The sequence below is a fragment of the uncultured Campylobacter sp. genome (genome assembly GCF_938017775.1).
Classification (GTDB): domain Bacteria; phylum Campylobacterota; class Campylobacteria; order Campylobacterales; family Campylobacteraceae; genus Campylobacter_B.
Genome location: NZ_CALIIU010000067.1, coordinates 1 through 57,671, shown reverse-complemented (window position 1 = coordinate 57,671; position 57,671 = coordinate 1). Strand labels below are relative to the sequence as shown.

Annotated in this window: 42 protein-coding genes (1 of these 42 running past the window's edge); 23 read left to right on the top strand and 19 right to left on the bottom strand. The window is 48.7% G+C overall.

What is annotated here, in order from left to right:
* From Q0537_RS08850 to Q0537_RS08840, 3 genes are all read right to left on the bottom strand, one after another.
* A protein-coding gene (locus Q0537_RS08850) for a flavocytochrome c (protein ID WP_299227268.1) crosses the window boundary here: on the bottom strand, positions 1-1,481 show its 5' portion. 70 nt of this gene lie to the left of the window's left edge; the window shows 1,481 of its 1,551 coding nt (coding positions 1-1,481); it begins with the start codon at positions 1,479-1,481; the stop codon falls past the left edge of the window.
* Between the two features lie 272 nt (positions 1,482-1,753).
* Positions 1,754-6,919 (bottom strand): alpha-2-macroglobulin family protein, encoded by a 5,166-nt coding sequence (locus tag Q0537_RS08845; protein ID WP_299227265.1) that lies wholly within the window; start codon positions 6,917-6,919, stop codon positions 1,754-1,756.
* Positions 6,920-6,966: 47 nt separating this feature from the next.
* Positions 6,967-10,620 (bottom strand): transglycosylase domain-containing protein, encoded by a 3,654-nt coding sequence (locus Q0537_RS08840; RefSeq protein WP_299227263.1) that lies wholly within the window; start codon positions 10,618-10,620, stop codon positions 6,967-6,969.
* A 41-nt stretch (positions 10,621-10,661) separates the two neighbouring features.
* Between Q0537_RS08840 and Q0537_RS08835 the strand changes: the two genes are divergently transcribed.
* Positions 10,662-12,716, top strand: coding sequence for an ATP-dependent helicase (locus tag Q0537_RS08835; RefSeq protein ID WP_299227260.1), 2,055 nt, complete (start codon positions 10,662-10,664; stop codon positions 12,714-12,716).
* Between the two features lie 842 nt (positions 12,717-13,558).
* Here the strand turns inward: Q0537_RS08835 and upp are convergent.
* From upp to Q0537_RS08765, 14 genes are all read right to left on the bottom strand, one after another.
* Positions 13,559-14,185: a uracil phosphoribosyltransferase gene (gene upp, locus Q0537_RS08830; protein WP_299227305.1), complete on the bottom strand. Its 627-nt coding sequence runs from the start codon at positions 14,183-14,185 to the stop codon at positions 13,559-13,561.
* A 585-nt stretch (positions 14,186-14,770) separates the two neighbouring features.
* On the bottom strand, positions 14,771-15,364 hold the full coding sequence (locus Q0537_RS08825; RefSeq protein WP_299227257.1) for a BON domain-containing protein: 594 nt from the start codon (positions 15,362-15,364) through the stop codon (positions 14,771-14,773).
* Between the two features lie 391 nt (positions 15,365-15,755).
* Complete coding sequence (locus Q0537_RS08820) at positions 15,756-16,529, bottom strand: SDR family oxidoreductase (protein ID WP_299227254.1); 774 nt, start codon at positions 16,527-16,529, stop codon at positions 15,756-15,758.
* Between the two features lie 275 nt (positions 16,530-16,804).
* Positions 16,805-17,173: a pyridoxamine 5'-phosphate oxidase family protein gene (locus tag Q0537_RS08815; protein WP_177389050.1), complete on the bottom strand. Its 369-nt coding sequence runs from the start codon at positions 17,171-17,173 to the stop codon at positions 16,805-16,807.
* A gap of 98 nt (positions 17,174-17,271) precedes the next feature.
* Complete coding sequence (locus Q0537_RS08810; RefSeq protein ID WP_299227250.1) at positions 17,272-17,952, bottom strand: DNA alkylation repair protein; 681 nt, start codon at positions 17,950-17,952, stop codon at positions 17,272-17,274.
* A 243-nt stretch (positions 17,953-18,195) separates the two neighbouring features.
* Complete coding sequence (gene murF / locus Q0537_RS08805; protein ID WP_299227247.1) at positions 18,196-19,845, bottom strand: UDP-N-acetylmuramoyl-tripeptide--D-alanyl-D-alanine ligase; 1,650 nt, start codon at positions 19,843-19,845, stop codon at positions 18,196-18,198.
* Positions 19,846-20,675: 830 nt separating this feature from the next.
* Positions 20,676-21,425, bottom strand: a complete 750-nt coding sequence (locus Q0537_RS08800) for an alpha/beta fold hydrolase (protein ID WP_299227244.1) — start codon at positions 21,423-21,425, stop codon at positions 20,676-20,678.
* The gene (locus tag Q0537_RS08795) at positions 21,397-21,615 is read right to left on the bottom strand and encodes a prevent-host-death protein (protein ID WP_299227242.1); all 219 of its coding nucleotides are present in this window, start codon (positions 21,613-21,615) and stop codon (positions 21,397-21,399) included. The genes Q0537_RS08800 and Q0537_RS08795 overlap by 29 nt, the downstream gene beginning before the upstream one ends.
* 60 nt (positions 21,616-21,675) lie before the next feature.
* Positions 21,676-22,707: a D-alanine--D-alanine ligase gene (locus Q0537_RS08790; RefSeq protein WP_299227240.1), complete on the bottom strand. Its 1,032-nt coding sequence runs from the start codon at positions 22,705-22,707 to the stop codon at positions 21,676-21,678.
* Positions 22,708-22,730: 23 nt separating this feature from the next.
* The gene (ruvA, locus tag Q0537_RS08785) at positions 22,731-23,285 is read right to left on the bottom strand and encodes a Holliday junction branch migration protein RuvA (RefSeq protein WP_005870379.1); all 555 of its coding nucleotides are present in this window, start codon (positions 23,283-23,285) and stop codon (positions 22,731-22,733) included.
* Positions 23,282-23,845, bottom strand: coding sequence for a hypothetical protein (locus Q0537_RS08780; protein ID WP_299227237.1), 564 nt, complete (start codon positions 23,843-23,845; stop codon positions 23,282-23,284). The genes ruvA and Q0537_RS08780 overlap by 4 nt, the downstream gene beginning before the upstream one ends.
* A gap of 2 nt (positions 23,846-23,847) precedes the next feature.
* Positions 23,848-24,777, bottom strand: coding sequence for an MlaD family protein (locus tag Q0537_RS08775; RefSeq protein WP_291937273.1), 930 nt, complete (start codon positions 24,775-24,777; stop codon positions 23,848-23,850).
* A gap of 476 nt (positions 24,778-25,253) precedes the next feature.
* Positions 25,254-26,024, bottom strand: coding sequence for an ATP-binding cassette domain-containing protein (locus Q0537_RS08770; RefSeq protein WP_299227235.1), 771 nt, complete (start codon positions 26,022-26,024; stop codon positions 25,254-25,256).
* The gene (locus Q0537_RS08765; protein WP_299227233.1) at positions 26,021-27,124 is read right to left on the bottom strand and encodes an ABC transporter permease; all 1,104 of its coding nucleotides are present in this window, start codon (positions 27,122-27,124) and stop codon (positions 26,021-26,023) included. Before Q0537_RS08765 ends, Q0537_RS08770 begins: the two co-directional genes overlap by 4 nt.
* Positions 27,125-27,204: 80 nt before the next feature.
* On the opposite strand from Q0537_RS08765, the gene murJ reads away from it, so the two are divergent.
* The 4 genes from murJ to Q0537_RS08745 all read left to right on the top strand — a co-directional run bounded on the left by murJ (position 27,205) and on the right by Q0537_RS08745 (position 34,538).
* Positions 27,205-28,602, top strand: coding sequence for a murein biosynthesis integral membrane protein MurJ (murJ, locus tag Q0537_RS08760; RefSeq protein ID WP_299227232.1), 1,398 nt, complete (start codon positions 27,205-27,207; stop codon positions 28,600-28,602).
* Positions 28,589-30,019 carry a cysteine--tRNA ligase gene (gene cysS, locus Q0537_RS08755; RefSeq protein WP_299227230.1) on the top strand — a complete coding sequence of 477 codons (1,431 nt, stop codon included), beginning with the start codon at positions 28,589-28,591 and terminating at the stop codon, positions 30,017-30,019. Before murJ ends, cysS begins: the two co-directional genes overlap by 14 nt.
* A gap of 1,144 nt (positions 30,020-31,163) precedes the next feature.
* On the top strand, positions 31,164-32,885 hold the full coding sequence (locus tag Q0537_RS08750) for an ABC transporter ATP-binding protein (RefSeq protein WP_299227227.1): 1,722 nt from the start codon (positions 31,164-31,166) through the stop codon (positions 32,883-32,885).
* A gap of 501 nt (positions 32,886-33,386) precedes the next feature.
* Positions 33,387-34,538, top strand: coding sequence for an MFS transporter (locus Q0537_RS08745; RefSeq protein ID WP_299227224.1), 1,152 nt, complete (start codon positions 33,387-33,389; stop codon positions 34,536-34,538).
* A 10-nt stretch (positions 34,539-34,548) separates the two neighbouring features.
* On the opposite strand, the gene Q0537_RS08740 is transcribed toward Q0537_RS08745, so the two are convergent.
* Positions 34,549-35,739: an MFS transporter gene (locus Q0537_RS08740; RefSeq protein WP_299227221.1), complete on the bottom strand. Its 1,191-nt coding sequence runs from the start codon at positions 35,737-35,739 to the stop codon at positions 34,549-34,551.
* Between the two features lie 116 nt (positions 35,740-35,855).
* Here Q0537_RS08740 and Q0537_RS08735 point away from each other — a divergent pair, with 116 nt between their 5' ends.
* From Q0537_RS08735 to Q0537_RS08665, 15 genes are all read left to right on the top strand, one after another.
* Positions 35,856-36,776, top strand: coding sequence for a stomatin-like protein (locus Q0537_RS08735; RefSeq protein WP_299227218.1), 921 nt, complete (start codon positions 35,856-35,858; stop codon positions 36,774-36,776).
* On the top strand, positions 36,773-37,345 hold the full coding sequence (locus Q0537_RS08730; protein WP_299227215.1) for an NfeD family protein: 573 nt from the start codon (positions 36,773-36,775) through the stop codon (positions 37,343-37,345). Before Q0537_RS08735 ends, Q0537_RS08730 begins: the two co-directional genes overlap by 4 nt.
* 1 nt (position 37,346) lies before the next feature.
* Positions 37,347-37,697, top strand: coding sequence for a nucleotidyltransferase domain-containing protein (locus Q0537_RS08725; protein ID WP_299227212.1), 351 nt, complete (start codon positions 37,347-37,349; stop codon positions 37,695-37,697).
* Positions 37,690-38,064, top strand: a complete 375-nt coding sequence (locus Q0537_RS08720) for a HepT-like ribonuclease domain-containing protein (RefSeq protein WP_299227209.1) — start codon at positions 37,690-37,692, stop codon at positions 38,062-38,064. Before Q0537_RS08725 ends, Q0537_RS08720 begins: the two co-directional genes overlap by 8 nt.
* A gap of 2 nt (positions 38,065-38,066) precedes the next feature.
* Complete coding sequence (locus tag Q0537_RS08715; RefSeq protein WP_299227207.1) at positions 38,067-39,116, top strand: dehypoxanthine futalosine cyclase; 1,050 nt, start codon at positions 38,067-38,069, stop codon at positions 39,114-39,116.
* A 626-nt stretch (positions 39,117-39,742) separates the two neighbouring features.
* A complete protein-coding gene (locus Q0537_RS08710; protein WP_299227204.1) occupies positions 39,743-41,002 on the top strand; it encodes a pitrilysin family protein in 1,260 nt (419 codons plus the stop codon).
* Between the two features lie 732 nt (positions 41,003-41,734).
* The gene (gene recG, locus Q0537_RS10445; RefSeq protein WP_366811424.1) at positions 41,735-44,530 is read left to right on the top strand and encodes an ATP-dependent DNA helicase RecG; all 2,796 of its coding nucleotides are present in this window, start codon (positions 41,735-41,737) and stop codon (positions 44,528-44,530) included.
* Between the two features lie 213 nt (positions 44,531-44,743).
* Entirely contained in the window at positions 44,744-45,226 is a 483-nt protein-coding gene (locus tag Q0537_RS08700; RefSeq protein WP_299227201.1) for a hypothetical protein, read from the top strand.
* A 520-nt stretch (positions 45,227-45,746) separates the two neighbouring features.
* Positions 45,747-46,988: a histidine--tRNA ligase gene (gene hisS / locus Q0537_RS08695; protein WP_299227198.1), complete on the top strand. Its 1,242-nt coding sequence runs from the start codon at positions 45,747-45,749 to the stop codon at positions 46,986-46,988.
* Positions 46,985-48,823, top strand: coding sequence for a biosynthetic arginine decarboxylase (gene speA / locus Q0537_RS08690; protein WP_299227195.1), 1,839 nt, complete (start codon positions 46,985-46,987; stop codon positions 48,821-48,823). Before hisS ends, speA begins: the two co-directional genes overlap by 4 nt.
* Positions 48,820-49,515: a serine O-acetyltransferase gene (gene cysE, locus Q0537_RS08685; protein WP_299227192.1), complete on the top strand. Its 696-nt coding sequence runs from the start codon at positions 48,820-48,822 to the stop codon at positions 49,513-49,515. The genes speA and cysE overlap by 4 nt, the downstream gene beginning before the upstream one ends.
* A gap of 10 nt (positions 49,516-49,525) precedes the next feature.
* Positions 49,526-50,005: a hypothetical protein gene (locus Q0537_RS08680; RefSeq protein WP_299227189.1), complete on the top strand. Its 480-nt coding sequence runs from the start codon at positions 49,526-49,528 to the stop codon at positions 50,003-50,005.
* Entirely contained in the window at positions 50,002-51,180 is a 1,179-nt protein-coding gene (locus tag Q0537_RS08675) for a pyridoxal phosphate-dependent aminotransferase (RefSeq protein ID WP_299227186.1), read from the top strand. Before Q0537_RS08680 ends, Q0537_RS08675 begins: the two co-directional genes overlap by 4 nt.
* 466 nt (positions 51,181-51,646) lie before the next feature.
* Positions 51,647-51,979, top strand: coding sequence for a hypothetical protein (locus Q0537_RS08670; protein ID WP_299227183.1), 333 nt, complete (start codon positions 51,647-51,649; stop codon positions 51,977-51,979).
* 700 nt (positions 51,980-52,679) lie between these two features.
* The gene (locus Q0537_RS08665) at positions 52,680-53,669 is read left to right on the top strand and encodes a c-type cytochrome (RefSeq protein WP_299227180.1); all 990 of its coding nucleotides are present in this window, start codon (positions 52,680-52,682) and stop codon (positions 53,667-53,669) included.
* Positions 53,670-53,909: 240 nt separating this feature from the next.
* Here the strand turns inward: Q0537_RS08665 and Q0537_RS08660 are convergent, their stop codons facing one another.
* The gene (locus tag Q0537_RS08660; RefSeq protein ID WP_298959418.1) at positions 53,910-54,821 is read right to left on the bottom strand and encodes a LysR family transcriptional regulator; all 912 of its coding nucleotides are present in this window, start codon (positions 54,819-54,821) and stop codon (positions 53,910-53,912) included.
* A 141-nt stretch (positions 54,822-54,962) separates the two neighbouring features.
* Here Q0537_RS08660 and Q0537_RS08655 point away from each other — a divergent pair, with 141 nt between their 5' ends.
* The 3 genes from Q0537_RS08655 to Q0537_RS08645 form a co-directional block, all read left to right on the top strand.
* On the top strand, positions 54,963-56,504 hold the full coding sequence (locus Q0537_RS08655; protein WP_299227177.1) for a flavocytochrome c: 1,542 nt from the start codon (positions 54,963-54,965) through the stop codon (positions 56,502-56,504).
* Between the two features lie 80 nt (positions 56,505-56,584).
* Positions 56,585-57,016, top strand: a complete 432-nt coding sequence (locus Q0537_RS08650; protein WP_299227175.1) for a cytochrome c3 family protein — start codon at positions 56,585-56,587, stop codon at positions 57,014-57,016.
* Positions 57,013-57,671, top strand: a 659-nt coding sequence (locus Q0537_RS08645; protein ID WP_299227298.1) for a NapC/NirT family cytochrome c, incomplete at its 3' end; no start/stop codon positions are given. The genes Q0537_RS08650 and Q0537_RS08645, both read left to right, overlap by 4 nt.

The following is a 57,671-nucleotide window of genomic DNA, read 5'->3' as shown; positions in this document are numbered from 1 at the left end:
CTGCTCGCGCCGTGCACGCCGCCAGTCACCTCGCCCGCAGCCCAAAGACCCGGGATCGGCTCGTGAGTAAGGCTCGAGATGACCTGAGCTTTGGTGTTGATCTCAAGTCCGCCCATCGTGTGGTGCACCTTCGGCATCGTGCGGCTTGCGTAAAACGGCGGTTTGGAAACGTCGATGCCGTCTAGCTTATCGACCACTTTGCCGAATTCGGGGTCTTTGCCCGCTTTGACGTAAGAGTTATAATCCGCGACAGTCTTTAAAAACGGCTCCAGCGGCAGATTGTAAGCCTTTGCAAGCTCCTCTAGCGTGTCAAATTTCTTCACGACTCCCGCTTCCAGCGGCCTTGATGTATAGACCGGGTTACGCGCGGCGACGGCTTGAGAGTCGCAGATATTTACCGGATAGTTGTCGTTTTTCTCGCTCTCGCCGATAACCTTAAAGCAGGCGTCCGCCTTGATCTTGCGCCCTGCGTGCTCGTCCATAAAGCGCTTGCCCGTCTTTGGATCGACGGTAAGGCCATAGGTATTGCAGCAGTGGTTGGTAAAATTTACCGCAGCGCCGAAGCCTTTTTCATCGGGCGAGCAATATGGAAGGAACTGAATCCACGATGTAAGAAGCGTAAATGCGCCGATTCTATTTGCCGCTAGCATCGCTCCCGCCGAGCTTCCTGGATGATTGGTGCTATCTATGCTAGGCACTACGCGCGGATCTTGGATCTGGCGATACCATAGATCGCGTCCGTATCCGCCCGAGGCTAGCAAAACGCCGTCTTTGGCTTTATAGCTCTTTTTCTCACCGCTTTTATTTTCCAAATCGTCGCTAAAGAGCTTCGGATCAAATTTATACTCCTCACGAGCTTCTACGCCCACGACACGACCGCTGTCGTCCACGATGAAATCGTCAAATTTCGTGCGGGTTTTAATGGTGACGTTAGGATCGTTTTGAAGTTTACCCATCATCGGCTGGATGTAGCCCGAGCCCGAGCCGTTGGTTGATTGCAAGCTTCTTGCGACGCTGTGACCGCTTTCAAAGATCAGCTTATCGCTAAACTCCGCTCCGCAGCCCACCAAAAGATCCACCGCATCGTTGCTGCGATCAAACATCACGCCCAAAAGATCGGTGTGGTTAAGCCCAAGCCCGTCTTTTACGGCATCGGCGATAAAAAGCTCCTTGCTATCCTTGATGCCTTGTGCGACTTGAAATTTATTCATCGGAGCGGCCATATTTCCGCCGTTGATGACGGAATTTCCGCCCGCGCGACCCATTTTTTCAAGCACCAGCACCTTTTTACCGCGTCCGCTAGCTTTAATCGCTGCGGCAAGTCCAGCAAAACCGGTGCCGATGATGACGATGTCGTATTCCTCATCAAATTTGACGTCCTTAGCGTTTTGTGCCGCGCACGCGCTACTAGCTCCCAGCGCAAGTGCTCCGGCGCCAACCGCGCTAATCTTTAAAAAACTACGTCTTGATACGTCTTGCATTTGCAACTCCTTTAATTGAAAGTGTATATTTAAAAGAAATGATAACTCGAATTTAAATGTAAGTCAAATAGAATAACGTTATAAATAGATAGTAAAAAACTATGAAATATGGGCGTTGATATAAAATTTTGAAATTCGGCGGGCGAGCGGAATTAAAATTTTAAAATTTTATCAGACGCTCGTTTGCAAAATGCTTGTGAACGCAAAAGCGCACTCGGCGCGAAAATCGCAATTAATGCAAAATTCGCGCCGAGCCTTAAAATCGCTAACCCTTAGCGAGCGACTTTAAATTTAAGCGTTTGCAGATCGTAGTTATTTACCTGCTCGTATTGCATATCCTCGATAGAGATCGCAGGAAGCGCGCACGAGCCCGACATGATCACGTTTATCGGCGTGTAGATGACGCCGGTACTATTATGGCCCTCTTGCGGATCGTAGTAAAAATAACCGCTTTTCGGGAAGTGAAGTACTCGGTCGTACAGATACTCCGTATGCTCGATCGCTACGCTATCCACAAAGCCTTCCGGGCGAGCCTGTGCGGCCGAGCCCAGGCGCTCATTTACCGCCTCAAAGCAGCTAGGCATCGCCTCGTCGATTGCGAAATTATACAGATAATGATTCGCTCGCCAGCTGATCTTAGAGTAAATTTTCTGCCCTACTTTGAGTTTGTTTAGATCGACGATGTTGCCGCGAGCATCGAGAAACTCGCGATAAATTTCAACCTTCTTATCTCGGTCGTTATCAAACGGTCTATTTATGCTAAGCGGATTGTGTTTGACCGCAGCGCTTTCATATCCAAATCCCAGCACCGTAAAAAACAGCTCGCCGTTGCCGCTCATCGGCGTAAATTCTATCGCGCCGTCTTTAACTGCGAGCTTGGTATCCAGCGGCGAATTGAAATTTTTCGTTTCGCCGTCGTATTTTAATGCAAAATGGGCTTCTTTTTTCGAATCCTTAAAATACTCATCAAATCCGCGTATAACGCTCGCTCTCTCCTGCGTGTTGTTTATATTTTTTAGATCGCGAATGATCGCATCGACCGTGCGAGCCGTGTTATCATCTTTGATGCCAGCCTTGCCGAATGCGTAGAGCTTAAAGGCGGCGTCTCTTATGTCGCTGGCAAACGTCAAGCCCGCTCCGTCTTCGGCGTAGTCATAATCCATTTGGTTTATTTTTTCACGCATGAAGTTAAACTCGGTCGTCATATTGTGCTTTTTAAGTATCGCAGCCATAGCGATGCGAGCCATCGGCGAGTTATCATAAAGGCCATTGTCGAAAATAAAATTTATCTCATCGTCATCGAGCTTGCCGTATTGATCCAGCACGAAATCCGCGTATATTCGAAGCGTCGCTTGATCTTCGTAGTCTGATTTTAAGGCGCTAAATATCAGCGATCTTTGCTTATTGCTAAGGAATTTATAGCGCGCATCAAGCTCCAATAAAACGTCGCTTGCGTAAATCGAAGCGTAGTAATTAGTAACGCCGTGAGCACTCCAGTAGCCGAAACTGCCGCTAGGTTTGAGGCGAGATAAAATTCTACTTGCATACTCGTTTACGCGGTTGGTTAAGGTTTTATTGGAGTCTTTGCGTGCGACATAATCAACCGCTACCATCTTTGAAGTAAGCTGCTCGGTGCAACCGTAAGGATAGAGATATAGCTCGTCCGCTAGGCTAAAAGCGTTAGGCGTAGAGCTTACGTGAGCGTAAATTTCTTTATAGCTCGGATCGATTTTGAGCGTTACCGGCTTATCGCCATAGCTTACGTGAAATAGCTTCGAGCGCGGGAACTGGCTGATTATGTCAAATCCCACATCATTGCTAAATTTTTGCCCGTTTGCGTCAAGATCAAATTTAATATTTGCATCCGCAATATCAAGCGCGCTCGCGGTGAAGCTCGTATGTTTTACCTCCAGCGGTTTGAGTGTGAAATTTGCCTCGCCGCCGCTTATAGCGACCGAGGGAGATGAGCTGATTTTTAAGACCGCCTTTTGCTCTTTGTCAGTCGTATTGATGAGCGTCAGCGGCACGGAAATTTCATCGCCGCGCACCATGTAGGTTAGATCGGCGGGCTTTATGATCACGTCGTCTCGGACCTTGGCTTCGACGTTTGCCGAGCCAATCGTAGACGCCTCTCCGATAGCCATGGCGCTTAGTCGGATCGTGGAGTTAAAATTTTTCGGCATTGCAAGCTCAAATTTCGCCTCGCCGTTCGCGTCTGCTTTTGCGATCAGCATTTTGATAAATTTTTTCTGCTTTTTGTTTTCGACCGGACTTAAATTTCGTTTAGCTTTCGCCATAACGCCGTCGCCGCCGAAGCTTAGCTCTTTAGCAGTAGTTTGATACACGCTAAGATCGTCGTAAATGTCGAAATATCGCAGCGCAAAATACGCGCTAATGTCAAACGCCTTAAATGCATCAAGCTCCTCTTGTGAGACGATATCTAAAATTCCAAGATCGACCGCGTATAATATGACTTTTGAATTTGGCTCGCTTTTTACGCTGATCTGCGCATTTTGCCCGTTTTTGTAGCTTTTCTCGGCTAAAATTTGCACGCTAGCCTTGTGCGAGCTCGCATCTAGCGCCACCGGCACGTTTGCATAGGCTCTAAGCGGCATCGCAGCAGGTGTCGCAGCGCGCGCGATTACAGCGTTGATGTGTCCTCCGACGAAATTCTCCGGCACGCTAAGCTCAAATTCCGCGCTACCACCTTTTATGGATAGAATTTTATAGTCGTAAACCTGCTCGCCTACGAGCGAGATATTTAGCACGCCGCTTTCTACCGGCGAATTGATGACGCCTTTAATTTTATCTCCGGCTTTAACCTTGTCGCTTGCGAGTTTGATTTTAGCGCTTTGCACGTCTTTAGCGTTTACCCGTCCATAATATCCCCAGCCGCTTACATCCACACGCACGCCAGCACTTGCGCCGCTTGAGTAATCGTTTGCGACGATTAGATAATTGCCGCCGTTTTGGAATTTATACTCAAACTCGCGCGCGTCGGTGCTAACGGCGCTTACGAGATTAAAGCTTTCTTGCTCGACATATCTGTTGCCGTCATAAACGTAAGTAAAATCGTCGCGGTAAATTTCAACGTCGATCTTGCCTTTGACGTCGGTTTTGGTTTTGGAATCTAGCAGCGCAAAGCCGAATTTTACGCTATCTCCACTTGAGATAAAGTCCTTGCTCGCGCGAATTCCTACGATACGATCATAAGGCAGATAGCTCAGGCTGCGATATGCGTTTACGTTTTTGCCCTCTTCGGTTACGCTGAAATTTAGTAGAATATTTATGGCGTTAGAGACATTTAGATCAGCTGCTGCCGGCGAGAGTGCAAGCTCTTTTTTGCCGGCGGAGCTTAGCGTAAATTCTGCCCTGCGAAGCTGCGTAGCACCCTTTTTCTTTAAGCGATCGTTTAGAAACGAAAAGCCCTCGTAGCCTTTAATTTTTAGCTCTTTTTCGTAGGCGTTTGCTTCCAGCGAGCCTTTCAAATCTCCGGCTGGTGCGCCTGCAAGATAGTTTGAGCTTAGCTTTAGTGTGATGATCTCATCCGCGCCGTATTCATCTTTGGCAGTGAGAATTTCATTTTTAATGCGGTTTGGGACGAAATTTTCTACGCTGAAGCTTTTAGAAGCGATGATTTTGTCCTCATAGATGAGATCCAGGCGGTAAGTGCCGCTTTTCTCGCCCATCAGCTCGTCGATTTTAACGCTACCGAACTCATCGGTGTTTTGCGCGCGCGTGATGACCACAGTGCCGCTAGGATCGTAAATTTTAAATTTAATCGGCGTATTTTTTAAAGAGCTAAAATCGCGATTTTTTATCACGATCGTGCCTAAAAGCCGCTCATTCGGGCTTATCAGCTCGCTTGCGAGATAAACAAACGGACGCTTTGCAGTAATCGTTTTCTCGATGCTTGCTACGGCGTTATTAAATAGCACGAATGCATGCTCATCGCCTTTACTAATCTCGATAGAGCGCGGATTTTTGGCTAGAATTTCCATATTTTCTAATCGCAAAATTCCATCTCCGTCCGTTTTATCCTCTACGATTAGCTCGTTTTTATCGCTGTAAATTTTAACCTTCGCTCTGCTTAGCTCCTCGCCATTACTAAGCCTAGAAGTATAAATTAGCGCGCCGCGCTCAAGCAGCACCACTTGAGCCGTAATGTCGCTAAGATAGGCTACGCGCGAAACCTCTTGCATCTTTTCGCCCACTTTGTAAAACGCCGTGATTTTATAAATTCCATCCTCGTAGCCTTTAAAATCCATCGCGATTTTATGCTCCGCAACGGCGTTTTTAGCGCCTCCTATATCAAAGCTCTTAACCGCGATCTCGCTAGCTAACCCACCTACGCTATCTTCGTTGCTTTCAAAGTTTAAAAAATACCTAAAATTTTGCTCAGGGACTTTGGCAATCGAAATTTTAACCTCATTTACGTTTGAGCTTTTAAATGCCAACGAAGCGGATTTTGGGATAAAATTTTTCTCGTCGCTAAAGGCTACGAAAGGCAGCCTGTCGCCCATTTTTACGCTTTGTTTTATCTCGTCGCGCAAGATATATGAGCTATCTCCGAAGCCCTTTAGCAGCCTAATCTCGTAGCTTTTATTCGGCATAAACTCGTCGCTTACTATATCTGCATAGTAGTAGCATGAAGGATCGTCGCTTTCGCTGCCCTCCTCATCTTCGTCGTAATAATAATATCGCGGCTGAGTGAGGCTAAATTTACTCACGCCTGCGATCCTTATGTATTTGGCGGACAGCTCGTCCATATAGTTAGGGAAACACACTCTAGCCGCGAGCGAGCCGTCTTTTAGAGCCGCAGGGCGAATCTGCACGCCGCTTAAATTTGAAGCGTTAATGCTGTCGTTAAAAGGCTCCTCGTCCGTGCGCAACTCCACCGGATTTTGTAGCTTTGCGCCCGCTTTTGAGGTGAGAGATTCTATTTGCAGTACGACGTTTTGCGCCTTAGGATCGAAGCTGAATAAAAAATTCCGATCATCGTGTGAGCTAAGCTCGTAGGATATGTCGTTTTGGGCTAAATTCTGCGCGCGGTAAATTCTAGTCGCTTGCTGTAGCGCGTCCTTGCTAACCGCATCGTTAAATTTAATTGCCACTAACCCCGGACGCAGAAGCGCGATATGCTCGGTGCTAAAAGGCTCCGTCTCGAACTCAAAGCGCACCCCGCGCGCCTCGCACGAATAATTAACCCCGGCGCTAAGCATCGGCTTAGGATAGAGCCTGATTGAGCTCTCGCTCACGCTTTCGTAGGTGCCTGTGATTTTGGGAGTGCATTTTAAGATCTGCTTTTGCGTGACGCTAAATCCACTGCCGTCCACCCCGCTAATCTCGTAAGCCCCGCTAGCGTATTTGATCTCTACGCCTGCGGCAAAGCTAGCCAAAGCGCAAAATAGCGCTGCGCTTAGTAGTTTTGTCTTCATAAAATTCCTTTGCAAAAATTTTACGAAATTATATACAAATTAACCTTTTATTTTCTTTCATTTACTCTAAAATTTGCTTTAGCGAAATTTGCATTTTCGTCCAGGCAGCCAAGCTCAAAATCCCCTGCGCCAAGACTTAGCGTAAAAGCCTCGCCGTTAGTGCGCGCAAAATATTCTCCCATTTTAACTTTAGAATTTGCAGGCGCTAGGCTTTGCGTGGTGAAATCTCGTGCCGCAGAATTTTGTTGCGAGAAATTTTGATCTGTGAAATTTTGAACTTCCGAATTTTGCTCTGTAGAATTTTGCAAGATAGAATTTTGCGACGCCAAATTCCGTGTGACTGGATTTTCAGCTATAAAATTCAATCCCGCAGAATTTTGCTTCGTAAGATTTTGTGATTTTAAATTCTGCGGCGCTAAATTTTGTCGCATAGAATTTTGTGCTGTAGAATTCTGTTCTGCAAAATTTTGCTGTGCTAAATTCTGCTTTAAATTATCTTGCTGCGCCGCGCTAGAATGCTCGAAATCCAAATCCGCGGAATTCTCCCTCGTAAACGCGGTGGAATTTAGCACTATAAACTCCCGCGAACCGCCGCTTAGTCTGATATATACCCGCTCGCCAAAAACCGCCGTGCACTGCACCTTTAGCCGCAAAAAGCCGTCCGCGCCGGTCTCGTAGGTTTTGGCGTTAATGTCGTTTAGCACGGGCTTTACGGCGGCAAATTTAGCCGCGCACCTTCCTGCGCGCACCTTTTGCGGATCAACTAGACCGTGTTTTAGCAGATAAAAAAGCTCGCTCGTGCCGTAAATTTCGCACTCCTCGTTGGGCTCAACCCCATCGATCGTAAGATCATCGGCGCTTTGTGCGCACTCCTTTTCGCGGTACGCGTCGGTGCATACCCGCCGCAAGCTCACGCCCGCAGGGCGCGCAAACTCCACCTCGCCTAGCATGCCCGATTTATCGAGGAAGGCAAACATATTAAACGCCACTTTTGCAGCACTCACGCCGCCGCTAAGATCCCTAGTCTTGGAGCCGTCGAAATTTCCCAGCCAGACGCCGAGGGTAAATTTTGGCGTCAGAGCGACGGTGTAGAGATCGCGCGCATCGGCGCTCGTGCCCGTTTTAAACATCAGAGGCGGCGTGTTTAGAGTATTTTGCCACACCGAGCCGAGGTAGGAGCGCGGCGCGTTTCTTAACATCTGCGTTACGATGTAGGCACCCTGCGGGCTCATGATCTGCGCATCATCGCCGATCTTTACACTCGCTATTTCGAGCTTTCGTAGCTTTCCACCATTTGCAAACGCGCTGTAAAGGCGAGCAAGATCCATTAGACTCATCGAAATACTGCCAAGCGCGATACCTGCGCCGTAATAATCCTTGCTAAACTCCGCCAGATGCACGTTTGATAGCATTTCATACAGCCCATCGTCACCCAGCATTAAATTTAGCTTCACCGCGGGGATATTTAGGCTAAGACTTAGCGCGTCCGTAGCACTAATCGCGCCCAAAAAGCCTTGATTGTAGTTGCGCGGCACATAGCCCGCGAAGGTTATCGGTGCGTCAATCAGCTTCTTTGAAGGGGTGATAAGCCCGTGCTCAAGGGCTTTGGCGTAGATGAAGGGCTTGAGCGTCGAGCCTACGTTTTTTTGCGAGCGCACGCCGTCGTTTTGCCCCTCATTGGCGCTAAAATCGTGGCTGCCGACATAGGCGATCACCCTCATGCTTTCGTTGTCGATCAGCACCGCAGCGCCGTTTCTAACGCCCTTATCGCGTAGAGAGAGGATCTCGCTTTTCAAAAAACCCTCAAGCGCGATCTGGGTTTTCAGATCCAAACTCGAATAAATTTTACCCTCGTTTAGACGCGCAAGCTCCTGTGCTCGCGCAGTTTGCTCCTTGGGCTGCGCGCTCGCTTTAGAGTTTGCGGAATTTTCCTGCGTCTTGGCGTTCGGATAGGAATTTATCTGCGCTTTGGCGCCTGAAACGGAATTCGTTTGCGCCATAGTGTCCGAAGCGGAATTTGCCTGCGATTCAGCGCTTGCAGCAGAATCCGTCTGCATTTTGGCGTCTGAAGTAGAATCTGTCTGAGCATTAGCGTTCGACGAAGCGAAATCCGTCTGCATACTAACATCCGAAGCAGAATTTATCTGCGCACTAAAATTTACGCTCGACCGCTCGCTAGAGCTTGCGTCTGCCTGCGGATTTTGCGGCGGATGCGTGGTATCTTGCCGACTATTTAAATTTAGATTTTGCGGATTTTGCGAGTTTTGATGCGGATGTGCGGTACCGACGACATTCTGCCGCTTGTTTAAATTTATATCCGCACTCGGATTTTGCGGCAAATACTCGGTCTGCCCTTCCGTATCTGCGCTAAAATTTTGCGGCAAATGCGCAGCGCCTCGTTGCTCGTTTAAATTTAGACTTTGCTGATTTTGCGAGTTTTGCGACGGATGGGCGACATTAATTAAATCTCGCCGCTCATCTAAATTTGCACTCTTTCGTTCATTTGGTTTTACGCTTTCCGCTTCATTCGGTTTTACGCCTGCCTGCGATTTTGCGCTTTCGCGCTCGTTTAAATTTAAACTCGTTCGTCCGCCCAAATTTAAACTCTCCGGCGCATCTGTTTTAAAATCCGCCTCTTTGGAATTCATTTCTTTCGAATCCACTCTCGCCTGCGCACTCACGGAGCCGGATAGATTCGGCGTGGCTCTTGTCAAAGCCGTAAAACTTGATTCTGCACTAGCCGCGTCCGAAAAATTTGACTCTGCCCCCGCCGCGGTTCGGCGTGTAGACGAGCTTGCTTGCCCTGTCGTCGCGCCGGGCGCTCCGACCTGCTCTAAATTTTGAGTGAAATTTACGTCATCTTTGGCGGTAAAATTCTGCATTTTATAATTGCTAAACGCTAACAGCGCGTAATGCGGCGCATAATTGGGCGCTGCGTAGCGTCTTGGCGAAAACGGCTCTGCGAGGGCTCGCTCATACTCGCTCTGCGAGATCACGCCGCCCTCTCGCAACTGCGAAATTAGGCGGTTTTTAAGCGCGTTAATGCTTGATCTGCGGTCCAGGCGGTTTTTGTTCGGGTTTTTCGGGATCACGCTAAGAAGCGCGATTTGAGCGCTGCTAAGCTCGCGCAGATCCTTTTTGAAGTAAAAATACGCCGCGGTTTTGACCCCCTCGATATTGCCGCCGTATGGGGCGAGGTTAAAATACATTCCTAAAATTTCATCCTTGCTGAAGTGCCACTCCAGCTGAAAGGCGTTGAAAATTTCGATGATTTTATTCTTGTAGCTGCGCTGTTTGGGGCGCATCATACGCGCAACCTGCATCGTAATCGTCGAGGCTCCGACGCGCTCGACGTTGCCCTCGCTTTTTTTAGTAAAATTTTGCGTAAAATTATACGTAGCCGCACGCAGGATCGAGGCTGGATTGACGCCGAAATGGTAGTAAAAATAGCGATCTTCAAAGTAGATCGCGCTTTGTTTCAGCCGCGGCGGTATCTCGTCCGCGCTCGCGTAGAAGCGCCAAATTTGATCGTCGCTGATCTGCATATTTAAAATTTCGCCGTTTCGGTCATATAAAATTCTACTCTTCTGCTTGTTTAGCATATCCAAATTTAGCGGATAAAGCGCATCTAGGATCAAAAACAGAGCGAATGCAAATGCGCAAAATAGCGCGATTTTTAACGTAAATTTTAGAAATTTCATCGCGCAATTATATCAAAGAATTTTAATGATTTTAGGCTATAATGACGCCTTTTTGCAAAGGAATAATCTTGGACGCTTTAAGCAAGCTCAATACCGAACAATACGCCGCAGCAACCGCTCCTGCGGGGCACAATCTAATAATCGCAAGCGCAGGCACGGGCAAAACCAGCACCATCGTCGCGCGTATCGCTCATCTGTTAAATCTCGGCACGAGCCCTAGAAAAATTTTGCTTCTTACCTTTACGAACAAGGCCGCGAGCGAGATGATAGCGAGGCTGCAGCGGCATTTTGATAAAAAAATCACCTCCGCAATCGTCGCGGGCACCTTCCACGCCGTATCCTACGCCCTACTTCGCGAGCTCGGTAAAGGCGTGATCTTAAAGCAGCCTGCCGAGCTAAAGACGCTGCTAAAAAGCCTCGTAGAAAAGCGCAAATTTTATCACGTAAGCGACGCGCGTCCCTATGGCGGGGCGTATCTGTACGACGTGTACTCGCTGTATCAAAACAAGGAGATGAGCGCGGATTTTGAGACATGGTTTAGCAAAAACTACGAGGATCAGGCGGAATTCGCCGAAATTTACGCAGATATTTTGCGCGAATTTGAGGAGGAAAAGGCGAAATTTAACTACGCCGATTTCAACGACGTTTTGCTAAAAATGCGCCATGAGCTGCGAAAGGGCGCGCCGCTACGGTTTGATGAAATTTTAGTGGACGAGTATCAGGACACGAACTCGCTGCAAGGAAGTCTCATCGATGCCTTCGCGACGAAAAGCCTTTTTTGCGTCGGCGATTTCGATCAGAGCATCTACGCCTTCAACGGCGCAAACATCGACATCATCGGCAGCTTCGGTAAGCGCTTTGCGGACGCTAAAATTTACGCGCTGAATATCAACTACCGCTCAAGCTCGGCGATTTTGGCGCTTGCAAATCGCGTCATCGCGAATAATCCGCGCCTTTACGAAAAGAAGCTGATCGTGGGCCGCGAGGGTAAATTTAGCGCGCCTAAGCTGCATGTTTACGACGATACGGCGGCGCAATACGCCCACGTGGCCGCACAGATCGCGCAAAGCGCCACTCCGCGCGAAAAGATCGCCGTTATCTTTCGCAATAACTCCAGCGCCGACGGCGTCGAGGTCGCGCTTAAGGAGCTCGGTATCGGCGCGAAGCGAAAAGGCGGCGTGAGCTTTTTTGAAAGCCGCGAGATCAAGGCCTTTACGGACATCTTCGCGATGATAATAAATCCAAAAGATATGATGGCCTTTATGAGCACGTGCGAATACGCAAGAGGCGTCGGCAGCGCGCTAAGCAAGGAGCTTTTCGACGCGCTGATCGCGCTTGGACACGGAAGCATCCACGCAGGGCTTTTGCGTCCCGACGAGAGCGTTAAAATTTTTGAAAAAAAGAGGAAAAACTACCAGCTCGGGCTTTTTGACGATGTCGATATAATCGGCTCGGTATCGCGCTTTGAGGCTTTGGAATTTGATGAGTTTTTTCGCTCGCACCCGGTTCTAAAACACAATAAAATCACCGAGGGCGGCGCCGTATTTTTGCACGAAATTTATAAAATTTTTAAAAAAAGCGGCTCCGTTGCAAAGTCTGCCACGCTCATCTCGCAGATCAAAGGCTCGCGCCTTTTCGCGCTTGTGGCGGATTTCATCGCGACAAAGCGCGCGATGCTGAAAAACGGCAAGATAGACGATGAGCGCAAAAAGGATGAGATCTCCCGCATCTACGATAAATGCGGAATTTTAGAGCAGATCGCCGGCAAATACGCGGATCCGCATAGCTTTTATAACTTCATAACCCTGGGTGCAAAGGAGATGAGTGAGGGCGAGGGGGTAAATCTGCTCAGCGTGCACGCAAGCAAGGGGCTTGAGTTTTGCAGCGTCTATCTCATCGATCTGGCGCAAAACCGCTTCCCGAACCTCAAGCTAATGGCGATGGGCGGCAGCCTGGAGGAGGAGCGGCGACTATTTTACGTGGCGGTCACCAGAGCGCGCGACGAGCTGGTGCTAAGCTACGCGAAATTTGATAAGATCAGAAAGATTAATTATGAGCCGAGCTGCTTTTTAAGGGAAGCGGGGCTGGTGAAGTAGGCGAAATTTGCTCGCTAAATTTTTAAATTTCATTTTAGCGCGTTCTACGGATCGTTTGGGTAAGAATTTTACTCCTCGCATACTCCCGACGCGCCGCCCTGCTTCTTTATCGGATTGCTTGGTAAGAATTTTGCCGTACGATTTTTGCAAATTTTGCGATTTGTAAATTTTTGCGGCGCGGACGTTGTGAGATATTTTGCAGCGGGCTAAATTTGCAGGCGGTAGCGGGGTTTTAAGCTGCTATGAAAAGCGTGACTGCTCGGAGTTTTTTTGCGAGCTGTGCGCGGGTTACGCTACAGCGCGATCAGGGGTGGTTTGGAAGCGGTGATCTTTGCGGCGCGGGCGGTTGCAAAATTTTACGCCGCAAATGCGAGCCAAATTTTAAAATTTAGCTCCCGCTCTGCCGTAGAGTTTTGATGCGGTAAATTCTCCGTGAAATCTCGCACGGCTAGAATTTTGCAGAAGAATTCGACGGCAATAAAATTCCGCCGCCCTATTTCATCTTTCTCTTACTTTGAAATTTACGTGTTTTATACATCGCGGAGCTAAAATTTTATTTAATAAATTACAAAATGCCGCAAATTCTACGACGAGTTAAAATTTACGGACGCACCAAATTTACAGCGCCGCAAAATTTTAAATTTCACTACGTATTGCGCGCGCCGTAAAAAGTACGTGCCCTGCCAAATCTATTGCAGCGTGAAATTCCGAGCCGCGGCAACCCGCATATTTGATAAATAGATTCCGCAGCGCAAATTGCATGCTGGCAAATTTAATTTATCGCCGCATAAAATACTGTCCGCGCAAATTTAACGCAGCACAAAGTCCTTCACCGCGCAAATTCACAGCGTATTAAACACCCTATCTCCCGCGTCTCCGAGGCCAGGCACGATATATTTTTGTTCGTTTAATCTCTCGTCGATCGCCGCGGTGAAAACCTCGACCTGCGGGTAGATCTCGCTAAATTTATGAAGCCCCTCTGGCGCTGCGATGATGGAGATAAATTTGATCTTTTTAACGCCGTTTTGCAGTAGAAATTTTACCGCATCGATCGCCGTGCCGCCGGTCGCGAACATCGGATCGATGATTATTGCGGTGCGCTCTGCGGCGTCTGCGGGCAGTTTGGCGTAAAAAAACTCCGCCTGCGCGGTCTTTTCGTCGCGCTGAAAGCCTAAAAATCCCACGCTGGCATCCGGTATGAGCTTAAAAACACTATCCAGCATCCCCAGCGCGGCGCGCAAAATCGGGCAGATCATGATCTTCGTGGCGAGCTTATGCGCGTAGGTTTGCGCTACGGGCGTATGCACGCTCACTTCGCGCAGCGCAAGATCCCGCGTCGCCTCAAACATCATCAGGTAGCTGATCTCATCGACGAGCATGCGGAACTGAAACGGATCGGTCCCCCGATCTCGCAGGATCGTGAGCTTATGCTCGATCAGCGGGTGCCTGATAAGCCTCACGTTAGGCAGTTCGCACGCGGTTTGGTGCGTACATTTTTGGCTTTGGCTCATTTTCTCTCCTTAAATTTACTAAATTTTGCGCCCTCTTGGGCATTTTAATTATCTATTTTGATGCGAACTCCAGCGCCGTGGCGCTAAAATTTTGCCGATAACGGCAGCGCGATTTTAAATTTAAAGCGTCTTTGCCTACGATATGTGCGTTTTGACGCTCAAAATTTAGCTCGGTGACTCGCTTTAAATTTAGCGCTTTTAAAACGCAGCGCTTTAAATTTAGCTTGCGCATGCGCTTTTGATTTGGTTGCTATTTAAACAGGGCACGCTTTTTATCGGCACTGAGCGCTACTTTTCGGCGAGCGCTCGCGGCGTAAATTTCACTTCCGAAATTATCGTCTGAGGCGGCTTTAAATTTACTTAATGCTCGCGCTCGTGAGCCAAATTTTAAAATTCCCCGCTATCTTGCGCGCCGATAAAATTTTAATTTCATAGATGCGGGCGCTGTGCAAGCAAGCTAAATAAACCGAGCGCGTATCTTTTAAATTTAGCTCAACGCAAGCGGTTAAATTTGCCGTGCCGAAGAGATCGAATTTAACAGCCCTACTCCTTCACCACGCGCAGAAAGGAATACACGTCCTGTACCCCAGGCGCGTGCGTCGCGTACCAGATCGCGTGCTTTTCGTGCTCGATGTCGCTCACCACGCCGCTAAATACCACGTCGCAGCCTACGATCGCCACACGCACCGCAGTGCCCGAAACGTCGGTATCGGAAAAGAGATTTTTCTTTAAATTTGTAAAAATTTCAAACGAATTGCACGGATATTCGGGCTTTTTGACGCGCAGGTAGGTATGTACGCGCCGCACGCCTTCGGTTTGTCTAGCTAAAGCAAGTAGCGGCTCGCGCATCGCTTCGCTGTCCAGTAGCCCGATGAGATAGACCTCGCCATAGAAGCATTCGACCTCCAAATCCCAGCTGCTAAGGCCTTTGGTAAATAGAATTTTGCTTTGGATTTTAGTCTGGATTAGCTTGTCGCTAGCGACCTCGCTTACGCTGCGGCGGTCGCGCGCTACGGAGTAGATGTCGTATACGCTAAGCGCGTTACCAGCGGGCGCCAGCGGAGCCGCGCACGAGCTAAATAGCGCCGCGCAAGAGAGCAAAAACACCGACAAAAATGCCAGAAACAAAACCCTCAAACCCTCTCCAATCTCGTTTGATTTCTCGTTATTTCAAACCGGCTGCCGGCGCCGCTTTTTTAAATTTAGCTCCGCAGGCGCCGTTTTACCACGACCTGAAATTTTACGGCGCGAAATTTCACGACTTAAAATTCCGAGCCGACGCGCCGCAAAATTTTACAATATAAATTTTAAAATTTGCGTTGTAATTCGCACGGCTTGCGGAATTCTGCATTTTCGCCATAGCGGAATTTCACGCGCAGTATTCGTCGCCGTAAAATTCTACGTGCTAAATTTTTCATCGTAAAATTTGCCGCTGCGAAATTCTACGGGGTAAAATTTCTCGCGGCGGAATTCGCCTCTGTAAAATTTTATGTTTCAAAACCCGCGCCCAAAATTCCGCCCGGTCCGGCTAATTCGTCGTAAGCCCGCCGTCTATCGCAAATATCGCGCCGCTGACCCATTTCGCCGCATCCGACGCCAAAAACACCGCCGCCTCGCCGATGTCCTGCGCGCTGCCGATTTTGCCGAGCGGATAGATATTTTGCACCATCTGCTCGAACGCCTCGCGCCCCTGCGGGCTAAGCGCGCTTAAATTTCGCTCAAACTGCGGCGTCAGCACGCTTCCGGGCGCTATGGCATTGACGCGAATGCCGAGTTTGCCGACCTCGAAAGCAAGCGATTTAGTGAAAGAATTTAGCGCGCCTTTGGTGATCGAGTATGCCGTCGTGGTGCGCCCCACGAGCATTCTGTTTGCGAAATACGACGAGATATTGATCACGCAGCCTTTGCTAGCCGCAAGCGCGTCCAAAAGCCCCTGAGTAAGCAGATATGGCGCTTTGACGTTTAGATTTAGATGAGCGTCCAGCAGCGCTTCGTCAGTCGCCTCAAACGGTACGAATTTTCCCAGTCCGGCGTTATTTACGAGAATATCTATCTTAAGGGGTAGTGCTAAAATGCGCTCGCAAAGGCCTTTTATCGTTTTGCTTTGCGCCAAATCCGCCTCTACCGCGTAAATTTTCACGCCGTAACCGTCCAATGCCTCCTGCGCGATTTTTAATTTCTCCTCGCTTCTGCCGAGCAGGATCAAATTTGCGCCCTCTTCGGCGAAACACTTTGCGATGCCAAGCCCTATGCCGTCACTTCCGCCCGTAATTACGGCGGTTTTACCCTCTAATCGTTTCATACTTTTCCTTTCAATGCGTAAATTTAGGTTCTAAAAATTTGAGCGAGATTTATGGATCTCGCAGACTTCGAAATTTTGCAGGCTTTGAAATTTTACCCGCTTTAAAATTTCGCTCGCTTTAAAATTTTACAGCGAAGCAAAATTTCGTCGATAAAATTTTACTAACTTTAAAATTCCATCGATAAAATTTCACGGCAAAATTCCATCGTAAAGCTCGCGGTGGAATTTCATCGGGAATTCCATCCATAAATTCCACCCAAACTGCGCCGCTCGGCTTACAGCACCTGTTTTACACTACTAGCCGTGATTTCAAGTAGCCTTGTAGCAAAAGGGAATTTTGCCTTCGTTTCCTCAAACTCCGCGCCGCTATCTATAAAGCGCGCCGTGCCCTTCACCACAAAGCCGCGCCCTGCGCCAAACCTGCCTGCTAGCTCCTTCGTTGCGACGCTAAGCTCGACGTTTGGATTAGCCTCCACGTTGCTTTGCGTCTTTTTCATACCCGCAGCCGGGATGAGGATGCGATCACCTTTAATGACGAGATATCTGTTCCACGTATTGCTGATATGAGCCTCGCCCTGCGCGCAGGTAGCGATACCTACGGCGCATTCGTAATTCAAAATCTCCAAAAATTCCTTGCTAAACATTTTCTCTCCTTAAATTTACATTTTAAAGCTCGCGATTTTGGCTGACAAGCCCCGCGCGCAACTGAAATTTTAACTACCTCCGCCACTTTCTGCTGCGGTTAAATTTTATACTTCAAAAGCGCATCTTTTTCGGCTTTACTTACGCGAAAGCTATCGCAGATCTTCGATATCGCCTTGTTTTGGACAAATTTAGCCGCTCGTTTGCTCGCCAAAAACGCAAGCGTGATCTCGCGCTGCTTGATAAACATCTCGGCTATCGCCCACGCCGTGCCCATCTGCACGTAGTACCGCTCGTCGCTTTCGGCGGCGCAAATTTCAAAAAATTCCTTAGGCGAGATCGCGTCCATATTTCGCATAAAATAAACGTAGAAAAATCGCCTCTCAAACTCGCTCGCGCCGCTTTTAGCCTGCTTTAGCAGCGCGTCCGCAAGATCGGCGCCCCTGAATTTCGGAGCGAACATATCGCAAACCGCCCAATTAGGCATCGTTTTGATAAAACTGCTCGCAAGCGCGAATTTCGTCTCATCCTGCTTCAAAAGCATTATAAAAAAGCCCTTTAGCACGAACTCCTCGTGAAAAACGGGCTCGTAATTTTGCAGCTTGCGACGCGCCTCGTCCGCCTCTCCCAAAGCGGCGAAGCTTTTGCGGGCAAGCGCGCGAAGTGCCGGAGTGCGCACGCCCAAAATCTGCGGCGCGGGTATTAGGCGCTGCGAAAATTTCGCCAACTTCTCCTCGCTTAACGCCCGCAGCTGCCCTAGCATATTTTCTCGTAAATCCATAGCTTTCCTTTAAATTTTGATTGCGAATTTTACCAGCCCGAACGCGAGCTGATCGCGCCGCGCCGAAATTCCGCCGCACAGACTATCTATTTAAACAGATCGCGCCGCACGCTCAAACTAATCGCCCGATAGATCGCGTTTAAGTCGCTCGCCGCACTCGCTCAAAGTCTTTTATCTAAAAAACATGCCTGCTAAATCGCTCTGTATACAGCCATGCAGAGTAAGCCGTATCGCTAAAGCCGCTTAAATGAAGCTCGGCGCGTCGTTTGAAAACAAAATCAGATCGCCGCTGTGCGTATTTTCGCTCAAAACCCGCTGCAAATCGCGCTTATCTTTCAAAACGATAGTCTTTGCGGGGTCGATTTTGCTTTGCAGCACCTCGGAATTTAGCTCGCCCGTGATGATCGCGAGATCAAAAATTTCATCGATTTTGGCAGCCAGCGTCTCGTTGTCTTCGCGCGTGCTCTCGACGATGCCCGGCGTGATGATGACCTTGCGCCCGCCGTAGCTTCGCATCAGCTCGTAGCTTTGCAGCATGCCGCTTAGATTACCGTTGAAGCTATCGTCGATGATGATCTTGCCGCCCGCATCTAGCCGCGCGAGGCGGTGCTCGACGGCGCCGACGTGTGCGACGCGGCTTTTGATTTTATCTGCGCTAAGCCCTAAAAATCGCGCGATCTTTATGCATGCAGCGAGATTTGCGGCGTTAAATTTACCCAAAATCGGCGCGAAAAACTCATGCCGATCGCCCTTGCTCGTTTGCTTCCCTTGCTTTTCCTGCTCCTCTTGCTCTGCGCTGCACTCGTCGCATATGTTCTTTGCATCTAGGCTCAAATCACCCTGCCCTTCGCTCTCTGCGGCGGATGTTTCTGCGCGCAGCGCGGAATTCTCGCCGCTAGCACCGCTTTCATCCTCACTAAAGCTAAGACTAAATTTTATTCCGTCCAGATCTGCACCATGAATTTCCAGCCCCTCGTCGTAGATCGTGACGCACTCGTCCGCGCTTTTTTGCGTAGAGCTGTACAAAAACGCATGCTTTAGCCTCACGCTTGTGAGCGCTTCGAGCTTGGTTTTGCGGATGTTTTCGATGCTTTTGAAATACTCGATGTGTTGCGCACCAATCTCACCCACGACGACGATCTGCGGCGCCAAAAACTCGGTGATCTCGGCGATGTCGCCGCTTAGCCTGGCGCCTGCTTCGGCGATGTAGATCTGCGTATCTGCGGGTAGCGCCTCGTTTACGTCGCGCACTAGCCCCGCTAGCGTATTTACCGAGCGCGGCGTCTTGTAGCAGCGAAAGTCATTTTTTAAAATTTGATACAAGAAGTTTTTAATGCTCGTCTTGCCGTAGCTCGCGGTGATCTGAATGATCGTAAGAGAGGGCATCTGGGCTAGTTTTTTGCGTGCGGCAGCCTTAAATTTCGCAGCCTGCGCCCGCTCATAAGCAAAACTCGCCGCAAGGCCCGCGCCAAGCGGTAAAAATATCGGCAAAATCGGGCCTCCCACGGCATAAAACGCGGCGTTAAAGCTAAACACACAAACCGCCAAAATCGCAAAAAATCGCTTCACGCGCGGCGTAAAGACGAGCTTTTTATCAAGCCCTCTTTGCCAAAAATAAAGCGCTAGCGCATAGACCGCGACGATTAGAATTTTAGCGATGTGCAGGGCATGGAGGGGCGCGGTGCCGAATTTAGCCGCACAGAGGCTCGCCGCGATCTCGCAGCCAAAATACGCCGCCAGCGGCAAAATCAAAAAATAGAGGTGCCACGCGGGCTTGGTGAAGTGAAAGATGATGCGCGCGGGCTTGTATGAAAACCACTGCAGGCAGGTGATCAGATAAAAGCCCAGCAGTAGGACGAATGCCGCGTGCGCGATCAAAAATATTATATTCATCTTTTAAAATTCCTTTTTATAAATTTGCGCGCCCGCTTTGCGAGCCTGTGCGGGCAAATGCGGCGAGCTCGGACTAACCGGCATTAGACTTCATTTGCAAATTTTATGAATTTTCGCTTTGCAAATTCTATTTTTGCAAACTTCGCTAGCTTGCAAATTCATTCTCTCATGCTAGCTGCACGAGCCACGCTAGATAAATTTACGCTGCCGCGTGCCTCCATTTTCGATACCGCGCCGTATCCATCTCGCGACCTGAAATTTTCGCACGCTGCATATCTTGCGACATCGCGCCCTATCTCGCGCGATTATTCGCATTATTTACGGCACATAGGCCTTCTGTCGCGGCAAATACATGGCGCGGTACGACTAAATTTAATCGTCCGTTTTTCGGTGCACGCACGCGGTTTCGCCGCGTCTTGTACGGCTGCCGCAAACACAAAGCGGAAACGATCCGCTACGGCGTAAAATTTTAAAATTTAACGCGGCATTGCCGCAATTTGAGCTTTGCGTTTTATACTACGCGCCCAAAGAGCGGATTTTACGCCGCTAAAATTTAATATGTGCCGCATACTTCGCGGCTTTTATATTTAAAATTTACGCTTCGGTTTGCGATCTTTGACGCAAACAGATTGCAAAATTTTAAAACGCGGGGTGAGCCGTATTAAAGCGCCTCATTTGAAATACACTCGCTGCCACCCAGCTTTTCGCGCGATCTGTTATTTACATCTAAAGCACGATTTTTAGCGGCGCTAAAATTTCGCGGCTAAATTTTAAAATTTACACAAAATCGCGTTTCGTTCTAAATTTAGCGCGGCGCCAAATCGTTAAATTTAGCTGCTGCCAAGCTCCTTTTCAATCTGCTCGCCGATAAAATCCGCGCTTTGCAAAAAGAAAAAGTGATCCCCCGCCAGCGGATAAAATTTGCTATTTTTAACGAGCGAGTGGATCAGCTCGCCGCTTTTTAGGCTAGTGGCGCGATCGTCCTTACCCCAAAAGATGAGCGCATTTTGCGGGCTTAGCGCGGAAAAAATGTCGCGGAAATCCTCATTTACGACGTTTTTTAGCGTCTCGTACATCGTCTTGCTCATACCTGCGGCATCCTTGCTTGCAAACGCGCGCCAAAGACCCGCCAGTCCAAGTCTTTTTAAAATTTTAAAAATCGCAATTTTAGCGCGCACGGCGAAAGGCTTGGGTTCGATGATACCAGCGCTGCTTAGCAGTATGAGATTGCGCGGAGCCAGCAACGCGGCGATCTTGCCGCCGAAGCTGTGCCCCATGATCGCCGCGGGCTGCTTGCCAAAAGCCGCGATAAAGGCGCGCATAATCTCCGCGTAATCCTCGCTACCAAGGGCGCGCGCGGGCTGCGAGCTGGCGCCAAATCCCGGCAGATCGACGCACACTATCGCGTAACGGCGGAATTTATCCGAAAAAACCCTAGACATAAGCGCTTTGTTTGCGCCCCAGCCGTGCAGCACCAAAATATATTCGGTGCGCTGCAGGTTTGAAATTTCGTAGCTGATTTTGTAGCTCTCGCCGCCGTAGACGAGCTCCTTACTCGCCACCGCCGCTCCTTTTGGCATAAACGGCCTTGAGTAGCTCGACTGCCTTTTCGAGCCGCTCAAACTCGCTCACACTGATCATTACGGCTTCGAATTTGTTGTTTTTGACGATCAGGGCTTTTTTGATCTCTTGGTTTTTGATCTTGTTTAAAACGGTGCTGAAGTTGCGCACGATCTCGGTAGCGGTGTAAATTTCATCTTGATTTATCATAACTCGACCTTTTGGGGTAAAATTTTACGCAAAATTTAGCGTAAAATTTTAAACGATTGGCTATTTATTAGCGGTGATTTTGGTGATCAGCTCGTAGCTTACAGGGATCTGCCTCATCGGCGGCAGCGATGAAGCAAGAGCTGCTAAGACCTCTGGGAAATCATCAAATAGATAGTTTGCGAGGCTGCCCGGGTTTGGATTTATCTCGTTTAGATAAATTTCACCCTCTTTTTCAAAAAAATCGCAGCGAATGAGCGCGCCATCGAATGATCCTGCGTTATAAAGCCGCGTAAAGGCGTCTTTCATCTTGCCCTCTAGCAAAGCGCCAGGACGAGCGGGCTCGATCGCACCGCTACGCGAAAAATCCAAATACTTACGATCGAAATTTAAATAGCCATCTTTTTTTGGCTCTTCGATGTTTGAAAATACGATTTTGCCGTCTATTTTAGCGCCTGCGAGATTGAATTCCTTTACGTTTTCCCAGTACGGCTCTACGATCGCGCTGTCGTCCAGCTCAAAAGCCTGATCCAGCGCGTAGCTAAACTCGCTTTCGTTCTTGGCTATCGAAATTCCGATGCTAGAGCCCAAATGAGCGGGCTTAACGATGATCGGAAAATTAAAATTAGGCAGGCTAGTACGATTTACGATCTCATACGGCAAGGTTTTTACATTTGCGATTACGGCTAGGTGCTTGGTTAAAATTTTATTATAACTTAGCACGCTAGCTTCGATGCGAGGCCCGATGTAAGGGATGCCAAAAAACTCAAATAGCGCTGCCATTTTACCATCCTCGCCGTCGCAGCCGTGGATTAGATTGATATATGTGCCGACTTCTAGCATGCTTTTGCTAAACATTCCGCTCTCAAAAAATCCGCCCGCACCGATACTAAGCTCTTTTGCTTTAGCATAGCCGCCCTGCTTAAAATATGCCGCGCGCATATTTTTATCCTCGATGCGGTAAAATTTACGATTTTTATCGCAAAATACAAACTCCAAGTCCCAGCCTTTTAGGGCATTTTTGACGGCAATTGCCGAGATGATACTTACTTCGTGCTCGTAGCTCTGAGCTCCAAAAACTATGCCAAATTTCATTGCTTTCCTTCAAATTTTATTTTCTACGCTAATTTTTTTAACGCCTCTTTGACAAGATCTGACGTATTCGTGCTGCTGCATCCCGCTAAGATTTGATTGATCTTATCGCGCTTAAATCCAAGGCTTTGTAGTGCGGACGCCGCTTCATTTTTATAAGTCTCGCTAGGACCGAATTCCATTAACTTCGCATCGCCTAGTTCGGCAATGATCCGTCTAGCGGTCTTTGGGCCGATGCCCGGAACTGAAGTTAGCGTCGCAGCATCCCCCGTAGCTACGCAACGCGCGAAATCCTGCGGAGCAAGCGTCGAACAAACCGCCATCGCCGTGCTTGCACCTACACCGCTAAGCTTGATTAGGGTTTCAAACATCTTTTTTTCACTCTCGTCTAAAAACCCATACAGCAAATCGGCATCCTCGCGCAGAATTTGTACGCACGCAAGCTCGGTCAGCTTGCCCTGCGTGAGCTTCGCGGAGGTATTTAATGACAATGAAAGAGCGTAGCTTACGCCGCTAGCGCATTTAATGACGCAAGCAGTGGGCTCCTTGCGCGTGATAATTCCTTCGATCGCTGCTATCATCTAAGAGCCTTTAAAATTTCGTTTATGCTCTCATTAAGCGCTAGATTTAGAGCATTATAAATGCTTTGCGAGCTAGGATCAGGCACAAAAACGCGCTTAGTGACGATGCCTGATTTTATGCTTTCTAAAGAATTCAAAATTTCATACCCCATCGTGACGGTTGCTTGATCGTTATTGACCTGAAGCGCTACGATACTGGTTTTTAGGCGCAAATCCCGCTCTTTTGGCACAAATATCGGATTTAGCGAGCAGGTGGAAAATGCCGCATCAAGCAGTGCCTTATATACCATCTCGCTAGGCATCGTGATAAATTTGGCGTCGCTTGCGAACCGCGTTCGGTTTCTAAAATCTACTATTAAAATATCCCGCCTATCGACGAGATCTGTCGCCGTGATAGTGTCGATAAAGATATTTTTGCGCGCACCGCTAAGATTTACGCAGCGCTTTTGATCATAACGCAGCTCGTAGTAGGTGTATGGCTTAGCCTGCTTAGCTAAGCAGCCGCCTAAAAATATCGCCGCCAGCGTCGCAGCAAGCGTAAACTTTATAAAATTTTTCATCTTTATTCCTTTTTATCGTCGCGATCCGCGCCTTTAGAAGTGTCTTTAAAAAAGAAATCGTAAGGATTGTCCTCTAGCCTAAACATCGCGCCTTGGAATTCTCTAAGCGATTTTTTTAGCTCGCCAAGAGTGTTTTTTGCCTCCTCAAGCGTAGGATCCAAGATCGCTTTTAGATTGTACTCGCCGCGATCGATACGCTTAGTGATGATGCCTGCGGTTTTATCCAGTGAATTCGATAGATTGGCAGCACTCACGGCAAAAGCATTTAGATTATCTAGCAGCGCGTCTAGCTCCTTCTCGCGCTCGTTTAAATTTGCTATGAGAGTATTTACGTTAGCAAGCAGCGCGTCTAGGCTTTGGAATTTTTTCTCATCGCTTAGCTCGGCGCTAAATTTATCCATCGAAGATAGGATTCTATCCACTTTATCGGTATTTTGCTTAGACAGTAGCCCATTAATCTTAAAGATCATCTCACTTACGCTATCGGTGATGACTTCAGCTTTAGAGCCGATTTTGTCAAGAAGTGTTTTGTCCAGCGCAATTATCGGCTTTTTATCATTCGGCGGAAAAAGCTTGCCGCTTCCTTTCGTGATATTTATAAACGCGATTCCGCTGATGCCTTGAGATTCTACCTTAGCGACGCTATCTTGCGAGATCGGTAGCTTGCTTTTTACCGAAATTTCAATCTCAATAATCGCATTTTCGATATCGGCAAAGTCGATGCTTTTGATGATGCCCGCATTTACGCCGATAAATTTAACTTCGGAATTCTCCTTAATGCCTACGGGAAGCTCTTTTGTGTGGATATAGTAGGAGCGGTAGCTTTCGCTGCGATCAGTCTTTGTAAGCATCCACCACATAAATGCCGTAAGAGCCGCGACGCAGATCATAACAAATGCGCCTACTATCGTGTATGAAGTTCTATTTTCCAATCTTTTCTCCTAATTTCAGAGCGTAAAATTTAAGCCCTGCGATATGCCTTAAAATAGCCATTTGGGCTTAAATTTTAAAACTTAGCACTTTCTCAAATAGTCGCAAAATTTGCAGAATCATCTGAGTTTAAATTTTAAAGCTTAGCGTGCATTTTGAAATTTCAAAATATCGCCGCGCCGTATTTTAGCGTAAAATTTTGCCGCTCCGGTTTAAATTTAGCGCCGCTTGCTCGTTTAAATTTTTAAAATTTAATGCACTATCCAATAAATGCGCCCTTAAATGCGACCTGCTTAAATTTTAAAATTTCGATTGAGCCACTAAGGTCTAAATTTTAAAATTTAAGCCCTGCGGAGCCGGGAATTCCTCGCTAGGTTTAAAATTTAAAATTCTTCCGCTGCTATTTTAAAATTTCAGCTCCTACCTATCTAAATTTTACCCGCCGCGATGCATATTTCGGCTCGGTAAATTCCGAAGTTTAATCTCTTTGTCGCATCTTAAATAGCTCTTCGAGCGGGTTATTCTCTAGGCTTGAAATCTCCTCGATATTTCCTTCAAAAGCGATTTTCTGATTATCCACGATCAAAAACCGATCCAAAATGTCAAAGATACTATCCACGTCGTGCGTCACCATCACGACCGTGACGCCGAGGCTGTCTCTAAGCTCGCAAACAAGCCTATCAAGGGCTCTGGCGCTGAGCGGATCAAGCCCCGAGTTTGGCTCGTCCAAAAATAAAATTTCAGGACTTAGAGCAAGCGCGCGAGCCAGCGCCACGCGCTTTTTCATACCGCCGCTAAGCTCGTTTGGCCTAAGCGCGGCGGCCTCTTTTTTAAGCCCCACCTTCTGGATCCAAAACATCGATAGCTCATCTATCTCGCGCTCGCTAAATTTAGAGTATTCGCGCAGCAGAACGCCTACGTTTTCAAGCACGCTCATCGAGCTGTAAAGCGCGCCGAACTGAAACATCACGCCGCATTTTAGGCGGATCTCGTTTTGCTCCGCCTCGCTCGCGCGCCAAATATCGCGCCCGAAAATTTTAATCTCGCCGCTTTGCGGGCGTTTTAAAAATATGAGAGTTTTCATTAACGTCGTTTTGCCGCTGCCGCTGCCGCCTAAAAAGCCGTAAATTTCGCCCTTTTTGACGCTAAAGCTCACGCAATCGTGCATAACGCGCGATCCGTACGCGGTAGTAACGTCGCGTGCGACTATAATGTTAGCGCTTTCGCTGGATTGTACTTGCTCGCTCATAGCCCGATTTCCGAAAACAGAACCGCAAATACCGCGTCGATCGCAATAACCCAAAATATCGCATTTACGACGCTGATCGTGGTGTATTCGCCGATGCTTTGGGTATTTCCTTTTACTTCGAAACCCCGCATGCAGCCGATGATAGCGATAAATGCCCCAAAAAACGGCGCTTTAATCATACCTACTAAAAAATGCCTAAGCTCTACAGAAGCCTTAAATCTATCCAAATAATCGCTAAAGGCTATGTCTAAATACGCGTCACACACTATCATCTGAGCAAAAATACTTACCGAATCTGCAATAAAAATGACCAGCGGCATGATTAGTACCATCGCGATAATGCGCGGCATCGCAAGAAAATAAAACGGATCAAAGCCCATCGTCCTCATCGCATCTATCTCTTCGGTGATCTTCATCACACCGATCTGCGCCGTAAAGCTCGAAGCCGAGCGACCTGCGATAACAATAGCGGCGATTAGAGGTGCTACCTCACGAAGCGTCAAAGCACCCATTATATCGATGATGTAGATGCTGGCACCAAATTTAGAAAGCATATCCGAGCCTATGTAAGCAAGCACGATACCTATCAAAAATGCCGTCAATGAGACTATGAAAAGCGCGTCTATGCCGCTATCTTTGATGAAATTTACGGTTTCTTTGAAGCGGAATTTCATCGGATGAATTATAAAAGCTGCGAGTTTAGAGAAAAACTCGCCCAAAAAGCTTGCAAGGCTTAGCAAGCCTAGAATTCCAAGATGGCAATAAAGCCCGATCTGCGCTAAAAAATTTAGCCTACGAGATTCGGGTACATAGCTAAAATCGATCGTTTTATCATCCATAAAGCTTAAAATTTTGGCAGCTTTGCTGCTATCCTCCACAAGGCTAACCCGCTTGCCGGCAAGGGCGTTTTTGATCATCAGCGCCATGAAATAGTCTAAATTTGAAATTTCGCTTAAGCTTAGCTCCAGCTCGTTTAGATTTTTTACCGCTTTTTTTAGTGCAAGCAGCTGCGAGCGCGAGCTTTTGTAGTTCCACTGCCCGCGTAGCGATAAGGTATTTTTCCCGCCCGAGCTTTCGAGCGAAAAGGCTAAATTCCGCAAAAATTTCTCTCCAAAATCAAAAAATAGGGGAAATTATAATATAATCAACCTTGGCATTTTATAAAATTTAATGGAGATTTATGCTCAGAGGCTTTTTTACAAATAGCGTAGGCACGCTGGTTTCGCGAGTTTTGGGTTTCGTGCGCGACCTGCTTACCGCATCGGTTTTGGGCGCGGGGATTTATAGCGATCTGTTTTTCGTAGCGTTTAAACTGCCCAATCTTTTTCGCAGACTATTCGGCGAGGGAGCCTTTACGCAGGCATTTTTGCCTAGTTTTACCGCCGCGCGCAAAAAAGGAATTTTCGCCGCAGCGGTGCTTATTAAATTTAGCATTTTCATCGCGCTTTTGACGGCGCTCGTGCTGCTCGCCGCGCCCGTTTTTACTAAAGTTTTAGCATACGGATTTAGCGCCGAGCAAATCGGTCTTGCAGTGCCGTATGTGCGGATAAATTTTTTCTACCTCACGTTTATCTTCGTCGTTACGCTCTTTGCCTCGCTGCTTCAGTATCGCGACCACTTCGCTACGACGGCGTTTTCGACCGCGCTTTTAAATTTAGCGATGATAGCGGCGCTTCTGCTGGCTCGCGGCAAAGACGGCGCTACGGCGGTACTCTATCTTAGCTTTGGCGTAGTAGCGGGCGGGCTTTTACAGCTTGCGGTGCACGTTTATGCGCTGAAATTTACCGGTATGCTGCGCGTCTTAGCGGGCGGCTTTGCGCGGCTTGCACGGGGCGATAAACCGCAGACGCAGGGCTTTTATAAAAATTTTTTCGCAGGCGTGCTCGGTGCGTCGGCGCTTCAGCTAAGCTCGTTTATAGATACCTTTTTTGCGAGCTTCCTTGCTAGCGGCAGCATCAGCTATCTTTACTACGCCAACCGCATATTTCAGCTGCCGCTCGCGCTTTTTGCGATCGCGCTTAGCACGGCGATCTTTCCGCGCATGAGCAAATTTGTAAAAGCGCACGACGACGCGCAGGCTATGGCGCTTGTGGAGCGCGGATTTTACTTCCTTTTGGCGCTGCTCGGGCTCTCTGCGATAGGCGGCGTGATGCTGCGAAACGAGATCACGCAGCTGCTGTTTGAGCGCGGAGAATTTACCCGCCAAAATTCCATCGAATGCGCCGCGGTTCTTGGCGCATATATGGTGGGGCTCGTGCCGTTCGGGCTGTCTAGGATTTTTTCGCACTGGCTGTATGCAAATATGAAGCAGAAGCTAAGCGCGAAAATTTCGATCTGGTGCGTCTTTATAAACGTCGCTTTGTGCGCGCTGTTTTTTAAACCCTTCGGAGCCGTGGGGCTTGCGTTTGCAAGCACGATAACGGGGGCGTTTCTGCTCGGCTTTAACCTCTATTTTTTTGGATTTAATAACTTTTTGGCTATAATCCGCGCAAAAAAAATTATTGCGATCGCGGCGCTTTGTGCGGGCGAAGCGGCGATTTTATACATTTTAAAAGGCTTGTATTATGGTAATTTATGATAGTTTGAGTAAAAAGAAGCTCCCGTTTGAGCCCATTAGCGAGGGGGTAGCGCGCATTTACGCCTGCGGCCCGACCGTTTATGACGACGCGCATTTAGGGCACGCAAAAAGCGCCGTGAGCTTCGATCTGCTGCGCCGCGTACTACAAGCGGAGGGCTATGAGGTTAAATTTGCGCGAAATTTCACCGACATCGACGATAAAATTTTAAAAAAGATGGCGGAAACAGGCAAGAGTCTGGGGGAGATCACGGAGCTTTACACCCGCAGATATTTGCAGGATATGAGCGCGCTAAACGTCGCGGACGCGAGCATTTCGCCCAAGGCGACCGAGAATATCGCCGCGATCTGCGAGCTTATATCTTCACTTCTTCAAAAAGGCTTTGCCTACGAGATCGCGGGAGACGGCATCTACTTCGACACACGCAAGGACGGGGATTATCTAAGTCTTAGCGGCAAAAAAGAGGGCGCCGGCAAAAACATTGCCCGCGTCGCCTCAAACGATGCTAAGCACGACGAGAAGGACTTCGTGCTGTGGAAATTTGACGAAAATTGGTTCGATAGCCCGTTTGGCAAAGGGCGCCCGGGCTGGCACAGCGAGTGCGTCGCGATGATTTTAGCGCACCTTGATAGCGGCGATCCGCATTTTTGCATCGACATTCACGCAGGCGGCGCCGATCTGCTCTTCCCACATCACGAAAACGAAGCCGCGCAGTGCCGCTGCGCCCGCCATAGAGCGCTAAGCAAATACTGGCTTCACAACGGCTTCGTGCAGGTAAATAACGAAAAGATGAGCAAGAGCCTAGGCAACTCGTTTTTTGTAAAAGACGCCCTAAAAATCGCACCCGGCGAGGCGCTGAGATTTTATCTCTTAAGCTCGCATTACAGGGCAAATTTTAATTATTCGGTGACCGATCTGCTTGCGAGCAAAAAGAGGCTCGATAAAATTTACCGCCTTAAAAAGCGCGTCCGTGACGTTTTAACTCCCGCTGCGGGGCAAAATTCCACGTCCGAGCTGCCTGCTGCGGAGGCTAAATTTAGATCGGAGATGATGGAGTTTTTAAGCGACGATCTCAACACCTCAGGCGCGCTTGCAGTGCTTGATAGCTTTGTAGCAAGCGCGAACGAAGCGCTAGATCGCGCACCAAAAGACAAGGCGCTAAAGGCTCAAATCGCTGCAAATTTGGAGTTTGCAAAGCAGACGCTCGGAATTTTATATGAGGATGAGACCGAATACTTTCGCTTTGGCGTGAGCGAGCAGCAAAGAGCGCAGATCGAGGAGCTGATAAAACAGCGCGCGCAGGCGAAAGCGGAAAAGGACTTTGCGAGCGCGGATGCCATCAGGGCGCGCCTTGCGGATATGAAAATCGAAGTTATGGATACGCCTGGCGGCACCGTTTGGGAGATCACGACGGAATAAAATGTAAAATTTAACGCAAAATTTTGCGATAAATTTTACATTTTTGCCATGTGGGGTACAAATCCGAACGCTAATTCGCGCGTAAATTTCAGTGCGATTTTTATCTGCAGTATTGTGATACAGCGGCGTGATTTTATTTAGTGATACGGTGCCAGAGCGATGTGTGGCGTGACACGGCGACAGAAGCGCAAGGTGGATCGCTATTTTCATTCGTCGGCGCAGCTGATACGGCGGCGCGATATATCGCGGCAAAATGAAGTAACACTACGGTGTCTGCGCGTATTTACCGTGTTTTATTGGTAATAGACGATGTGGCGGTGCGATATAGTGCGGTGCAGCGGTAGTACTACGTGTCTGACTGTACGTAAATTTTAGTGCGATTTTTATCGGCAATTGGCGATGCGGGGTTGTGCCGTAGCGCAGTGAAAGCAGCACTGCGGCGGTCATGCATATTTCGGCGCAATTTTTATTCGGCGATACAATGATATGGCGATGTGGCGGCGAAGGCATAAGGCGGATCGCGATTTTTTATCGGCAGCATGTGGTAATGCGAATGGGTGCAGTGCATAAATAGCAATACAGCGCTCGTGCGTAAATTTAGCGCGATTTTTTTAAGGCGCGGTAGCATGAAAGCGCAATGCGGCACGCCGTTGTGAAATCGCGATACACGCGATATATAACGGCACTTTGTAGCGCTTTATGGTGCCTCAAAGCATTTGCCGCTTAAAACGTGGGCGTACAAAAGCGTGAAAGATCGCGATAAATAAAAACTAGCTCGCTTTTAAGGCGCTTTGAGCTTTAAAAATGGCAATGTAAAAACCGCTCTGCGATGCGCAAAAGCCATTTTAAAGCGCTTAACGCTTTAAAAGCGGCAAACAAAAAAGCTAAATCTCGGCGTCGCCCGCACGGTCGCCGCATGCGAGCGAGTTGATTTAGTGAGCTTGCGTAGCGCAAATTAGTCCCGTGTCGTAGCGCAAATTTGTGCTGCCTCGCGGCCGAAATTCTAAAATTTAAGGAATTTTAGAATTATAAATTTTGAAATTTTAGGAATTTTAGAATTATAAATTTTGGAATTTCAAGAATTTTGAAATTTCATAAATTTTTGGGTTTTAAATTTTAAAAATTTTATAAAAAAGGATTGTATTTGAACGGCTTTAAAACTTTACTATCGCGCTTTAAGCCCTATTTTAGGGATTACAAGCCGCAGTTTGCATTGGCGATTTTGGGTATGGTGATGACAAGCGTGGCGACTGCTACGAGCGCGAAGCTGGTCGAGCCCGTTTTAAATAAAATTTTCGTCGAAAAAAACGAACCGTATCTCTACACGCTTCCGATCGCGATCATCGTGGTTTTTGCGATGAAAAGCGGCGGCGCGTTTATGCAAAACTACTTCACCGCCTTCATCGGTCAAGACACGGTGCGCCGCTTCCGCGATAGACTCGTCGCAAGCCTCGTGCGGCTGGACGTGGATTTTTTCAACCGCTTCCGTACGGGCGAGCTCATCAGTCGCACGATCAACGACATCGAGCGCATCCGCGTCGTGGTTTCGAATATGATCCCCGATTTTTTCACGCAGATCATTACGATCTTGGGGCTTTTGGGCGTCGTGATCTATCAGAGCCCAAAGCTCTCATTTTTCGCGCTCGTGGTCTTTCCGTGCGCGATATATCCGCTTTCGCGCCTTGCAAAGCGGATGAAGAAAATTTCGCGCGAGTCTCAAGAGAAAACCTCCGATATCTCCTCGGCGCTCAGCCAAATTTACTCCAACATCGAAATCGTCAAAGCAAGCAATGCCGAGAGCTTTGAAGTGGAGAAATTTAACGCCGAAAACAAGAAATTTTTCGGTCTAAATTTAAAGGCAGTCGTAACGGCGTGCCTGGTAAGCCCGATCATGGAGATGCTAGGCGCCGTGGGTATCGCCGTGGTGATCATCGTCGGAGGGCAGGAGGTCATCGCGGGCCAGATGAGTATCGGCAGCTTTTTTAGCTTCCTTACGGCGCTTTTTATGGTTTACACCCCGATAAAAAAGGTCTCCTCGCTCTACAACAATATGCAAGACGCCATCGCGGCGAGCGAGCGGACGTTTGAGCTCATAGACTTGGAGCCTACGATCGTAGGAGGCGGAAAGCAGATGGGTGAGATCGGCTCGGTGAGCTTTTGCGACGTGTCGCTAAACTACGGCGACAAGGCGGCGCTGAAAGATATAAGCTTCAGCGTCAAAAAGGGTGAAATTTTAGCGCTCGTCGGAAACAGCGGCGGCGGTAAAAGCTCGGTCGTGAACCTGCTGATGCGCTTTTACGACGCAAGCAGCGGTAAAATTTTATTCAACGGCAACGACGAGATCGGCGAGTTTAGCATCCCTAGCCTGCGCGAAAATATCGGCCTCGTAAGCCAGCGCGTCTATATCTTCAACGATACGATCGCGCAAAACGTAAGCTACGGCGCGGAATTTAACGAGCAGCGCGTCATAGAGGCGCTCAAGCTCGCCAACGCCTATGAGTTCGTAAGCTCGATGAAGGATGGAATTTACACCGTGCTTAGCGAGTTCGGCGCAAACCTTAGCGGCGGGCAGCGCCAGCGTATCGCCATCGCGCGCGCGCTGTATAAGGACCCGCAAATTTTAATATTCGACGAGGCGACTTCGGCGCTGGATAACGCAAGCGAAAAGGAGATCTCAAACGTCATCGAAAAGATCAAACAAAGCAAAATCGTCTTTGTAATCGCTCACCGCCTATCCACGATCGAGCGCGCCGATAATATCGCCGTGATGAAAAACGGCCGCATCCTCGCTATCGGCACCGACGCGAAGCTAACGGGCGAATGCGAGGAGTATCGCAGCCTAAAAGGGATAATGCAAAACGGCTAGAATTTTAAATTCCGCGCCTTTTGCGCCCCGGTTTTGCTCTATGAAATTTTAAAATTTTATCTTTGAAGCAAGCCGCATAAATTTATCCGCAAAGATTGAAATTTTACTTTGAAATTTAGCCGCGCGGATAGCCGCTTTGGCTGCAGAGCTTTTTTTAATAAAACTCGTCTCTTTGATGCGACGAGGCGAGACTGCCGGAGCTTTAATGTTTGGATTAAAATTTTAGCGCTTCGTTACAGGTTTGCCTATAAATTTAAACGCTCACGTCGTTTTAAAACCGCTGCGATAAAATTTTATCGCACGCTGGGCTTTTCGGCGCGCTACCTACACCTGATCTTAGGCATCTGCGATAAAATTTTGGCTTGATTTTTCTTTATAAATTTTCGCATCTTTTTAAAATCCCTATCCGAATCGAAATTTTTCAAATATTTTTATATAAAAACCGAGCTTTAATCAATAAAAGGCTACAATAACGCCAAATTTAATTCCAAGGAAAAGTCATTGTTTGAATCCATGCGTGCGGCACGCTCGCTAAGCCCTTTATTTCTGGGGATTTTCTTTATGTTTATCGGCGACGCGCTAGTCATCGCAAGCGCGGGCATCATGCTAAAAGAATCCGGCCACAGCGAGCTTGAGATCGGAGCGATTTCGGCGTTTTTCTTTTTAGGAGCGATCTTTAGCGGCTTTTTCGTGCCTTCGATAATCGGCGCGCTCTCGTACGTGCGGGCATACGCAGTCTTTACGGCGCTTTTCGGCATCGCGGCAATGCTGCACGATCTTGGCTCAAACCTCGTGTATTGGGCGATTTTGCGCTTTATTTTGGGCTTTTGCTACTACGCGCTTTTGATGATAATCGAAAGCTGGATAAACTCAAAGATCACAAACTCCATCCGCTCCCGCGTGCTGGCGATCTACGAAGCGGTTTTTTACGGCGCGTTTGCGATAGGAGTTGCAATTTTAGCGCTAAATTTCGGAACGATGAAAGTTTTCGTGCTAAGCGCATTTTTCATCATCCTAGCGCTGCTGCCGGTAAATTTAATCCGCTTCAACCCTCCTAGGGTTCCCGCTCGCATGCGAATTTCTATGCCGCAAATTTCAATAGTGCCGCCGCTTGCGTTTGCAACGGTAGTTTGCGCGGGCATTTTGATTAACGGCTTTTTTTCGATGGCGAGCGTTTTCGTGCTAAGCGCAGGGCTTGGAGTGGGCTCGGTGGGCGCATTTATGGGATCGGCGATGGCAGGAGGCTTCTTAGCGCAGCTCGTCTGTGGCACTATTTCAGATAAGTTTGGTCGCAAACGCGCCATAATGATAGTTTGCGCCATCGGTATCGTAGCCTGCGCGGCGCTATTTTTTGCTAAAAGCTTCATCCTAACGTGCGCACTTGCGCTGATGTTAGGATTCGGCGCCTTTCCTTTGTATTCGCTTGCCATCGCGCGCGCAAACGACTCCATCACCGGTGAAGGCGCATCTCGCGTGCAAATTTCGGCGGCAATGCTTTTTATCTATTCGAGCGCGTCGCTCTGTTCGCCTTTGATAATCGGCGCGATGATGAAATGTTTGGGCGCAAACGGCTTTATCTGGGTGTTTTTTGCGGCGATGAGCTTTTTATTTATATTTGCTATCTTTCGCCCCGAGATCGCGCCTAAAAGATAACGGCTTGATTTTAAATTTTTTCGTAGATCAAAAATTTATAATAAAACGCCGCGATTGCGAACATAAAGCCCATGCCGAAGGTGATTTGCGAAAGCGAAAATCCAAGCTCGAAGAAAAATCCGATCGCAGCCGACACGAGCGTGGCGACGATGAAATACGCCATATCGTTGTAAGCGATGACGCGCCCGAAAAACTCCCTATCGACGTGGCTTTGCAGCTGCGTAAAAGAATACGACCACACCGTCGTGATGAAAAATCCCGCCGCAATCATGCCCGCAAACGAAAGCCAGTAGTTAAACTCCAGCGCCGCCCACAGCGCGATGCCCGCAAACTGCCCAAGCAGGATCCAAAAAAAGGTGTGCTTGTTTACGATCTTGCTTAGCCATATCTGTCCGAAAAATGCAGCCGCCGAGCGCGACATATTCATAAGCCCGATGACTAGAGACGCGCTTAAAATCTCTTTGTAGCGGTATTTCGCAAGAAGCGCGATGAGATTGTCGTAGGTGGTGACGGCGACGAAGGCGTGAAGGACGATGAGATGCACCACCAAAGGGTGCGAGCGCAGGTAAGAAAAGCCCTCCTTTAGCATCTTAAACACCGGCTCACGCGCGTTTCTTGCGAGGTCTTTAAAATTTAGCCGCAGCAGGATGAAAAATGAAAAAACATATAAGCAAAAATCCAAAATAAACGCCGCTCGCACGCCGAAATAGTGGATAAAAATACCCGCGCTCGCCATGCCGAAAGTATATGTGATCGTCCAGATAATGCCCGTCATCTCATTAGCAAGCTTGAGATAGGGGCGGCTTAGGAATTTCGGCAGCGTAGAGGATTCGGTTTGAAAAAACAGCGTGCCTGCGACGCTGCGCACGACTACGATCAGAAGCAACAGCCACAGATAATCCAAACTATCGATAAAAATCAGCATGAAAATACTGATCATCTCGGTTATAAACATCGCCGTCATCAGAGGCTTTGGTTGAAATTTATCCACAATGATGCCGTTAATGGGCGCTAAAAAAACGTTCGGCACGAACGAAACGACGCCCACCGCCGTAATCGCCCACACCGGCGCGCCAAGCTCAATCAGCAGCGTAGCGACCCCCACCACCGAAAACCACAAGCCGAACATACATATAAAACCCGCCGAAAAGAGCAGGCGGTAGTTGCGTGAATGTCGAAGCAGCACGATGTATCTGATCATAAAATTTTATCCCGTATTTAATATAAAAAATCTAGCGAAATTGTATCACGACGCGCCTTAAAAGCCAAAATAAGATAAAAATGCTATAATTGCGAAATTTTAATTCAGGAGTGAAAATGGAAGGGTTCGTAACTACGGTAATAGTATTTTGCGTCCTCATCGCGGCAGTTCTAAAGATGGGGGTCAAGATCGTCTCACAATCGGAAATTTTAATCATCGAGCGGCTGGGTCGCTTTCACAAGGTGCTTGACGGCGGCTTTCACATCATCGTGCCGTTTTTTGACGCGGTGCGCGCGAAGATGAGCGTGCGCGAGCAGCTCGTAGACATCAGCAAGCAGCAGGTCATCACCAAAGATAATGTCAACATAAGCGTGGATGGTATCGTGTTTTTAAAAGTCATCGACGGTAAGATGGCGCTTTACAACGTCGAGGATTATCGCCGCGCGATTTCAAATTTAGCGATGACCACGCTACGTAGCGCGATCGGCGAGATGAGCTTAGACAGCACGCTTAGCTCGCGCGATCAGCTAAATTCCAAGCTACAAATCGCTTTGGGCGACGCTGCGGATAACTGGGGGGTAAAGATCATGCGCGTGGAGATCTCCGAAATTTCGGTACCGCACGGCATCGAAGAGGCGATGAATATGCAGATGAAAGCCGAGCGCGAAAAGCGCGCGATCGAGCTTAAAGCCGAGGCGGAAAAAGCAGCCCTCATCCGAAACGCCGAGGCGCTAAAGCAGGAGAAGGTGCTCGAAGCCGAGGCGATCGAGCGTATGGCGGATGCGAAAAAATACGAGCAGATCGCGCTTGCGCAAGGTCAAAAAGACGCGATGGAGAGCATCAATATCGCGATGGGCTCGTCACACTTCGCCGCCGAATACCTGCTCGCGCAGGGTCGCGTAAATGCTTTTAGCGAGCTATCCAAAAACCCGAGCAAGGATAAAATTTTGATCCCTTACGAAACGAGCGAGCTTATCGGCTCTCTTAGCGTGCTTAAAGAATTCTTCGGCAAAAACGGCGCGAAGGAGCTCAAATGAACGCGCTGATTTTTATCATAATCGGCGTGATTTTGGCGATCGTCGAGCTTTTGGTGATGGATTTTACCTTTATATTTTTCAGCGCTGGATTTTTCATCACGGGGCTTTTGAGCTTCGGTTTTCATCTTGATTGGGACGTGCAAATTCTACTTTCGTTCGTGCTTTCTTTCGTGCTTCTAATCGCATTTAAAAAGCCGCTAAAATCACGCTTTTTCAAACCAGAAGAGAAGCATAAGGATAATTTTTTAGACGAAAGCGGCACCGGCACCGTCAAAAACGGCATGGTATATTTCAAAGGCACGTTTTGGAAAAGCGATGAAATTTCGGATCTTAACGAGGGCGACCGCGTCGAAATTTTAGGCGTAAAAAACGGCCAGATCGTGATTAAAAAAGATAGCAGTCGAAATTCTAGCGGCGCAGACGGCGTAAATTTAAATGACGGCTACGCAAATTTAGGCGGCGCGGACAGCACGAGTGCCGACGATAAAAATTCTAACGCCGCCGCAAGCAAAGACGCGCAAAGCTCTGACGCTAAACAAGAAGCGTCCGCAGATCCGAAAGAGGCATAGAGTGAGCGCTAAAACCGCACCGAAAAAAACGATCAACAGCAAAGATGAAATTTTAAAATTTTTATCGTCGCAAAAAAAGAGGCTTTTTGCGGTGGGCGTTACCGAGCTAGGGCTTTTCGGCAGCTACGCCAAAGATAGCGCCGACGCGTTTTCAGACATCGACATCGCGATCGAAACCGACGGGGCAAAAATGGTAAAAAATCTAGGAAACCCTTTTTCGGCGCTGGTTTTTTTAGACGATTTTAAAAAAAAGCTCTCCGGTAAATTTAATGTAAATGTCGATCTGTGCGATACTACCTCTTTAAGTCGCGAAGAAAAAATGAAGCTACTGCAAGGAGCGATTTATGTTTGAAAGATCAAGCATCGAGCGATTAAAAAAGATATCTGATAAAATTTCATCCATCCTAAAAAAATGCGAGGGCGGCGTAGCGCAGGCTCTTGCCGACGAGGACGTTTTGCAGCCTGCGATAATGATGCAGTTCATCAATATCCACGCCCTGCTAAAGGGTCTGCAAGAAAGCAACGATTTGCAGGCTTTGGCGATCTTTAGCAAAGATGAAATAAGAGCTATCAACGCCACCAGGAATATCGCCTCGCACGAATACGAACGGCTAAATTTTGAGCTGATAGAGATAGCGATCAAGGACTATCTACCGACGCTAAATCAAAAAATCACCAGCGCACTAAAACCGTATCGCAAAGGCAAATCGGAAGGATAAATTTGAAAAGACTAAGTATAGATGAAGCCTTAAATTTAATAGAGCACGCCGATCTAAACGAGCTTGGACGCGCGGCGTTTGCCCGCAAGCGCGAGCTGCATCCGGATCGCGTCACGACTTTCATCATCGATCGAAACATAAACTACACCAACGCCTGCATGATAGATTGCAAATTTTGCGCATTTTATCGCCACGCAAGCGACACAGACGCCTACGTGCTGAGCTTTGAGCAGATCAGCGAAAAGATCGAGGGGCTCATCGCCGTGGGCGGCACGCAAATTTTATTTCAAGGCGGCGTCCATCCGAAGCTGAAAATCGAGTGGTACGAGGATCTCGTGGAGTTCATCCACAAAAATTACCCGAGCATCACGATCCACGGCTTCTCGGCGATCGAGATCGATTATATCGCGCGTCTTAGCGGCATCAGCACGCTTGAAGTACTTCGCAGGCTGCAAGCCAAGGGGCTTTACTCGATGCCTGGAGCCGGAGCCGAAATTTTAAGCGACCGGGTGCGAGACCTCGTAGCGCCGCGCAAAAGCGACAGCGCCACGTGGCTTAGAGTGCACGAGGAGGCGCACGGCATCGGCATGAAAACGACCGCCACGATGATGTTCGGCACGCTTGAAAGCACGCGCGAGATCGTAGAGCACTGGGATAAAATCCGCGAGCTGCAAGACCGCACGGGCGGCTTTCGAGCGTTCATTTTATGGAGCTTTCAGGGGCAAAACACCCGCCTTTTACGAGAGCATCCCGAGATCAAAAAGCAAAGCCCGAACCGCTACCTGCGCCTGCTCGCCGTCTCGCGGCTATTTCTGGATAATTTTAAAAACATCCAAAGCAGCTGGGTCACGCAGGGCAGCTACATCGGGCAGCTGGCGCTGAAATTCGGCGCGAACGATCTTGGAAGCACGATGATGGAGGAAAACGTCGTAAAGGCGGCAGGCGCGAGCTTCCGGATGAGCAAGGACGAGATGATAGCGCTGATCCGCGACGTGGACGAAATACCCGCCAAGCGCAACACCAACTACGATATTTTGGAGACGTACGCTTAGGTGTGGGCTTTTGCGCGTTTGCGGCAGGAATTTATGCGCTTACGGCTAGAATTTAGCGGTAAAATTTTGTCTTAAAACAGATAGCGAATTTTCTCGATAGTAGAATTTTGCAACGAAATTTAAAATTTTGATATGGGTGTGGGTTTAAATTTACTGGCACGAGCGGAATTTGCACGGCAAAATTTCATTTTGCTGTGGAATTTCGCCTTAAAATTTTTTGGACGCGAAATTCTACGCTGCGAGATCAGCGCGGCGTAGACGGCGCGCAGAAGGCATTTTGTGAAGGCGCTTGCCGCGTTTGCAGCGACAAAATATATTGCGGCTTTTTACGCCGCATAGCTGCGTGGTGTTTGGCAGCAGCAATACGCCCCGTTTAGGCGTTAGCGAATACATTTCGCCTCATAGCTGGAATGCGCTGCGGCGGGAAGCCGTTTAGGGCGCTGAAATTTTACAAAACGTGTGGTGCGATTAAATTTAAAATTTTAAGCAGGATGAGTAAAACCGTCCGAGCGTAAAATTTTAAAAGCGAGCCCCGGCGCAAATTTAAAAAGCGGCGCGGCTGCGCCAAAATTTTAAAACTGCGCCTGCAAGAGCGATAAAATTTAAAAATTTTATAAAGGAAAACGATGGAAAAAAAAGAGATTTCACTCAAAACTAAAGGCGGTAAGAGCGCTAAAATCGACTTTTTGTATCAGTTCGACGATTCGCTGCCGGTGGCGAGCTTTAAGTTAATTTTTAAAGCAAGCGGCGCGGTGAGCGAGAAGACCCCGGGTCTTGCGCGTATCTGCGCGGGCGTTTTGGGCGAGGGCTCAAAGACGCTAGGAGTGAGCGAATTTCACCGCAAGCTCGATATCCGCGCGGTCGAAATCAGCGCCGCGAGCAATTTTGAGACCTTCGGCATCCAGCTAAACTGCCTAAAAGAGCACTTCGATTTCGGTTTAGATATGCTGCGGGAGCTGCTTAAAGAGCCCAATTTAACGCCCTCGGTGCTCGAAAAGCTAAAAATGCAAACCATAGGCGAGCTCGCCGTGTTAAAAAGCGAGTTTGATTACATCGCGACGTGCAACCTAAAAGCGCTTCTGTATCCGCGCACGAGGCTCGAGCGGCCGCTCATAGGCGACGAGGCGAGCATAGAGCGGATCACTATGAAGGACGTGCGGGAGTTTTTCGCCTCGCTGAGTTTAGAGAATTTATACGTCGTTTTATGCGGCGACGTAAGCGATAAAAACCCGAAAATCGCGGAAATTCTAAGCCTCTTTGCAAGTGGAGAAAAGCGCGAGCTGCCGTTTTTCACGCCGAGCGATGCGAAAAAGATAAAGATCCAAAAGGAGCAGACGCAGCAGGCCTACATCTACTTCGGCGCGCCCTTTACGCTGCCAAAAGAGCAGGAGTTCATCGCAAACACTGCGCTTTTCGTGCTCGGAAGCAGCGGTTTCGGCAGTAGGCTAATGGAGCGCATCCGCGTTAAGCACGGGCTTGCGTACTCGGTCTATGCGCGCGGTGATTTCGAGCTTAGCCGCCGCGAGTTTTGGGGCTATCTGCAGACCAAAAACGAAAATTTACAAAACGCCGCCGCGCTCGTAAAGGCAGAGATCGCGAAATTTATCGCCTCTGGCGTGAGCGAATCGGAGCTGAAAAGCGCCAAAAAATTCCTAATCGGAAGCGCCGTGCTGCAAAAAGAGACGATGTTTAAGCGAGCGGCGATCGCGCAGAGCGAGTATTACAAGGGCTACGCATTCGGCGAGTTCGAGCGAAATTTAAAGCGCATCGAGACGCTAAAACTAGGAGTGCTCAACGATTTCATCAAGTCGCACGACGAGATTACAAACCTAAGCTTTTCCGTCATTTGCGATGAGGCCGCTGCGAAAAAGGGGCTTAAAATTTAGCCCGTCGCGGCGCGTATCTCCGTGATCAGCATAAATGGGTAAATTTTAAATTTATAAAGCGGTGCAGACGGCGCTAAATTTTACTTTTGCGCTCCGCTTGCGGACAGCTTTGTGCGTTTAAATTTAAAACGACGCTTGCGTCGCGTTAAAATTTGCGAGGTTTTGCAGAAGCGATTAAATTTGCAAGCCTTACAAAAGCGGCTAAATTTAAAGGCGCCGTGCGCGACTCGGTAAAATTTCAGCGCACAAAATCAAAGCCCGATTTCGCACGCCGTCTGTAAGCCGCGCCGTGAAAATTTCAAGCGATCACGCTATGTTTAAAACCCAGTGCGCACCGCAAAGACGCGGCCGCCAAACAAAATACGCGCAAGGCGGCAAAATTTACAGGCGCGGCCGGCTAGCGAATTTGCCGCAATGGGTGAAAATTTTGAATAAATTTAAGCAAGCGTTCGATGCGGCGCATAAAATTTTGATCAAATTTAGGCGGACGATTCCACTGCGGCGCATAAAATTTTGCAGCGCAATGGCTTAACGCCTATAAAATTTAAAGGATGAAAATTGATTTTTGAAGCAAAAGACGCGGCGACGCTGCAAAAGGCGGGCATTACGACGCTTTTGGATCTGGCGCTGCTTCTGCCCAAAAGCTTCGACGATCTAAGCGTCAGAGACGCGCCGTGCGCGGGCGAAAGCACGGCGGAGGTCGAGTGCCTCTTCCAGCACAGGCGCGGCTCGATGCTCATCGTCACGGCGCACTGCCTCAGCTGGGAGCGCGAGATCAAAATCGTGATCTTTAACGCCAAAAACTGGCACTTCGGCGCTTTTAAGCGCGGCAAAAAATTTTTCATCCACGGCAAATGCGACGAGAGCTTCGGCTCGTGGCAGTTCGTAAACCCAAAAATCGTAAGCGAGCCGGGCAGGATCGCGCCCAAATACAAAGCCGCGCTGAGCGACGCGGCAGCGCAAAAGCTGATTAAAAAATATCTAAGCGCGGGCGCGCTTTTAGCCTGCGGACTGCACGCGGACGAGGCGGCGGTACTGCTCGCGCTACACGAGAGCTCGCCGCGCAGCGTGCGAATGCTAGCCGCGCTAAATAGGCAGATCAAGGAGGGCGGCGCGGAAAATTTCGGCGAGTGCGACGACGTTTCAAACAGCGACAGAATTCCAAGCGGCAGTGAAATTTCAAGCGACGAAATTTCAAGCAGCGATAAAATTTTAAATGACGACGGAATTTCAGATAACGGCGAAATTCCAAGCTCACAAAGCCTCGCTGCCGCCGAAATTTTAAACGGCAGATCGCAAAATGATGAAATTTTTAGGGGTAAAATTTCAAACTATCCGCAAAACGGTAGAGCTCTTGCCTGCGAAGCAAGCAGAGGCGCGGAGAATGAAATTTTAAGCGGCGAAATTCCAAAGGGTGCGGAGACTTCACTCCCCCCAAGCCTCCGTGACGGCAAGATTACGAGCGATAAAATTTTAGATGGCAAAGGGCGCCAAGCGCACGATGCAGAGATTTATAACGACGAAAATTTTAACGTTCAAAGCGGCACTGATTTTCTTGCCATATACGGCACGGAGTCGCGCAGAGATGAAATTTCGGACGACTTCAAAGCCGATAATGAAGCGGTTGCAAGCGGCGATAAAATTTCAAACGACCTAGTATCCGATGTCCAAACAGTGACACGGCCAGCAGACACTCAAGCTGCAGCCTCCCAACCTATGCTAGAGCATGCCGCAACCAAGCAGTCCATAGTCGAACAACAAAATTTAAGCGCCCAAGACGTAGATGCGCAATCCGCAGCGGTTCAAACTTCAGACGTTCGAATCGCAAATTTGCAACTCGTAGCCGCCCAAAATCAAGAAACAAGTGGGAAACCTACGGCAATCCAAACTTCAAGCCAAGTAGCGAGCGCGCAATTCGCGACCACCCAAACTTTGAACGCACAAGCTACGGGCGCGCAGGCTACAAGCGATCAAACCGAAAATGTTCAGACGGTAGTAGCTGTGCAGACCGCAGAGCCTACAATCGCTCAGGTCGCAAGCGCCGCCGAGGCTGTTCAAGACGCGCTCGCCGCACCGATGAGCGCTTCGCGCGATTGTGCCGTGCAACCTACGCATTATCAAACTGAAACTATCCAGACCGCAGCCGCCCAAGCTACAACGATCATACCTACAATCGCTCAAATTGCAAGCGACGCTGGAACTGTCCATGCCGCCGAGGCCTTACAGGCTGCAGCCGTCACACAGATGAGCGGAGCTGCGATTTTACGCACGCTGAAATTTGTAGAAATTCTAAACTACTTGCAAAAGCTAAGCGCGAAAAAAACGAGCTTTCCAGCGCAAATTTACCCATTGCACGACATTTCGGACTGGCTCGCTTCGCTTCCTTTTGAGCCTACGCGAGATCAGTTAAGCGCGATAAAGGACATCGCTAGCGATCTGCAAAGCCCTCTGGCGCGCCGCCGCGTCGTCATGGGCGACGTAGGTAGCGGCAAAACACTCGTGATCCTCGCCGCTGCGGCTATGAACTACCCGCGCATCAGCTATCTGATGGCGCCTACGAGTATCTTGGCCGAACAAATTTACGCCGAGACGTGCCGTCTGCTGCCGCCGCAGATCAAAGCCATGCTCGTAAAAAGCGGCGATCGCGAGCCGAATTTCGCAGACGCGCACCTTATCATCGGCACTCACGCCCTGCTCTACCACGAGCTCGCGCCGTCAAATCTCATAATGGTCGATGAGCAGCACCGCTTCGGCTCCAACCAGCGCGAAAAGATCGCGCGCCTAACGGGAAGCGGCGAGTTTCGCGCGCATTTCATTCAATTTAGCGCCACGCCGATACCGCGCACGCTGAGCATGATCCAATCCGAGCTCGTGAGCTTCAGCTTTTTAAAACAGCTGCCATTTGAAAAGCAGATCAAAACCAAAATCCTGCAAAACGACGGATTTGCGGGCTTTATGCAAGATCTGCACCGCGAGCTCGCCGCGGGCAATCAAGCGATCATCGTCTATCCGCTCGTGCAGCAAAGCGAAAGCTCAGTTTATCAAAGCCTTGAGGAGGCGGCGCCGTTTTGGAAGGCTCAATTCCCAGATGTCCTGATCACCCACGGCAGTGACAAGGACAAGGAGGAGGTCCTGCGCCGCTTCCGCGACGAGGGGCGGCTGCTGATAACTACGACGATCGTCGAAGTGGGTATCTCGCTACCGCGGCTTAGCGTCATCCTAATCGTAGGTGCCGAGCGGATGGGGCTCGCGTCGCTTCATCAGCTGCGCGGACGTGTCGGGCGTAAGGGGCAAGCGGGGCGCTGCTACCTCTACACCAAGCTCAAATCTCCGCCGCAGCGCCTGCGCGAGTTCGCAGCGACGCTGGATGGATTTAAGGTCGCAAATATCGATCTGAAAAACCGCCAGGGAGGCGATCTGCTCGGCGGCTCGGTGCAGCACGGCGCGATGTTTGCGTGGTATGATTACGAAGAGGACGTAACGGCTGCGGCAAAGCAGCGACTGAAAGACATAGGACGGGGTGCATGAAATTCTACGAGATGCGATAGAATTTAAACGTAATTTTAGCCGCGGCAAAATTTTACGAAGCGAATGCGATTATGAGGTAACGGGCGATCTGATATAAAATTTGAAATTTCACGGCGCAGATTGCATCGGATAAAATTTAGAGCTTTACCAAGCGTCGTTTGCTTTTAATTTCTAAAATCTATGCAACTTAAAGTCCAAAAAAAGGAGAGCAAAATGGTTTACGTGACCTACGACAAGGCAAAATGGCACTGGGGCGCGAAAAATGCGCCGACAGATATTCCGCAGGAAAACGGCGCGACGCACATCGCGTTTTTCTTCCGCTGGTGCATGGAGCGCAAGCTTTACTCCAAGGACTTCGCGGCGGATTTCGCGGACGATATAGCGCGGATGGACGATAGCTTTGATTACCGCCGGTATTTTTTGGGCGCCATGGACGGCGTGCTGGGCAGCGAGGAGCTAAACACCGCAGGCAAGGCCTTTGCGAAGGCCTACTACGCCACGGACCGCACGAAATTTGCCAAAACGCACGGCTGGTATTTGCAAGATTACGACGATTTCGTCGCGCGCAAATTCGGCGATAAAAACTTCGACAACGCCTATTTTTACATAGAAAACTCGCCGCAAAATTACGCCGAGATCAAGGCTATCATTGATCGCCGCTACGAGGAATTTTTGAGCTTCAAGGCGGCGAAGTAGAAATTTTACCGCCGAGCTTAGCCGGTTAAAAATACACGCCTAAGCCGAAACGGCGCGCGATCTGCATCGCGGTAAAATTTAAAATTTTATGCAATGTGTTAAATTTTGCGCAGCGCGTAAGCTTTAAATTTACATAGCATGGCGCGAGCTGGCGCGACACATCGCAAATTAAATTTTAAAATCAAACCGCTTCGCGGTGCGGGATATATCAAACCCAGCGGCGCGCTGTTTTTATAAACCTGATGCTGTATTTGCAAGCTCTCAGCATGCAATATTAGCAGCCGTTACACCGATCGTCGCGCCGTAAATTTTATAAACGCCGATCGTTTAAAACAATTTTCAAAGATCGCGCAATCCGCATTTTAAGATAAATTTGAAATTTTAAAATCATCGCGGCGCGTGATGTAAATAAGCAGAACCTATACAAAACCGCGAGCGGCAGGGCTTAAAATTTAGGAAAATTTAACTATAATCGCCGCAAAAATTTGAAAATTTTAAAATTTCACAAAGGATTTCATAGATGATCAAGGCACTTCGCGGTATGAACGATATTTCAGGCGAGCAGGCGCGCATCTACTCGCAAATTTTAAACGTGTGCGAGCGCGTGGCGCGCAATTACGGCTTTTGTCTCATCGAAACGCCTAAGCTCGAACAGACCGCGCTATTTCGCCGCAGCGTCGGCGAGAGCAGCGATATCGTCGGCAAAGAGATGTATGAGTTTAGCGACAAAAGCGGCGATAGCGTCTGCCTGCGCCCTGAAGGTACCGCGGGCGTCGTGCGCGCCTTTATCGAAAAAAAGCTAGACCGCAGCGGCGGCGTGCATAAATTTTATTATCAAGGCTCGATGTTTCGCTACGAGCGCCCGCAAAAGGGGCGCCTGCGCGAGTTTCATCAATTCGGCGTCGAGTGCTTCGGCGAAAATAGCGTTTATGAGGATGCGAGCGTGATCTTGATGTTAGCTCAAATTTTACGCGAGCTAAATGTCGCCGCAACGCTTAAAATCAACTCTTTAGGCGATGAGGAGTGCATGCCGGCGTATAAAACCAAGCTCGTAAATTTCTTACAAGAACGCAAAGACAGGCTCTGCGAAGACTGCCAAAGGCGCATCGACACCAATCCGATCCGCGTACTGGACTGCAAAAACGAGAGCTGCCAGAAAATTTTAGCCGCCGCGCCTCTTATAACGGAAAATTTAAACGACGCATGCGCCGCGGAATTTGCGCAACTGCAAAGAATTTTAACCCAAAACGGGCAAAAATTTCAGATCGATCCGAAACTCGTGCGCGGGCTTGACTACTACTGCAAAACCGCCTTTGAGTTCGTCTCATCCGAGCTTGGCGCACAAAGCGCCGTAGGCGGCGGCGGGCGCTACGACAGACTCGTGGAGTTTTTAGGCGGCAGAAAGACGGCGGGCGTGGGCTTTGCGATCGGTATCGAGCGAATAGCCGAAATTTTAAAAACGCGCGAAAGCTCACAAGCGCGCGAGGGGCTTTATATCGGCGCACTGGATGAGGCGTTCGTAAGCACGGCGTTTTCGTTTGCGCTAAAGCTGCGAAAGTTTTGTAAAACTCAAATTTCATACGAGCCCAAGGCGCTTGCGAAGCATTTAAAAGCGGCTGACGGGGCGGAGGCGAAATTTTGCCTTTGCATCGGGCAGGACGAGTTTGATCGCGCCGAGGTATGGTGCAAAAATTTAGAGGATCAAAGCACCTTTGCGATCAAATTTAAAGAGGTCGAAGCATTTTTTAAGGATAGAGCATGAGCGATTACGGACTAAATATTTGGGGAAATTCCAACTTCACGATAGACGGGGGCAAACTATGCCTAAACTCCGATTTCAAGCAGCCTTTAGTGGATATAATAAAAGAGATCCGCGCAGACGGCGTGCGAGGCCCGATACTGCTGCGCTTCCCGCACCTCATCAAAAAACAGATCGTTGAAATTTACTCAAATTTTAACCGAGCCATAAAGGAGTTCGGCTACAAGGGAAAATTCCACGCCGTCTATCCGCTTAAAGTAAATCAATTTCCGGGCTTCGTTAGAAATTTAGTCGATATCGGCGAGCCTTACGGATACGGACTCGAAGCCGGCAGCAAGCCCGAGCTGCTGCTAGCGATGGCGTATAATAACTACGGCGCGCCGATTACCGTAAACGGTTTTAAAGATAAGGAACTCATCAATATCGGCTTCATCGCCGCAGAGATGGGGCATAACGTAACACTTACAATCGAGGGGTTAAACGAGCTTGAAACCATCATCGAAACGGCTAAGGAGCGATTCGCGCCAAAGCCATTCATCGGGCTTCGCATCAGGCTGCACAACTCCGGAAGCGGTATGTGGGCGAAAAGCGGCGGGATAAATTCCAAATTCGGCCTTACCTCGACCGAGCTTATAGAGGCGATAAATTTACTCAAGAAAAACGACCTCATCGAGCAGTTTACGATGATTCATTTTCATATTGGCTCACAGATTACAGAGATTCATCCGCTCAAAAAGGCCCTCATCGAGGCGGGCAACATCTACACCGAGCTTCGCAAAATGGGCGCAAAAAATTTAAAATCCATAAATTTAGGCGGAGGGCTCGCTATCGAATACTCTCAAGCCAAAGAAAGCTCCAGTCGCAACTATACGCTAAAAGAATACGCCAACGACGTAGTCTTTCTGCTAAAATCGATCGCGCAGGATAAAAAAGAGGCGGAGCCCGATATTTTTATCGAGAGCGGCAGATACGTAGCCGCCAGCCATGCGGTGCTCGTAGCGCCGATTTTGGAGCTTTTTACCCAAGAATACGCCGAAGAGAAGCTCGCCCTAAAAAAGGACAATCCGCCGGTAGTCGCCGAGCTATACGATCTGTATAAAACTCTAAAGCCGTCCAACGCGCTAGAGTATCTGCACGACGCCATGTCGCATATGGAGAGCGTGCTTACCCTTTTTGATCTGGGCTACGTCGATCTGATCGACCGCTCAAACGGCGAAATTTTAGTTCATCTAATAATGCGAAAGGCGTATGGAATTTTAGGCAACAAGCAAGAATACAGCAATTTCTTAAACTCCCTAGGCAACGCCCAAGAACGCTATTTGGTAAATTTTTCGATCTTTCAAAGCCTGCCCGATTTTTGGGGCATCAAGCAGCACTTCCCAATCATGCCGCTAGAGAGGCTGGACGAGCGCGCCACCCTATCAGCATCGATCTGGGATATCACCTGCGATAGCGACGGCGAGATAGAATTCGACAATCAAAAAAATCCGCTCTTTCTGCACGATTTCGATCCTGAAAAAGAGGAGTATTTTTTGGGCTTCTTCCTTGTCGGAGCCTATCAGGAGGTGCTTGGCATGAGCCACAACCTCTTTGCACACCCAACAGAGGCGACCGTGATTTTAAAGGATGACGGCGGCTTTGAGATCAAGGATTTTATCGAATCTCAATCGGTCATCGACATCTTGGAGGATATGGACTACGACGTAGTAGATATCCGCGAAAGCCTAAATGAGCGCGTCGAAAAATCAAATCTTATCGGAGATAAAGAGAAAAAGCATATCCTGGGCGAGCTATATCTGTTTTTAAACGACAACAGCTATCTAAAGACGATCAAATGAGTTTTTGGCAAATTTTAAAACGGGACTTCACCGAGCCCTTGCGCCAAGACCCCGCATGCAACAGCGTATTTGAGATATTTTTCTGCTATCCAGGCGTCTGGGCGCTAATAAATTACCGCTTCGCGCATTTTTTCTACGAGCGAGGTTTTAAGCTCATAGCTCGCGCGATTAGCGGACTTAGCCGCATAATCACCGCCGTAGATATCAACCCGGGCGCACAGATCGGCTCGGGCGTATTTTTCGACCACGCTACGGGGCTTGTCATCGGAGAAACGGCGATCATCGGCGATAACTGTCTGATCTATCAGGGCGTAACTCTCGGTGGCGTGAGCTTAGAGCACGGCAAGCGCCATCCGACGCTGCAAAACGGCGTCGTAGTGGGCGCGGGAGCCAAAGTGCTAGGCAATATCACCATCGGCGAAAATTCCAAAATCGGCGCAAATTCCGTCGTCGTAAAGGACGTCGCGCCAAACTGCACCGCCGTAGGCGTGCCTGCTAGAATTTTAGGCGGCTGCGAGAGCGATCCTTTGGCACATAATAAAATTCCTGATATCAGCCAGGAGCTTATCAAATATCTCATCAAGCGTATCGAAATTTTGGAAGATTGCATCTGCAACGGCAGAAAAGATATCTCCGCAATGGATGAGGATCTAAATAAATTCTACGAAGAGTATCTGAAATCATTAAAATAAGAGGATCAAAGTGAAAAAAGCTCTATTTTTTACAATTTTTGCTATTTTGTCGGCAAGCGGCAGCGATGCTAATAGCGCGAAAAATTCCGCGGACGACGCCAGAATAAGCCTAGTAAAAAGTCTATACATCAAGGACACCTATTTTGGCGATCACAAAAATGCCCTATCAGCTTCTTTCAAATCCGTGCTTATGCAAGATGAAGCCTCTGCCGGCGAAGGTGAGGTAGGCTGCTTGGACTACAATCCGATAATCGGCGGTCAAGATGTCTGCGACGACGCGAAATATGATTTTGAGCTAGGGCAGCGCGACACCGTCGTAGTGACACAGACCTGCCCCTACGGTGCGCAGACGATAATCTACAAATTCGTCCGTAGCGGAGGCGATTATAAAATCGACGATATCTACGACCAAGACCCAAGCGGCGGCAGGGCTTTTAGCGTCAAAAATCAAATTTTAAATTGTCTAAACCAATCCAAGGAGCATCAATGAAATTAACACTTTCAAGTCGCGTAAGCAAGCTCGGCGAAAGCCTAACGATCGCAATCAGCACCAAAGCCAAACAGATGAAAGCTCAGGGGCAAGACGTCGTAATCCTAAGCGCGGGCGAGCCTGATTTCGATACCGCAGAAGTCGCCAAAAGGGCGGTCATAGAGGCTATGGCTAAGGGCTGCGGAAAATATACGCCGGTTGCCGGCACGCCTGAAATTTTAAATTTAATCGCACAGAAGCTAAAGCGTGATAATGCTCTAAACTACAGGCCTGATCAGATCATCACCAACGTAGGCGCCAAACACTCGCTATTTAACGCCTTTAACTGTATCTTAAACGAAGGCGATGAGGTTATAATACCGGCGCCTTATTGGGTCACTTACCCCGAAATCGTAAAATTTTGTGGCAGCAAGCCCGTCATCGTAGACACCAAGGCGGAAAACCGATACAAAATCACCGCCTCGCAGCTCAAAGCCGCGATCACGCCGCGCACGAAGGCACTGTGCCTTTTCAACCCAAGCAACCCCGCAGGCGCCGTATATTCGCGGCAGGAGCTGCAAGAGCTTGCGGAAGTGCTAAAAGGTACGGATATTTTAGTAATTGCCGATGAAATTTACGAAAAAATCGTCTTCGGCAAGAGCTTCATAGCCGCAGCAAGCATCAGCGAGGATATGTTCGGGCGCACCGTGACGATCAATGGGCTAAGCAAATGCGGCGCAATGCCCGGCTGGCGCTTCGGATACACCGCCTGTGCGATCGATGAGCTAAATAAGGCGATGATCAGCCTGCAAAGCCAAAGCGTCAGCAACGTAGCAAGCATCGTCCAGGCAGGCGCTATGCCGGTGCTGCGCGGCGAGGCGGATGATTATATCGAGGAGATGAGGCGCGAATACGAGCGCAGGCGTGATTTTGGCACAGACGCGATAGGCGCGATCCCAGGGCTTAGTGTCGTAAAACCAGATGGCGCATTTTATTTCTTCATAGATTGCTCCCAGGTAGAACCCGATAGTATGAAATTCTGCATGCAACTGCTAGATAAAGGGCTCGTAGCCACGGTGCCAGGAAGCGGATTTGGCATGGATGGGCACTTCCGCATAAGCTTTGCATGCTCTATGGAAAATCTAAAACGCGGCTTTGAGCGCATAGAAAAATTCGTAAAGAATTACCACAGATAGGCATGCTAGCGAAATTTGAATCTAAATTTGTCGTAGCTTAGCGGCGAAATTTTTTACATAAAATTTAATGCAGCTTAGCGGCAAATTTAGTGTGGCACGGCACAGCTCGGTGCGAGATTAAAGCAAATCCGGTGCGATGCAGCACGGAATTTAACTCAAATTCCGCCCATCACAGCACGATACAGCTCGGCTTAGCTCAGATAGCGCGGTAGTTTAGTGCGGTTAAAATTAACGTTTTTATCCGAGGCGTTAAGTTCATTCCATGCTGTTTTATCCAAAAGTATTTAAATTTCGCCGTTTAATTCAAAATTATAACTATCGCGAGCTTGGCGATAAAGGCTAATTTGCCCTTGCTCTACTTAAGAACGATTAAGTTTCGCGCCGTTTTATTCAAAAACATTAAAATTTCATACTTGCCGATGCTACTTCGATTTCCCCAAATCCTTTACGTTTTACTCAAGAGCTTTTGATTTTTATACCGCCGCATTACGTCGCCTGCCGCGCGAAATTTTATCTCGGCGGCGATATTTCTAGCGCGGATGGTTCGGCGCGGCACGCAGGCAGATCCGACTGCCAAAGCCTAAATCCGCTTAAATTTAAAATTCCAAGCCCGCTCGAGTTAAATTTCAAACCTAGAGCCCGTTTAAGACGCGTGCAGGGCGAGCATAAATACGCGCGCCGTCCAAACGGCGCATGGACGAGACGATCCGCGCCTCGTCCTATCGCGCCGATAAATTTCGAATACGGCGGCGATCCTGCTGCGATGCACCGCGATATGCTTTTGCAAATCTCGCATTGAAATACCAATTTGCGACTTGTATTTCGGCGGCATGCCGCGACACGTTTTTGCGAACGGCTCGTTTGTGGCGGCAATATCGGAGCCTGCGCGGGCAACACACTGCGGTTTTACAAATGGGTAAAATTAGTCCGTTTATCTTATCCGTTCGTTTCCAGCGGGCGCTTGCACGCGCGGGTTCAATCGAGTTTTGATATTTTGATATACGGCGTAGCATCCGCGACGCAAAAATGAAGCGGTCCGTGCGCGCGACGCAAAAACGCAGCGGCGCGAAATACAGAGGTGCAGGAAACGGCCGAGCAGTGCGGACGAAACGAGCGGCGGGAGTAAGACAATCTTTTAAATTTTACTCTCGCAAGCCTTAAAAAAATCCACTGCGTCACGGCTCGACTTCTTTTTCTGCGTAGCTCGCCGCACTGCCAAAATTTATCGCATGACGAAATCAAGTAGTTTAATCGCGCAGGTTCTGCCAAAATCGCCCGCTCAAATTTTAAAAAATCTCGCCATTTACTTTAAATTTTATCGATAGGCCGCGCAAAATTTACGTCAAATTTCATCGTCTCGCTAAGTTAAAATTTCGGCTCCTTTAAAATTTTCCTCTGTGCGAGCTCTCGGAATTTCTCCTTTTTTTAAAATTTTAACGCACATTTAACTAAAAAATTCAATAATTTCAAATGTATATTTTACTTTTAAAGGAGAACATATGAGAAAAACCGCCCTTGTTTTAGCGCTTCCGCTCTTTTTTACGCCCGTTTTAGGCTTTGATGTAGCCAAACTCAACGCCAAAAAAGCCGTACCGTACGAGCAAAAGACGCAGGAATTTAGGCTACCCGTAGGCATCGACGAAAACGGCGTCATAGACGAGGCGAAGCTCGGCGACTCGCCTTATGCAAAGACCGTCATCTACGGCGCGAAGCTCATCAACGAGACGACGAGGTATCTCGGACCGCAGACAAAGGACGAAAAAATGCGCTTTGCGGGCAACAATCTCTCCTGTTCGAGCTGCCATACGAGCGGCGGCGTCGTGCCAGATCAAAGCCCGTTTGTGGGTATCTACGCGAGATTTCCGCAGTATGTCGCGAGATCGGATCAGCTAGTCACACTGCAAGACCGCATAAACGGCTGTTTTCAGCGCTCGATGGCGGGCAAAGCGATCCCTACGAACTCCAAAGAGATGCGCGCGATGATCGCCTACATGCACTGGCTCTCCGCAGGATATGAGGTCGGCGCAAAAGTAAAAGGCCAGGGGCTGCCGAAGGCGCAATTTTTAGATCGCGCAGCAGATCCTAAAAAAGGACGCGAAATTTACGCCGCAAAATGCGCCGCCTGCCACGGCGAAAACGGCGAAGGGATAAAAAACGAGGGGTTTGCTCAAAGCGGCGATTATTACACATTCCCCGCGCTTTGGGGCGATGACAGCTACAATACGGGCGCCGGTATGTATAGGCTCATCGAAGGAGCAAGGTATGTCAAAGCCACTATGCCTAAAGGGGACGCCTCGCTAAGCTGGGAGGAAGCTTTCGACGTGACGGCGTATATAAACTCAAAACCACGCAAGATCAAACCCGATAGAAAGAAAGATTTCCCCGATCTAGACGTCAAGCAGATGGATATGGACGTGGGGCCCTACAACGACGGATTTGACGAGAACGATCACCGCTTCGGCCCATACAAACGCATGATCAAAAAATAAAATCAAACGCCGTCCTCGCGGCGGCGGAATTTTGACGTAAATTTAATGCGGCTCGGAATTTAACGCAAATTTAGTGCGACGCGACATAGAATTTAATGCAAATAGCGTGTTACGGCACAGATTTCAAAGCAAATTTGCGATGTGCGGTATAACTTGAAATTTACTGTAAATTTGCACAGTACGATATGGCTCAGCGCGAGATTAAAATACAAATTTTGTGTATATTATTTCTCGCCCGCCCTACTCGCCGCTTTTGCCCGCTTTTATCATCTTTATAAATTCCTTTGCGAGCTTGGAGGGTTTTTTATACACGACCGAAAACGACACGTCCAAAAGCGGCTCATCCGCGACGTCAAAGAGCGTGATGTAGTCCTTTTGCGTCTCAAAAATATACCGCGCGAAGCTGAAACTCACGCAAAGCCCCGCCGCGACCATCGCATTAGCCACGTACAGATAGGAGGTGTCGCAGAAAATTTGAGGCGTAAAGCCCGCGTTTTCAAAGATCTTTTTGAAGTTCGATTCGCTTTTTAAAATTTTACTGCTGATTGCAAATTTATCGGATTTAAACTCGCTAAGTGCGATTTTAGGGTATTTCTCGGTAGAATTTATACTAGCTCGCGAAACAGCAGGATGAGAGGAGCAGACGCTTAGAAGCAGCCTGCGCTTTTTTATAAACTCGCACTCAAGCCCCTCCGCGAAAAGCTCGCCGAAGTGCGCGGCATAGACGATGTCAAGCTCGCCGCTTTTTAGCATCTCGATGAGCGCGGGCTCGGAGTGAGCATGCACGATCCTGATATCAGCCTTCGAAAACCTACTGTAAAACATCGCGATGATCTTTTCGATAAATTTAAAGCTGGTCGAGGTCGCGCCGATTACGAGCTTGCCCGTCTTGATTGACGAAAGCCCGCGGATTTCGTTATTTAGCTCCTTATTGAGCCTAAGCATATTTTTCGCTCTGGCGATGTAAATTTCGCCCGCGTAGGTAAGCTCAAGCCCATTTTTTCTATCAAAAATTTCGATCCCGAGCTCCTTTTCCAAAAGCATAATGCTCTTTGAAAGCGACGGCTGCGCTATTCCAAGCTCGCTCGCCGCTTTTGTAAAGCTTTTAAGCTCCGAAATTTTTACCGCAAATTCCATATGTCGCAGGCTCATTTTTTGCCCCTTCGGTTGAAATTTTATAGCCTTTAGCTATTAAATTATATACCAAATAACATTTGACTTACATAAAGATTTAATATAAAATTACGACATTAATCTTTAAGATTAAAAAATCTCTAAGTAAAGGGGCAAAATATGCAGAGACGCGACATACTGAAAATGGGTATGGTAGGAGCCGGTGCACTCGCACTTAGCGCTGTAAATGCACAAGCAAGCGCAGTGGACGCAAAGGACGTCAAATTTGACGAGGAGTGGGATGTAATCATCATCGGCAGCGGCTTTGCTGGACTTGCGGCGGGCTTAAAAGCAGCCGAGAAAGGTAACAAAGTCTTGATTCTAGAAAAGATGGCTCGTATCGGCGGAAACTCAGTCATCAACGGCGGCGGTATGAGCGTGCCGATGAATCCCGTGCAGGAAAAAACGGGCGTTAAAGACAGCAAAGAGCTATTTATGAACGACTGCCTAAAGGCGGGCCTTGGCATCAACCACCCCGAGCTTTTAAGCACCCTGGCCGATCGCGGCTTGGACGCGTTTAAATTCCTCGTCGATAGCGGCGTGCAATTTAAGATGGATCACTGCGCGCACTTCGGCGGACACAGCGTCGCGCGCTCGATGCTAACGACGAATGATAGCGGCTCTGGCTACATCCAGCCGATGCTTGAAAAATTTGAAGCGCTAAAAGATAAGGGCTGCGAGCTTCGCCGCCGCGCAAAATTTGACGATTTCGTAATGGACGGAGATCGCGTGGCGGGCGTCGTGATCCGCGAGGAGTATAAATTTGATCCAAATCTCTACAGCGACGATCTTGAAAACACCAGCGGTACAAAAAAGACGCTCAAAGCCAAAAAGGGCGTAGTACTCGCAGCGGGCGGCTTTTGCCGCGATAAAATTTATCGCAAGCTTCAAGACCCGCGTATTCCAGATGATGTCGATAGCACAAATCACGCTGGAGCTACCGCAGGCGTGCTACTAAAAGCCTTTGAAATCGGCGCATATCCGGTGCAGGTCGATTGGATCCAGTTCGGTCCGTGGGCGAGCCCCGATGAGAAGGGCTTCGGTACCGCTCCGATTCTAACTCAGCAAGGCACCTTTAAATACGGTATCGCCGTGGATGTTCGCAACGGCAAACGCTTTATGAACGAGCTTGCAGACCGCAAGACCCGCGCGGACGCGGAGTTTAAAATTTTACGCGAGGATCCAAAAGCCTATCCGATAACCTTCGCCGATACCAAAATGGCGTTTAAAGACCTAAGCGAAGAGGTTATTTCTAAAGGCATGGCAAGCGGAAAGCTAGTGGGCGAATGCGCTACGCTCGACGATATCGCCAAAAAATACGGCGTACCTGCAGATGCCTTAAAAGAGAGCGTCAAAAAATACAACGAAGGCGTTAAAGCTAAAAAAGACGAGTTCGGCAAACAAGAAAGCGCACTTAGCGAGATCAACGAAGCGGGACCTTTCTACGTCATCCGCCTCTCGCCGAAACCTCACCACACGATGGGCGGTCTAAAGATCAACACCAAAGCCGAGGTCTTATCATCTAAGACGAATAAGCCGATCCCAGGCCTTTGGGCTGCGGGCGAGATCACCGGCGGAACTCACGGCGCAAGTCGCTTAGGCACCGTCGCGATCACCGACTGCATAGTTTTCGGAATGATCGCAGGCGAGCAGATCGCCTAATTTAGTCGGAGCGTAAGCTCTTTAAAGCCTTGCAGGCTAGCTTTCGCGAGCCGGCAAGGCAGTTCTCTAAAAGGTTGCAAATGAAAAAAATCAGTTTTACGGCGCTGTTTCTGTGCTGTATCATCGCGACTATGTTCGGCGCGCCGAGTGCTAACGACGCCAACGCCACGAACATAGTCGTTTCAGATGAGCTTCGGGCAAAATACAAAATCAAACCTCATCACGAGCATTTGTCGTTTGACTGCGTCGATTGCCACATAAATCAAGGAAGCGATCCGTCAAAATTTAAAAACATCGGCGATAAAGGCTGTATCAGCTGCCACGGCGACAAAAAGCAGCTCGCTTTGAGGCTTAAATTTATGGATACGCTCAAGGCTAATCCGCATAACTCCGTCCACGACGGTCCTACGCTATACTGCGACGAATGCCACAACGAGCACAAGGCATCTACGAATATGTGTACCGAATGCCACGAGCACGAAGTGCCGCAATGGATGGGGGTGACGCCATGAGAATTTCTAAAAAATTACTAGCGCTTATCATCTTAATAAGCGGTATTATAGGGTTTTTCGTCGTCGTGCCGGTGCATTACGCGCTCGAGAAAACGAGCACCGATAAATTCTGCGACGTCTGCCATGAGATGGATCCGATGGTGATCGCCTATCAAGACGACGTCCATTCGGGCAAGGGCAAAACGGGCATCAAAGCCCAATGCGTCGACTGCCACCTACCGCACGACAATATCGTAAAATACGTCTATCAAAAGGCCAAAAACGGCGTGTTGGAAGGCTACTCGCACTTCTTTGACGAGCCTGAAAAATTTGATTGGAACAAAAGGCGCGAAAACCGCGAGCATTATGTGTTTGACAACGGCTGCACGAGCTGCCACGCTACCGTGATCGACAGCAAAATCACCTCCGAGCAGGCGCAGCGCATGCACGCGCACTACAAAAAGCTCCTAGGCACCGAGCGCGAGCTCAAATGCGCGAGCTGCCACGTAAGCGCAGGTCACGGCATCGGGCTTCGCAACTACCTAGAGTACTGGCGACCTACGTATAAAATTTACGAAAAGAAGATGATGGAGGAGAAGATCAAAGCAAAGAAGAAATTCTTCGGCGACGAGTATAAACCGAGCGCCGAAGAGCAGGCCTTTATGGACGCTTCTAG

Bases quoted from the DNA above. Each gene is read 5' to 3' on its own strand.
- Q0537_RS08700 (WP_299227201.1), top strand. From the start codon at position 44,744: ATGGTTTACGTGACCTACGACAAGGCAAAATGGCACTGGGGCGCGAAA.
- hisS (WP_299227198.1), top strand. From the start codon at position 45,747: ATGATCAAGGCACTTCGCGGTATGAACGATATTTCAGGCGAGCAGGCG.
- Q0537_RS08675 (WP_299227186.1), top strand. From the start codon at position 50,002: ATGAAATTAACACTTTCAAGTCGCGTAAGCAAGCTCGGCGAAAGCCTA.
- Q0537_RS08730 (WP_299227215.1), top strand. From the start codon at position 36,773: ATGAACGCGCTGATTTTTATCATAATCGGCGTGATTTTGGCGATCGTC.
- Q0537_RS08720 (WP_299227209.1), top strand. From the start codon at position 37,690: ATGTTTGAAAGATCAAGCATCGAGCGATTAAAAAAGATATCTGATAAA.
- Q0537_RS08810 (WP_299227250.1), bottom strand. From the start codon at position 17,952: ATGGATTTACGAGAAAATATGCTAGGGCAGCTGCGGGCGTTAAGCGAG.
- Q0537_RS08665 (WP_299227180.1), top strand. From the start codon at position 52,680: ATGAGAAAAACCGCCCTTGTTTTAGCGCTTCCGCTCTTTTTTACGCCC.
- Q0537_RS08845 (WP_299227265.1), bottom strand. From the start codon at position 6,919: ATGAAGACAAAACTACTAAGCGCAGCGCTATTTTGCGCTTTGGCTAGC.
- Q0537_RS08795 (WP_299227242.1), bottom strand. From the start codon at position 21,615: ATGATAAATCAAGATGAAATTTACACCGCTACCGAGATCGTGCGCAAC.
- Q0537_RS08740 (WP_299227221.1), bottom strand. From the start codon at position 35,739: ATGATCAGATACATCGTGCTGCTTCGACATTCACGCAACTACCGCCTG.
- speA (WP_299227195.1), top strand. From the start codon at position 46,985: ATGAGCGATTACGGACTAAATATTTGGGGAAATTCCAACTTCACGATA.
- murJ (WP_299227232.1), top strand. From the start codon at position 27,205: ATGCTCAGAGGCTTTTTTACAAATAGCGTAGGCACGCTGGTTTCGCGA.
- Q0537_RS08710 (WP_299227204.1), top strand. From the start codon at position 39,743: ATGGAAAAAAAAGAGATTTCACTCAAAACTAAAGGCGGTAAGAGCGCT.
- Q0537_RS08770 (WP_299227235.1), bottom strand. From the start codon at position 26,024: ATGAGCGAGCAAGTACAATCCAGCGAAAGCGCTAACATTATAGTCGCA.
- Q0537_RS08735 (WP_299227218.1), top strand. From the start codon at position 35,856: ATGGAAGGGTTCGTAACTACGGTAATAGTATTTTGCGTCCTCATCGCG.
- cysE (WP_299227192.1), top strand. From the start codon at position 48,820: ATGAGTTTTTGGCAAATTTTAAAACGGGACTTCACCGAGCCCTTGCGC.
- Q0537_RS08815 (WP_177389050.1), bottom strand. From the start codon at position 17,173: ATGTTTAGCAAGGAATTTTTGGAGATTTTGAATTACGAATGCGCCGTA.
- cysS (WP_299227230.1), top strand. From the start codon at position 28,589: ATGGTAATTTATGATAGTTTGAGTAAAAAGAAGCTCCCGTTTGAGCCC.
- ruvA (WP_005870379.1), bottom strand. From the start codon at position 23,285: ATGATAGCAGCGATCGAAGGAATTATCACGCGCAAGGAGCCCACTGCT.
- Q0537_RS08835 (WP_299227260.1), top strand. From the start codon at position 10,662: ATGACGCCTTTTTGCAAAGGAATAATCTTGGACGCTTTAAGCAAGCTC.
- Q0537_RS08655 (WP_299227177.1), top strand. From the start codon at position 54,963: ATGCAGAGACGCGACATACTGAAAATGGGTATGGTAGGAGCCGGTGCA.
- Q0537_RS08820 (WP_299227254.1), bottom strand. From the start codon at position 16,529: ATGAAACGATTAGAGGGTAAAACCGCCGTAATTACGGGCGGAAGTGAC.
- Q0537_RS08660 (WP_298959418.1), bottom strand. From the start codon at position 54,821: ATGAGCCTGCGACATATGGAATTTGCGGTAAAAATTTCGGAGCTTAAA.
- recG (WP_366811424.1), top strand. From the start codon at position 41,735: ATGCTCATCGTCACGGCGCACTGCCTCAGCTGGGAGCGCGAGATCAAA.
- Q0537_RS08790 (WP_299227240.1), bottom strand. From the start codon at position 22,707: ATGAAATTTGGCATAGTTTTTGGAGCTCAGAGCTACGAGCACGAAGTA.
- Q0537_RS08650 (WP_299227175.1), top strand. From the start codon at position 56,585: ATGAAAAAAATCAGTTTTACGGCGCTGTTTCTGTGCTGTATCATCGCG.
- murF (WP_299227247.1), bottom strand. From the start codon at position 19,845: ATGAATATAATATTTTTGATCGCGCACGCGGCATTCGTCCTACTGCTG.
- Q0537_RS08800 (WP_299227244.1), bottom strand. From the start codon at position 21,425: ATGCCAAAAGGAGCGGCGGTGGCGAGTAAGGAGCTCGTCTACGGCGGC.
- Q0537_RS08840 (WP_299227263.1), bottom strand. From the start codon at position 10,620: ATGAAATTTCTAAAATTTACGTTAAAAATCGCGCTATTTTGCGCATTT.
- Q0537_RS08780 (WP_299227237.1), bottom strand. From the start codon at position 23,845: ATGAAAAATTTTATAAAGTTTACGCTTGCTGCGACGCTGGCGGCGATA.